This window comes from Kitasatospora sp. NPDC085879 (assembly GCF_040686255.1).
GTDB lineage: Bacteria > Actinomycetota > Actinomycetes > Streptomycetales > Streptomycetaceae > Kitasatospora.
Genome location: NZ_JBFBJZ010000006.1, coordinates 57,672 through 115,342, shown reverse-complemented (window position 1 = coordinate 115,342; position 57,671 = coordinate 57,672). Strand labels below are relative to the sequence as shown.

Genomic DNA, 57,671 nt, shown 5'->3' with positions numbered 1-57,671 from the left:
TGGCGAGGTGGACGGCGGCGTCCTTCGCCCCGTCGGCGCGGCCGCGCTCCTCGGCCTCGGCACGCATGGCCTGCGCGGCGGCCGCGGCCTCGGCGCGCAGTGCGGCGACCTCGCCCTCGGCCTCGGCCCGCAGGTCGGCGATCTCGGCCTCGGCCTCGGCCCTCAGCTGGCCGGCGACGGACTCGGCGGTGGCGCGCAGCCGCTCGCTCTCCTCCGCGGCGGCGGCCTTGGCGGCGTCCGCCTCCGCCCGCGCGGTAGCGGCGGAGGCCTTGATGATGTCCGCCTCCTTGGTGGCGGCGGCCACCATCTTGGCGATCTCGGCCTTGGCCGTGAGGGAGCGCTGCTCGCTGGCGGCCTCGCCGGCGGCGGCCCGCTGCTCGACGGCGGCCGCGGCCTCGACCTGCAGCCGCTCGGCGGCGTCGCGGGCGGCGGCCAGCTGGTCGGCGGCCTCCTGGCGGGCCCGCTCGGCCTCGGCCATGGCCTCGGCGCGGAGCCGTTCTATCTCCGCCTGGGCACGGGCCAGTGCGGCCTCGGCGCGCTCCTGGTCCTCCAGGGCCTGCCGCTTGAGCCCGCCGATCTCGGCCTGGGCGGCGGCGAGGCGGCGCTCGGCGGCGGCGTGCGCCTCGGCGAGCTGCTGCTGGGCCGCGTTGGCGGCGGTGCCGCGGAGCTCCTCGGCCTGCGCGCTGGCCTGCTGGGCCTGCTCGGAGGCGGCGCGCAGCAGGCGCTCGGCGTCGGTCTGGGCGCGCTGCAGGGCGGCCTCGGCGGCGGCCTGGGCCTCGCCGCGGGCGGCGTCCACGTCGGCGGCGGTCTGGGCGCGGGCCTGGTCGGCGAGCGCCGTGGCCTCGGCGCGGGCGGCGGCCATCATCCGCTCGGCCTCGATCCGGGCCTCCTGCAGCAGGCGCTGGGCCTCGTGCTCGGTGCCGGCCCGGGTCTGCTCGGCCCAGGAGACGTTCTCCTTGACGTGGCGCTCGGCGGAGCGGCGGAACTCGGAGAGCTCCTCCTCCAGCTGGTGGCGGCGGGCGCTGAACTCCGCCTCGAGGCGGGCGGTGCGCTCGGCGGCCTCGGCCATCAGCCGCTGGGTGGCCGCCTGGGACTCGCGGAGCTGGCGCTCCGCATCGGCGCGCAGCTGCTCGGCCTGCATCTCGGCGGTGCGCAGGAGCTGCTCGGCCTGGCCGGTGACGGAGTCGAAGGCGCGCGGCTGCGCCAGCTGCCGGCGGGCCTCGTGCAGCTTGGCCCGGAGCACCTCCACCTGGTAGGCGAGGTCCTCTGCATGCTGGACGGTCTTGTCCCGCTCCTTGCGAGTCCGTTCCATCTCGGCCTCGAACTGGGAGAGGTGATCCTCAACCTCGTAGCGGTCGTTGCCCCGCACTCCGCGGTCCCATCCATCTCCTGGTCGCGTCCTCGACACGGCCGTGCCGACGCCCCATCCCTGCCCGGGGGCCGGACCGGCTGGTCCTTGCAGCCGCAGCACCTGCCGCGGTCGGAGGCCTGGGGTCGGTGGCGCGCGGCACTGCCGCGTCCCCCGTCCGGGTGGACTCCTGGGCGAACTCTTGCCTAGTGGAGAATGGTGACAGATCCGACCTGCGACTGTTCAGCCGTGCCCGCTCAGTGGACTCCCCTGCGGCGGGCTCTTCCGGGTCTCCCCGTCCGTTCCCGCCTTCGGCCGTGCTCCTCGCCGTCCTTGCCGGAGTTCTGGCGCACCCGGGCATTGTAGTGTGCCCGGCTTGCAGCGGAATGGCCGAGTGGAGGTTTTCCGAGGTTACCGGCGGGTCGGGAAGGGGGCCGTTGCGGTACGACCCCCTCCGTTTCCGCCGGTCCGGCCCCGGCTCAGTGCTCCGAGTGCCCGGTGGTGGCCGAGGTCACCAGCTCGGTCAGCACGCCGCCGCAGTCCTTCGGGTGCAGGAAAGTGATCCGCGAGCCCATCGAGCCGATCCGAGGCTCGTCGTACAGCACCCGGACGCCCTTGGCCCGGATGTCCGCGGCGTCGCCGTCCACGTCCGCGGTGCCGAAGGCGATGTGGTGCACGCCCTCGCCGTTCTTGGCCAGCCACTTGGCGACCGTCGAGTCCTCGCGGGTCGGCTCCAGCAGCTGCAGGAACGAGGCGCCGCCGTCACCGGTGTCGTTGATCTTGAGCATCGCCTCGCGGACGCCCTGCTCCTCGTTGACCTCGCTGTGGAACACCTCGAAGCCGTAGGTCGCGCGGTAGAACTCGACCGTCCTGTCGAGGTCGAAGCAGGCGATGCCGATGTGGTCGATTCGGGTCAGCACGGCGGGGGCCTCCATGGGGTGGCGGTCGACGAGGGTGGCACCAGTGCAGCGCATCCGGCCGAGCCTTGGCCACCACCGAGGGTGCGAGCCTGCTCACAGTCGCCACCCGCCGCGGCGCCGCCCCGGGAATGTCACCCGGCCCGCCGTGACACGGTGTTGACTGGAGGGTGACAGTGCCACTGATCACACCCCGGCGCCGGTGACGCACGGGTTACAGGTCAGTACATTGAGCCGCATCCCCACACCCTCATGCCCGACGCGCGAAGGGGCTCGTCTCATGACTACTTCTGTGATCGTCGCAGGTGCACGCACTCCTATGGGCCGGTTGCTCGGCTCGCTGAAGGGCTTCTCCGGCGCCGACCTCGGCGGCATCGCCATCAAGGCCGCCCTGGAGCGCTCGGGCATCACCGGCGACCAGGTCCAGTACGTGATCATGGGACAGGTGCTGCAGGCCGGCGCCGGCCAGATCCCGGCCCGCCAGGCCGCCGTCAAGGCCGGCATCCCGATGAACGTCCCGGCGCTGACCATCAACAAGGTCTGCCTCTCCGGCCTGGACGCCATCGCCCTGGCCGACCAGCTGATCCGCGCCGGCGAGTTCGACGTCGTCGTCGCCGGCGGCCAGGAGTCCATGACCAACGCCCCGCACCTGCTGCCGAAGTCCCGCGAGGGCTTCAAGTACGGCGCGATCGAGATGCTCGACGCGATGGCCTACGACGGCCTCACCGACGCCTACGAGAACATCCCGATGGGCGAGTCCACCGAGAAGCACAACACCCGCCTCGGCATCGCCCGCGACGTGCAGGACGCCATCGCCGCGGCCTCCCACCAGCGCGCCGCCGCCGCCCAGAAGAACGGCCTCTTCGACGCCGAGATCGTCCCGGTCGAGATCCCGCAGCGCAAGGGCGAGCCGGTCCTCTTCAGCCAGGACGAGGGCATCCGCGGCGAGACCACCGTCGAGACCCTCGGCAAGCTGCGCCCGGCCTTCACCAAGGACGGCACCATCACCGCCGGCTCCGCCTCGCAGATCTCCGACGGCGCCGCCGCCGTCGTCGTGATGAGCAAGGCCAAGGCCGAGGAGCTGGGCCTGGCCTGGATCGCCGAGATCGGCGCTCACGGCAACGTCGCCGGTCCGGACAACTCGCTGCAGTCGCAGCCGTCCAACGCGATCGCGCACGCGCTCGGCAAGGAGGGCCTGACCGTCGCCGACCTCGACCTGATCGAGATCAACGAGGCCTTCGCGGCCGTCGCCCACCAGTCGATGAAGGACCTCGGCGTCACCGACGAGAAGGTCAACGTCAACGGCGGCGCGATCGCCCTCGGCCACCCGATCGGCATGTCCGGCGCCCGCCTCGTCCTGCACCTGGCCCTGGAGCTGCAGCGCCGTGGCGGCGGCACCGGCGCGGCCGCGCTCTGCGGCGGCGGCGGCCAGGGCGACGCCCTGATCATCAAGGTCCCGGCCCGGGGCTGACCGTTCGGCGTTACCGTCGGGGGCGCACGGTGTGGAGAACCCACGCCGTGCGCCCCCGCTTCTGATCGAGGAGAAGAACTCTCATGGTCGATGTGGCGACGCTGGTCGAACAGGCCCGCGCCGGACGCCCGAGGGCCGTGGCCCGGCTGATCTCCCTGGTGGAGAACGCCGCCCCCCAGCTCCGCGAGGCCATGGCGGCCCTCGCCCCGTACACCGGCAACGCCTACACCGTCGGTCTGACCGGATCACCCGGTGTCGGCAAGTCCACCTCGACGTCCGCGCTGGTCTCCGCCTACCGCCGGCTCGGCAAGCGGGTCGGCGTGCTGGCGGTCGACCCGTCCTCGCCGTTCTCCGGCGGCGCCCTGCTCGGCGACCGGGTCCGGATGCAGGACCACGCCACCGACCCCGAGGTGTTCATCCGCTCGATGGCCACCCGCGGCCACCTCGGCGGGCTCTCCTGGTCCGCCCCGCAGGCCCTGCGGGTGCTGGACGGGGCCGGCTGCGACGTGATCCTGGTGGAGACCGTCGGTGTCGGCCAGTCCGAGGTCGAGGTCGCCGCCCAGGCCGACACCACCGTCGTCCTGCTCGCCCCCGGCATGGGGGACGGCATCCAGGCCGCCAAGGCCGGCATCCTCGAGATCGGCGACCTGTTCGTCGTCAACAAGGCAGACCGGGACGGCGCCGACGCCACCGCCCGCGAGCTCAACCACATGCTCGGCCTCGGCGAGGCCCGCGGGCCGGGGGACTGGCGGCCGCCGATCGTCAAGACCGTCGCCGCACGCAACGAGGGCGTCGACGAGGTCGTCGACGCCCTGGAGAAGCACCGGGCCTGGCTGGCCGAGACGGGGGAACTCGCCGCCCGGCGGACCCGGCGGGCCGCCCAGGAGATCGAGGCGATCGCGCTGGCCGCCCTGCGGTCCCGGATCGGCGACCTGCACGGCGACCGCCACCTCGTCGGCCTCGCCGAACGGGTCAGCGCCGGCGGCCTCGACCCCTACACCGCCGCCGACCACCTCGTCGCCGGCCTGACCAACCGGTAGGGCACACCCGCACTGGGGCGCCGGGGCACCTCCCGGCGCCCCTTCGGCTTGATCAGGCGCGGCCGCGGAGGGCGCGGAGGTGTTCGGCGACCGGGGCGAGGGCCTCGTAGAGGGCGTCGATCTGCTCCGGGGTGAAGCGGTCGACGAAGTGGGCGCGGACGCTGCGGACGTGGTCCGGCGCGACCTTCTGCAGGGTCTCCCAGCCGAGGTCGGTGAGGTGGGCGTAGAGGCCGCGGCGGTCGCCCGGACACTCCTGCCGCAGGACCATCCCGGCGCTCTCCATCCGGGTGATCTGGTGGGAGAGCCGGCTCTTCGACTGCAGCGTGGCGGTCGCGAGGTCGGTCATCCGCATCCGGCGCTCGGGCGCCTCGGAGAGGACCACGAGGATCTCGTAGTCGTTGATGGCGAGGTTGTGCGGCTGGAGTTCGCGGCCGAGCTGGTACTCGAGCAGCTTGCTCACCTCCAGGTGGGCGCGCCAGAACTGCTGCTCGCGGGTGCTCAGCCACGGCGTCTCCTCCGCGGTGGCCGAGGAGGAGACGGCGGGGGCGTCGGTGACGTGCGTGTCCATGACCCCAGCATAGCCGTGCTTGTTAAATGTTGTACAAGTTTACGAATCCAGCCGCGCCGCGCTCACCGGGTCAGAGGCCGAACCTCCGGCCGAGGTCGCCGAGGTTGCCCAGGCCCGGGATGTTGACGTTGGGCAGCTGCTGCCCGCCGCCGTGCGCGCCCGCGCCGGGCTGGTGCGGCACCCCGCTGCCGGGCACGCCGGCCTCGGCGTGCACCACGCCGACCGAGCGCTCGGCCATCAGGGTCTCGGTGGACTGCAGCAGGACCTGCCCGGCCCCGATGAACTCGAACTGGTGCTCCTCGCCGGAGGCCCCGCCGAGCCCGGTCAGGTGGCGGAGCCCGCCGATCAGACCGTGCATGTACCCGTGATCGTAATGGTGGCAGGGAGCGGGGCAGTCCGCCCAGCCGACCAGCGCCTGCGGGTCCACCCGAATGGGCGGCTCGACGAAGTGGACGGGGCCGTTGGAGGCGGCCACGAACTTGCCGGTGCCGATCAGGGTGAGGAAGCCCGGGATGATCGACTGCTTGAGCTTCAGCGAGGGCTCGAAGGCCAGCAGGTTGCCGGAGCGGACGGTGAGGTTGCCGTTCTCCAGGTCGTAGGAGTTGAGGTCGAAGGCCCGGTCGGCGAGCAGCAGCTTGCCGCGGCCCTCGGCGACGACCCAGTCGGACGCGTGCAGCGGGGAGTTGAAGTTCCGCTCCAGCATCTGGTCGATGACGCCGCGTCCGATGCCCGAGAAGCGCATGTCGCCGTAGTAGGCGATCATCTTGCCCTTCTGCAGGTAGTAGGCGCCGTTCAGGTCGACCGAGAAGGCGTACGGGTTGACGTTGTCGTTGACCGGCAGGCTGTTCACGTCGTGCACGACCGGGCCCTCGCCGCCGTTCTGCGGCAGCGGGGCGCCGAAGTTGCCCTGCGGCGGGGCCGGGTAGGGCTGGCCCTGCGGCGGGTACGGCTGGCCGGCCTGGGTCGGCTGGTAGGCCTGCTGGTAGCCGGGCTGCTGCGGCGGGTACGGCTGGCCGGGCGGCGGGTAGCCGGGCTGCTGGTAGGGCTGGCCGGGCTGGGGCTGGCCGTACGGCTGGCCGTAGGGCTGCTGCGGCGGGTAGGACATCAGAGCTTCTCCTCGCTCGCCTGCACGTACACCACTCCGTGGCCGGACAGCTCCAGCTGGAACGCCTCGCCGGAGCCGCGGCCGACCATGTCGCGCCAGCCCAGGGCGGTGGACAGCTTGTTGGTCACCTGGCCGCGGTGGGCCACGTACGCCTGCGGGTCGACGTGCACCGGCTGGCCGGGGCCGATCGGCAGCTCGAACACGCCGCCGTGCGCCATCACCGCGACCGAGCCCTGGCCGTCGAGCTTGGTGGTGAACAGGCCCTGCCCGGTCACCTGGCCGCGGACCATGCCCATCACGCCGCCCTGCTGGCCCATGAACATCGTCGACTGCTGGAGCGTCCCGTCGAAGGCGAGCAGCCGGTCGGCCTCCACGTAGAGGGTGTCGCCGGTGAGCTCGATCACGTGGATGTTGTGGCCGCCGTGGCCGAACATCACGCTGCCCTGGCCCTCGACGGTCATCAGCGGGGTGTCCTCGTTGGCCACCCGGCGGCCGATCATCGACATGACACCGCCCTGGCCGCCCATCACATTGGGTGTGAAGGAGACCTCGCCGGTGTAGGCGAGCATCGAGCCGCGCTGGCTGAAGACCCGCTGGCCGGGCATGATCTTCGCCTCGACCATCTTGTTGTTGATCTTGGTGAACGGCATCAGACGTCGCCCCCGAAGGTCATCTTCTCGGACGGCTGCACGTACACCAGGCCCTCGCCGGCGAACTCGACCTGCATGGCCTCGCCGCCGCCCTCGCCGATGATCGTCGTCCAGCCGGCCCCCGACTTCAGGCTGCGGTTGAGGTTGCCGGTGTGCGCCACGTACGCGCCCGGGTCGACCCGCAGCGGCATGCCCTGCGAGACCCGCAGGATTATCGCCGGGCCCTTGGACGTGAGCGCCGCCCAGCCGTGGCCCTCGACCTTGGTGGTGAACAGGCCGTTGCCGGAGGCCATGCCGTTCAGACCGGTGAAGCTCGTGCCGGTGTGCAGCGTGGCCTCGGTGCAGAGCAGGTTCTCCGATTCGACGTACAGCGTCTCGCCGTTCAGTCGCACCAGGTTGACCTCGGTGGCCCGGTCGGCGAAGTAGCAGGTGCCCTGCCCCTTCACCTCCATGACCTCCATCTGCTCACCCGTCAGCCGACGGGTGACCATGCCGCGCAGGCCGTCACCGCCGCCGGACATCTTCTTGAAATTCATCTGCCCTGTGTAGGCGACCATGGTGCCGTTGCGGGCCTTGACCGAGTCGCCCGCCATGTCGACGGCGAGCACCTTGGAACCCTGAAGTCGAAACTGTGCCACCGGGCGAATGTAGCGGCAGCGGCCCGCCACCCGGGAGAGGGCGCGGGCCACTGGTACCGAGCTGCGACAAATCACACGGGGTCAGACGGCCGGGGCGGGCCGGCCCGGCGCGGTGCCCGCGGCGACCTCCACCTCCAGCAGCGAGGCCGAGTGGCGCTCCGCCTCGAAGGCGACCACACCGCCGCGCAGGCCGAACAGCCGCTTCGACAGCATGATCCACAGCACCGCGAGGATGTTCAGCACCAGCGTGCCGATCTTCAGCGCACTGACGTGCTCGGTGAGTTCGTACACCTCCAGCGGCAGGAAGGCCGCGGTCGCCACCACCGTCAGGTACTCCGCCCAGCGGGCGCCCACCCACAGGCCGGCCGCCTCCACGATCTCGATCAGCGCGTACAGCACCAGTGCGGCGGCGACCACCAGCAGCGTGCCGTGCTTGTACTCGAACGTCTTGCGGATGGTGTCGACGATCGGCGAGTGCTCCAGGTCCCAGTGGAAGTGCTCGGTCACCGGACGGAACACCGAGAGGTTCTCGTCGAAGATCCGGCGCACCGCGTCCTGGCTGTTGGAGAACTTCCACACGCCCCAGGCGACGACCAGGATCAGCAGGCCGCGCAGCGCCCGCTCGACGGCGAGGAAGCGCAGGATGAACAGGTCGCGCAGCGCCTTGCCGCGCGGCACCAGCGGGGCCTCGTCGGCCGGTCCGGAGCCGTGCGGCGCGCCGAGCGCGAAGTCCCCGCAGCGCAGGCAGCGCCATGCCTCGCCGAGCGCGGTGGGCGCGTGCAGCCGGCCGCGCAGGTCGGCCTCGTCGGGCGCGTAGGTGATGTGCCCGCGCCGCGAGCAGGTCCGTCGGTTCCAGTCGATGCGGAACATCTCCACCCCCGTGGTCGGTCGGCCCGGTCGTCGGGCCGTGCCGCAGCAGGATAGGGCCGACGGCTGTGGCATCGGCCACCCCGGCCGGGGTGCGGGTGTTCGGTCGGTGATAATGAACGAGGCTTGTGATCGCGTTCACGAGCTCACTCGCCGACCCCTCCCGAGGTGACCCGTGAAGACCAGCCCCGCCGTCCACCGCCTGCGACTCGTGTCCGGCCCGGAGGGCCTGTCCTTCCTGCTGCTGCTCGTCTGCTCGGTGCTCAAGCGGACCACCGACTTCAACGCGGTGCCGGTGATGGGCGCGATCCACGGCGGGCTGTTCGTGCTGTACGTGGTCTTCCTCGCCCTGGCCTGGCAGCAGCAGCGCTGGGACGCCAAGCGCGGCATCGTGCTGTTCGTGCTGTCGGTGCTGCCGACCGGCGGCTTCTTCGCCGAGCGGATGCTCGCCAAGGAGGAGCGCGGCGAGGTGCCGGCGGCCGTCGCCGCGGCCTGACCGCCCCGAACGCACCCGACGGCCGGGCCCCCGCGAGGGGAGCCCGGCCGTCGCCGTGTGCGGGAGCGGTCAGTTGACGTTGACCGCGCTCCAGGCCGCGCCGACCGCCTTGTACTCGGTGGAGGTGGAGCCGTAGAGGTCCTTGGCCGCGTTGAGCGTCGCGGTGCGCGCGGCCTTGTAGTTGGTGGTGGAGGTCATGTAGACGGTCAGCGCGCGGTACCAGATCTGCGCCGCCTTGGCCCGGCCGATGCCGGTGATCTTCGCGCCGTTGGAGGTCGGGCTGTTGTAGCTGACCCCGTTGATGGTCTTCGCGCCGCTGCCCTCGGACAGTAGGTAGAAGAAGTGGTTGGCGACACCCGAGGAGTAGTGGACGTCCTTGTTGCCGACCGTGGACGACCAGTAGTCCGCCGAGGCGCCGTCCTTGGAGGGCTTGTCCATGTAGCGCAGCGGGGTGCCGTTGCCGTTCAGGTTGAGCCGCTCGCCGATCAGGTAGTCCGGGGTGTCCACGGGCAGGTTGGCGTAGAACTCGACCATGGTGCCGAAGATGTCGCTGGTGGCCTCGTTCAGGCCGCCGGACTCGCCCGAGTAGTTGAGGCCCGCCGTGGCGGAGGTCACGCCGTGCGTCATCTCGTGGCCGGCCACGTCGATCGCGGTCAGCGGGTGGGTGTTGCCCGACCCGTCGCCGTACGTCATGCAGAAGCAGCTGTCGCTCCAGAACGCGTTGACGTAGTTGGTGCCGTAGTGGACCTTGCTGTAGGCGCCGACGCCGTTGTTCTTGATGCCGAGGCGGTTGAAGGTCGACTTGTAGAAGTCCCAGGTGGCGGCCGCGCCGTACTGCGCGTCCACCGCGGCGGACTGCCCGTTGGAGGCGCTGCCGTTGCCCCACGCGTTGTCGGCGTCCGTGTACAGCGTCCCGTTCTTGTCGACGGTGTACTGGCCGCCGCGGGTGTTGTCCTTCAGCTGGTACGTCGAGCCGGTGTAGTTGGTGGTCAGCGTGACCGAGCCGACGAAGACGCCCTTGCCGCTGCCCGTCGCGTTGGAGGTGCGGATCTGCTCGTCGGAGGAGAGCACCGCGCCGGTCGCGGCGTCGGTGACGACCACCCGGCTGCTCGGGGTGCCGTCGGCGCGCATGCCCTCGACGGTCGTCCGGTAGGCGAGCCGCGGGCTGCCGGAGGCGGCCCACACCACCAGGTCGGCGGCGCCGGCCGCGCCGACCGAGGTCAGCGCCGGCTCGTCCGCGTCCGCCGACTTCCCGACGGTGGCGGCGACCGCGCCGTGCGCGGTGGCGGCGGCCTGGGCGGCGGAGAGCTTCGGGGTGAGCGAGGCGGGGGCGACGGAGCCCTGGACGGCGCGGTCGACGGACTTCACCGAGCCCTTGGCGTCCTGGTGGACGACCAGGTCGCCGCCGATCACCGGCAGGCCGCCGAAGGTGCGGTCGAAACGCAGGTGGCGGTTGCCGTCGGCGTCCACCACCGCGTCCTTGGCGACGAGCTGCTCCTGGCCGGTGAGGCCGAGGGCGCGGGCCGCGGCGGGGGCGTCGGCGCCGGCCTGCGCGATGAGCGCGGCCCGCTGCTGCGCGGCCGCGGGGGCGGGGGCGGCCTGGGCGCCCGCGGCGACCTGGATCGCGCCGGCGAGCAGGGCAGAGGTGGAGAGGACGGCGCCGAGGGCGAGCTTTCGCTTCACGTACGGGTTCCTTCCGGATCAACCGCGTGTGCGCGGTCGCGCATCGCTCCGGGGCACCGGGTCCGGCGCCGACTGGGGCGGAACGAGCGCTGACGTGCTGCTCCGTGCGGTCATGCGGCACCGGACCGGTTGGGGTGGCCGATCGGGCGCCGCACGGGGCTGGAAGGAAGCATGACAAGACTGGTCGTCAAATGACAGGTGCACGACAAGAGTTGGCGCATTTCTGTCACGGATCTCCCGGCCCGGACATGGGGCAGCAGCCGGGCCTCCCCTCCGGAGGGCCCGGCTGCTGCGTCCTCAACCGCGGTGCGTCAGTTGACGTTCACCGCGGCCCAGGCAGCGGCAACCTGGGCGTACTCGGTGGAGGCGGCGCCGTACAGGTCGGTGGCGGCGTTCAGGGTCGCGGTGCGCGCGCCCTTGTAGTTGGTGGTGGAGGTCATGTAGACGCTCAGCGCCCGGTACCAGACCTGCAGCGCCTTGTCGCGGCCGATGCCGGTGACGGTGGAGCCGTTGGAGGTCGGGCTGTTGTAGCTGACGCCGTTGATGGTCTTCGCGCCGCTGCCCTCGGCCAGCAGGTAGAAGAAGTGGTTGCCGACGCCGGAGGAGTAGTGGACGTCGAGGCTGCCCACGCCCGAGGACCAGGAGTCGGCCGAGCCGCCGTCCTTGGAGGGCTTGTCCATGTAGCGCAGCGGGGAGCCGTCGCCGTTGATGTTGATCAGCTCGCCGATCAGGTAGTCGCCCTTGTCGGCGGCGAGGTTGGCGTAGAACTCCACGCCGGTGCCGAAGATGTCGCTGGTGGCCTCGTTGAGGCCGCCGGACTCGCCGGAGTAGTTCAGGCCCGCCGTGTTGGCGGTCACGCCGTGGCTCATCTCGTGGCCGGCCACGTCCAGCTCGGTCAGCGGGTGGGTGTTGCTCGCGCCGTCGCCGTACGTCATGCAGAAGCAGGAGTCGTCCCAGAACGCGTTGACGTAGTTCCTGCCGTAGTGCACCCGGCTGTAGGCGCCGACACCGTTGTTCTTGATGCCGTTGCGGCCGAAGGTGTTCTTGTAGAAGTCCCAGGTGACGGCGGCGCCGTACTGGGCGTCCACGGCGGCGGACTGGCTGCTGGAGACCAGGCCGGTGCCCCAGACGTTGTCGGCGTCGGTCAGCAGGGTGCCGGCGCCGCTGGTCTTGTTGTTCAGCGTGGTCGTGTACTGGCCGCCGCGGGTGGCGTCCTTCAGCTGGTAGGTCGAGCCGGTGTAGTTGGTGGTCAGCGAGACCGAGCCGACGAACACGCCCTTGCCGGTGCCGGTCGCGTTGGTGGTCTGCACCTGCTCGTGGCTGGACAGGACCTCGCCGCTCGCGGCGTCGGTGACCAGCAGCTGGCGGCTCGGGGTGCCGTCGGCGCGCAGGCCCTCGACCGTGGTCTGGTAGGCCAGTCGGGGCTTGCCGGAGGCGGCCCAGACGACGAGCTTGCCGTTCGCGGGCGCCGCGACCGAGGTGAGGGCGGCCTCGTCGGCGTCCTTCGCGACACCGACGGTGGCGGCCACCGCGCCGTGCGCCTTGGCGGCGGCCTGGGCGGCGGAGAGCTTCGGGGTGAGCGAGGCGGGGGCGACGGAGCCCTGGACGGCGCGGTCGACGGACTTCACCGAGCCCTTGGCGTCCTGGTGGACGACCAGGTCGCCGCCGAGGACGGGCAGGCCGGCGAAGGTGCGCTCGTAGCGCACGTGCCGGGTGCCGTCGGCGTCGACGACCGCGTCCTTGACGACGAGCTGCTCCTGGCCGGAGAGGCCGAGGGCGCGGGCCGCGGCGGGGGCCTCGGTGCCGGCCTGCGCGATCAGCGCGGCGCGCTGCTGGCCGGGTGCGGCCTGGGCGACCGGAGCCGGCGAGGCCTGCGCGATACCGGCGCTGACCTGGATGGCACTGGCGAGGACCGCCGACGCAGAGAGAACGGCTCCGACTGTCAGCTTTCGCTTCACGTACGGGTTCCTTCCGGATCAACCGCGTGTGCGCGGTTGCGCCTCGCTCCGGGGCACCGGGGTTAGTGCCTGCTGGGGCGGAACGGGCGCGGACGTGCAGCTCCGTGCGGTCTGACGACGCCCGTCGGAAGGGTGGGGGCCCGACGGGGGCGAACGAAGCTGGCCAGAAGCATGACAATGCAGTTCGTGAAATGACAGGTCTGTGAAGGGAGTTGGCCACCACTCGCCATACGGACGCGAGCCCGCAAAGCGCCTGAAGCGCCCAATTCGCCCGTCCGATCGGTCGTTTCCATGCGGACGAAACCCGTATGATCGCGTTCCGGCGCCAACTACCGCGCTGTTTCTGAACGTTGCGGGCGCATTTCGGCCGTCCGAAGGCCTGGTACGGACCAGGGAGCGCTTGGCGTGATCCCGCCAGAACCGACCCTTGTCCACCATCGTGGACACCTGGTACCCGCTCCCCGACACGCCGGTACGGTGGGGGTGTGCCCAAGCCCCTCGCCCTCGACTTCGACCCGATCGCCCGCGCCGACGAACTGTGGACCCGCCGTTGGGGCGCCGTCCCGTCCATGGCGGCGATCACCTCGGTGATGCGCGCCCACCAGATCCTGCTGTCCCGGGTGGACGCCGTGGTGAAGCCCTACGGCCTCACGTTCGCCCGGTACGAGGCCCTGGTGCTGCTCACCTTCAGCCGGACCGGCCAGCTGCCGCTCTCCAAGATCGGCGAGCGGCTCATGGTGCACCCCACGAGCGTCACCAACACCGTCGACCGCCTGGAGCGGGACGGCCTGGTCGCCCGCCGGCCCAACCCCGCCGACGGCCGCGGCGTCCTCGCGGCGATCACCGACCGCGGCCGCGAGGTGGTCGAGCAGGCCACCCGCGAACTCATGGCCGTCGACTTCGGCCTGGAGGGCTACGACGCCGACCACTGCCAGCAGGTGTTCGACCTGCTCCGCCCGCTGCGGGTGGCGGCCGGCGACTTCGCCCCGCCCGGCGAGGGCGGCGGGGCCTGACGCGGCCGGTGCGTCCGGCGGGGGTGCGGCCGGAGCGGCCGTCGCCTGCGGTTACCCTCGTCGGTATGAAGCAGAGCGTGCTGACCCGATACCGGGCGCTGGCGTACATCACCGGCGTCCTGCTGATCCTGCTGACCGCCGGCGTGATCGCCAAGTACGTGCTGGACATCTCGGGCGCGAGCGGCTTCACCAGCGCCGTCGGCATCGCGCACGGCTGGCTGTACGTGGTCTACCTGGTGCTCGCCTTCGACCTGGGCACCAAGGCGAAGTGGCCGATGGGCAGGCTCGCCTGGGTGCTGCTGGCCGGCACGATCCCGACCGCCGTCTTCTTCGTGGAGCGCAAGGTCTCCCGCGACGTCGCCCCGCTGATCGAGGCCCCGGAGCCGGTCTCCGCGTGAGCCCCGCCCGCCTCTGCGACCCGAAGCCCCTCCCCGCCCCGGGGAGGGGCTTCGGCGTTCCCGGTCCGGCGGGTCGACTTCCCGGACGGCGTGCCGTCGACAGATAGTAGGACGTCCGAGTAAATTAGTAGGACGTCCTAGCAATCGCCGCCCGCCCGACCGCGGCGGCCGCACGGAGTGGAGCTCGTAGTCGATGGACGCCGAGGAGATCGAGGCCGGCCGCCTGCGCTGGCAGCAGCGGTACGACAAGGCCCGCAAGCGCGACGCCGACTTCACCACCCTGTCCGGTGACGAGGTCGAGCCCGTCTACGGCCCGCCCGCCGGTCAGCCCGTCGAGGGCTTCGAACGGATCGGCTGGCCCGGCGAGTACCCCTACACCCGCGGCCTGCACGCCACCGGCTACCGCGGCCGCACCTGGACCATCCGCCAGTTCGCCGGCTTCGGCAACGCCCAGCAGACCAACGAGCGCTACCGGATGATCCTGGAGGCCGGCGGCGGCGGCCTCTCCGTCGCCTTCGACATGCCGACCCTCATGGGCTACGACTCCGACGACGCCAAGTCGCTCGGCGAGGTGGGCCACTGCGGCGTCGCCATCGACTCCGCCGCGGACATGGACGTCCTCTTCGACAGCATCCCGCTCGGCGACGTCACCACCTCGATGACGATCAGCGGCCCGGCCGTCCCGATCTTCTGCATGTACCTCGTCGCCGCCGAGCGCCAGGGCGTCGACCCCGCCGTGCTCAACGGCACCCTGCAGACGGACATCTTCAAGGAGTACATCGCGCAGAAGGAGTGGCTCTTCGCCCCCGAGCCGCACCTGCGCCTGATCGGCGACCTGATGGAGTACTGCGCGCAGGGCATCCCCGCCTACAAGCCGCTCTCCGTCTCCGGCTACCACATCCGCGAGGCCGGGGCCACGGCCGCCCAGGAGCTGGCCTACACCCTCGCCGACGGCTTCGCCTACGTCGAGCTCGGCCTCTCCCGCGGCCTGGACGTGGACGTCTTCGCCCCCGGCCTGTCCTTCTTCTTCGACGCCCACCTCGACTTCTTCGAGGAGATCGCCAAGTTCCGCGCCGCCCGCCGCATCTGGGCCCGCTGGATGCGCGACCGCTTCGGCGCCAAGACCGACAAGGCCCAGTGGCTGCGCTTCCACACCCAGACCGCCGGCGTCTCGCTCACCGCCCAGCAGCCCTACAACAACGTGGTGCGCACCGCCGTCGAGGCGCTCTCCGCCGTCCTCGGCGGCACCAACTCGCTGCACACCAACGCCCTCGACGAGACCCTCGCGCTGCCCTCCGCGCAGGCGGCGGAGATCGCCCTGCGGACCCAGCAGGTGCTGATGGAGGAGACCGGCGTCGCCAACGTCGCCGACCCGCTCGGCGGCTCCTGGTACGTGGAGGCGCTCACCGACCGGATCGAGGCCCAGGCCGAGGCGATCTTCCAGCGGATCCTCGACAAGGGCAACGAGGCCCACGAGATCGGCCCGATGACCTCCGGCATCCTGCGGGGCATCGAGGAGGGCTGGTTCACCGGCGAGATCGCCGAGGCCGCCTTCCAGTACCAGCGGTCCCTGGAGAAGGACGAGAAGCGGGTCGTCGGCGTCAACTGCCACCCGAAGTCCGTCACCCCCGAACTGGAGATCCTGCGGGTCAGCCACGAGGTGGAGCGGGAGCAGGTGCGGGTGCTCGCGGCGCGTAAGGCGGCGCGGGACGAGGCCGGCGTCAAGGCCGGCCTGGAGGCCATGCTGGCCGCCGCCCGCTCCGGCGAGAACATGATCCCGCCGATGCTGCAGGCCGTCCGCGCCGAGGCGACCCTCGGCGAGATCTGCAACGCCCTGCGCGACGAGTGGGGCATCTACCGCGAGACCGCGGCCTTCTAGGGGCGAACGCAGAGGGTAACCACCAGGGGCGCGGGGTACTGCGCGGAGCGGGAGAGCACGGTGTGCCTTCCGACTCGCGCAGTACCCCGCGCCCCTGCTCGTGGTGCGCCTGAGCGGGGCCCTGTGTCAGCCGTCGAGGCCGACGAGTGCGCTGAGCATGAGCGTGGTGAAGCGGTCGAGCCAGCGCGGGGTGATGGGCTCGCCGGCGACCAGGAGGCGGTGTTCGACGGCGCCCGCGATCATGTCGAAGACGAGGTCGATCTCCTCGCAGGCCGAGGCCTCGTCCTGGTCCGAGCGGAGCTCCCCGCGGGCCTGGGCGTTGGCCCGCCCGGTCCGCACCAGGTGCTTCTGCGGGTCGACGATCCGCTCCCGGATGCGCCGCCGCAGCAGCGGGTCCCGGCTGCCCTCGGCGAAGAGCGCCATCAGGGCGGCCTGCGACTCGGGCCGGGCGAGCAGGTCGGCGAACTGGGCGACGGTCGCGGCGATGTCCGCCCGCAGGCTGCCCAGGTCGGCCATCTCCAGTTCGTCGAAGAGGCTGGCGACGGCGTCCACGACGAGTTCGTTCTTGGACGGCCAGCGCCGGTAGAGGGTGGTCTTGGCGACGCCTGCGCGGGTGGCGACGTCGCCCATGGTGAGGCCGCCCCAGCCGAGTTCGGCGAGGGCTTCGCGGGTCGCATCGAGGATCGCCCGGTCGGCGGCAGCGCTGCGGGGACGGCCCTTGCCGCGGGGGAGGGCGGTTCCGTCCGGAGCAGCCGGCTGCTGGGTGGTGGGGGCCACCGAGCCTCCTAGCTGATGTACTGGTGGGTAACTTGGTCGTTCGGGCAACGGTAGCGACCGAAGGTCCCGGTCAGCACCTACCGACCCGCCGAAAGTGGGGCAGGTCACGTCCCGGAGCGCCGAGGGGGTCTTGCGGGACGGGCCCGGGATGCAGATACGCTACGACTCGTAGCGAAAGAGCGGCAACCACGCGCCGTGCCCATGGGATCGGGCCGGAGCGGGGCGCGAATGGGGATTCGCGCCGGCAGCGGGCTACACCGGGAGGCAGCCCCCGTCGCACGGGCGGGTGGCGCAGGCGCGACGGCTCGGCGATGTTTCCGGCCGGTTGGCGCCCGTCACCCGTGCGGACGGGGGAGGATGGAGCCATGCAGTCACGGAATTCGCGTCTCAACAGCGCCGCCCTGCGCGGAGCGGTCGACCTCGCCGCGGTCAAGGCGGCCGGCGAGGCGGCCCAGAAGGCCGAGCAGGCCCGGGCCGAGCGGGCCCGCCAGGCCGCGGCCGGCGGCGACACCGCACCCGCGCCCTACCAGTTGGTCCTCGACGTCACCGAGGACACCTTCGAGACCGAGGTCGTGCAGCGCTCGACCGAGGTCCCCGTGGTGGTCGACTTCTGGGCCGAGTGGTGCGGCCCGTGCAAGCAGCTCAGTCCGATCCTGGAGCGCCTGGCCGAGGAGTACGCCGGCCGGATCGTGCTCGCCAAGATCGATGTCGACGCCAACCAGCTGATCGCCCAGCAGTTCGGCATCCAGGGCATCCCGGCCGTGATGGCGGTGGTGGCGGGCCAGCTCGTCCCGCTGTTCCAGGGCGCCGAGAACGAGGCCAACGTCCGCAAGATCCTGGACCAGCTGATCGCCGTCGCCGAGCAGCGCTTCGGCATCACCGGCCTGGCCGAGGGCACGGCCGGCGGCGAGGGCGCGGCTCAGGCCCCGCGGGTGCCGTCCGACCCGGCGCTGGAGGCCGCGCACGACGCGCTGGACCGAGGCGACCTGGGCGGCGCCGTCCAGGCGTACCGGAACGTGCTGGTCGACCAGCCGGGCAACACCGAGGCCAGGCTGGGCCTGGCTCAGGCCCAGCTGCTGCAGCGGGTCGAGGGCATGGACGCCCAGCAGGTGCGGGCGGCGGCCGCCGGCGCGCCGAAGGACGTCGAGGCGCAGCTGCGCGCGGCCGACCTGGACCTGGTGGGCGGGCATGTCGAGGACGCCTTCGGGCGGCTGGTCGACACCGTCGGCCGGACGGCCGGCGAGGACCGGGACACCGCCCGGTTGCGGCTGCTGGAGCTCTTCGAGGTGATCGGCCCGGACGATCCGCGGGTCGTCGCGGCGCGCGGCGCGCTGGCCCGGGTGCTGTTCTGACGGCGGTGCGCCGGGCCCCGTGCGGCGGCTCGGCGCAGGGTCGGTGGCACGGCGTGTGACCTGCGGTGTCGCTGGGGATTTGGCGACATTCCAGGAGATTTCGTAGAGCTTAATCAAATCTTGACAACACGGTTCGGCCGGTCACGTTTGGTGACCGGCCGAGGTGTTTCAGCGGCGTTTCCTGCGGATTGCGGAAGCGCCCTCCGGGGCGAATGTCACGGAGAGTGACTGAACCTTCGATTCCATGATCAACGGCATCTCTTGTTGGATTACCCGTCAGTAATCGACCCCTTGTGCTCAGCCCGGGATTCCAGCACGATCGGCCACGCCCGGTCCCGTCAAGGGAATCCCCATCGGGTAACCGCCGACCCCGGTCGGCGGTTGGAGGGCAGGGGGGTAGCCGCAGATCCCACACGCGGTTCCTGTCCTTTCTGCGACCGCGCAGCCGTGCGGTCGCCGGTTGTCGCTCGGGGGTGATCGCCATGCCCGTCGGCCCACGACGCGCTGGCGCTCTCCGCTACCGAGGACGTAGCTCTCTCCCATCCCAGGCCGAGGCCGGTGCGGGACGCACCGGACACGGCCGGAGATGTACGTCCTAGAAGGAGGACACACGCATGTCCCAGACTTTCGGCAAGACCAGCTGGAAGCGCTTCGGCATCGCCATGGTGCCGGGCATCGCCGCCACCGCGGCGATCGGCGTGGCTCTTGCCAACAACGCGCTCGCCGCCTCGTTCAACGTCTCCGGCCAGAAGTTCAAGGTCAGCGCCGAAGACCTGCAGGGTGACAACTTCGCCCAGTTCGGCTCCTTCGACGTCGAGACCAACGGCACGCCGCACGCGGTGGCCATCTCGGCCTTCGACTCCGCCACCATCAAGGGCATGTGCCAGTCCGTGGTCAGCGAGCCCTCGCTGCTCGGCCTGAAGCTGCCGAAGGTGACGCTGCGCCTCGAGGCCGGCAAGAGCGACGACGTCAACAAGCAGGTCAGCGCGAAGAACCTGCTGATCGACCTCGACCAGCTGAGCGCCGACGCCGAGTTCACCGACATCAACATCGGCCAGGACGCCTCCACCCTCAAGGGCACGGCCACCGCCAACTGGAAGAGCGCGCTCGGCACCGGCAAGCCGTCCGGCGCGCTGGGCTTCGCGCAGGCCGCGCCCCACGCGCACCTGACCAACGTGAAGCAGACCGCGTGGGCCACCTCGGCCGGCACCTTCAAGCTGAACGGCCTGGACCTGAAGCTGTACGTCGGTGACGACGGCAACGGCAAGGAGTGCTACTGATCCTCGTCTGACGGTGCGCCGCACGGCGCGCCGTCCCGACGGATCTCCCGCGGCCGGGGTGGGGCAGCAGCCCCCTCCCGGCCGCCGCTCAGGAGTTCTCTCCACCTCGCAGCGAACCATCGAGGAGTTGCATCGTGTCCAGCGCAACTGCCCAGGCGTGGCCCGAGCACGACGGCGGCATCAACCTGCGGCTGCGGTTCCGCAACTGGCGCCGCACGCGGCCCTTCTGGGGCGGCCTGCTGGCCATGATCGCCGGCCTGCCCATCCTGTACTTCCCGTACGCCAAGCTCAACCTCAGCGGCATGACCGTGTCGATGGCCACCACCGCGGGCGCCGGCTCGCTGATCATCGGTGTCCTGATGATCTGCCTCGGCCTGACCGCGTGGTTCCAGCCGCTGGTGCGGATCTTCTGCGGCGTGGCGACCACGCTGCTCGCGCTCATCTCGATCCCGGTCTCCAACCTGGGCGGCTTCGGCTTCGGCCTGATCCTCGGCCTGATGGCCGGCGGCCTGCTGATGGCCTGGGCGCCGCTCAAGCCGGTCGCCGCGGCGGACCTGTCCGCCGATGAGGGCACCGTCGAGGCGGCCACGGCCGAGTACGCAGCCGAGGCCCCGGCGGAGACCACCCAGCCGCTGCTGCCGGCCCAGCAGACCCCTGCGGAGGCGGCCGACAGCGCCGCGCCCGCCGCAGATCCGCAGGAGCCGCGGTGACCGACCGGGACGAGTCCACCGCCGCGTCCGTGCCCGGGCCGCGCCACGCCGCTCCGCGGACGAGCGTCCGCAGGCGGATCCGCGGCCGGGTCATGGCGATCGCCGCCGTGCCGACCGCCATGCTGGTCGGCGCCGCCTACACGCCGACCACGCTCGCCGTGGCCGACACCCAGTCGGACAAGCCGTGCGCCAGCGCGCCGGACACCGTGCTCGAGGAGACGCCCGTCCCCAAGAGCGAGATCAAGGTCCTGCCCGCGCCGACCGCGAGCGTCAAGGCGCCGGCCACCAAGAAGCCCGCCCCGGCGGCCTCGCCGTCGGCGGTGAAGCTGCCCGTCCCGACCGCCACGGCCACCGCGGCCAAGCCCAACGTCGTCGCCGCGCAGCCCCAGGCCGCGCAGCCCGCTCCGAGCGCCTCGGCCACGCCGACCGCCGGCGCGGCCGGCTCGCACGACCTGATCGGCGACATCCTGGACGGGATCTTCCACCCGGGCGGGTCCACGCCGACGCCCACGCCGACCCCGAGCGCGACCGGCAAGCCGGCGACCACCCCGGCCCCGACCGCGCACCCGACGGTGACCACGAGCGCCACCGTCGTGCCGCGGGCCACCGCCTCGCCGAGCGCGCCGACCACGGCCGGCAGCTCCGCGGCCGCCCCGGCGAGCCCGTCCGCCACCCCCTCGCCCTCGGCCACCGGCCCGAACTGCCTGGTCGACACCAGCAAGGAGAAGGCCAAGGCGGCGCCGAAGGGCGACGTGGTGCCCGAGCAGAACTGGACGCTGCACTCCAGCAAGCTCGCCCTGCACGGCTCGGTCTTCAACGGCGTGTACGACGTGAAGACGCCGACCGGCAGCAAGCGCGTCCTGAAGTTCACCACCGCCTCGGTGGACATCGGCGATCTCGACATGTCGACGATCGAGGTGAAGGGCAAGACCTTCCACGTGCAGGCCGCGCCCGGCACCACCTCCACCATGCGCAACGGCCCGATCACCATGTACGTGGAGAGCCTCTCCGGCCATCTCTCGGCGATCTACGGCCTGCCCATCCCGATCGACCTGGGCGAGATCACCCTCACCCCGGACACCCTGCCCAAGTGGCTCTGGGACCTGATCGGCAGCGTGCCCATCCCGCTGGACATCACCCTGGACAAGGCCAAGGCCGTCCAGGCCGGCCAGTTCGGCGGCACCCTGAAGATCCCGGGCATGCACCTGTTCAACGACGACCAGCCGTACGACGGCTGAGCCGCCGCACCGCACCGCACCCGCACGGCCCGGCCGGATCCCTCCGGCCGGGCCGTCGGCGTTCCCCCGGCCGCGCCGACCGAGCCTCCGCCGTCACCTGCCACGACCCCGGCCGCCAGGAACGCCCGCGGGACGGCCCCCTCCTCGTCGGAGAGGGCCGCCCCGCGGGCGGTGTGCGCCGGGTGTCAGTGGCCGTCGCGGCTGCCCAGGTGGTGGACCTGGACCATGTTGGTGTTGCCGGGGACGCCGGGGGGCGAACCGGCGGTGACGATCACGGTGTCGCCCCCGGCGAGGCGGTTCAGGCGCAGCAGCTCGCGGTCGACCTGCTGCACCATCTCGTCGGTGGTCTCGACCTGCTCGGTCACGTACGCCTCGACGCCCCAGCTGAGCGAGAGCTGGTTGCGGGTGGCGGCGTCCGGGGTGAACGCGATCACCGGGATCGGCGAGCGGTAGCGGGACAGGCGGCGGGCGGTGTCACCGGACTTGGTGAACGCGACCAGGGCCTTGCCGTTCAGGAAGTCGCCGAGCTCGCACGCGGCACGGGCGATCGAGCCGCCCTGGGTGCGCGGCTTGCGGCCCGGGTTCAGCGGCTGGAGGCCCTGCGAGAGCAGCTCCTCCTCGGCCTTCTCGGCGATCCGGCTCATGGTCCTGACCGTCTCGACCGGGTACTTGCCGACGCTGGACTCCGCGGAGAGCATGACCGCGTCCGTGCCGTCCAGGATCGCGTTGGCGACGTCGGACACCTCGGCGCGGGTCGGCCGCGAGGCGTGGATCATCGACTCCATCATCTGGGTGGCGACGATCACCGGCTTGGCGTTGCGGCGGGCCAGGGTGATCAGCTGCTTCTGCACCAGCGGCACCCGCTCCAGCGGGTACTCGACGGCCAGGTCGCCGCGGGCCACCATGATCGCGTCGAAGGCGAGGACGATCTCCTCCATGGCCTCGACGGCCTGCGGCTTCTCGATCTTCGCGATGACCGGGACGCGGATGCCGATCTCGTCCATCACCTTGTGGACGTCGTCGATGTCGGCCGCGTTGCGCACGAAGGACAGCGCGACCATGTCGACGCCCAGCTGGAGGGCGAACCGCAGGTCTTCCTTGTCCTTCTCGGAGAGGGCGGGCACGTTGACGGCCGCGCCGGGCAGGTTGATGCCCTTGTTGTTCGAGAGCACGCCGCCCTCGACCACCACGGTCTTCACCCGCGGGCCGTCGACGCTGACGACCTCCAGGGCGATGACGCCGTCGTTGATCAGGATCGGGTCGCCGGGCTTCACGTCGCCGGGCAGGCCCTTGTAGGTGGTGCCGCAGATGTGCTGGTCCCCGGGCACATCCTCGGTGGTGATCGTGAAGGTGTCGCCGTTGTCGACGGTCACCGGTCCGTTGGCGAAGGTGGCCAGCCGGATCTTCGGGCCCTGCAGGTCGGCCAGCACACCGATGGTGCGGCCGGTGTCCTCGGACACCTGGCGGACCTTGCGGTACCGCTCCTCGTGCTCCGCGTGGGAGCCGTGGCTCATGTTGAGTCGGGCGACGTTCATGCCCGCTTCGACGATGGCCTTCAGCTGTTCGTAGGAGTCCGTCGCCGGACCCAGGGTGCAGACAATTTTCGCTCGGCGCATATCCGTCAGTCTATCCGTTCGAGTTATCGGTGCATGGCGCCCGAATCCGGAGAAATCGTCAACGAACCATCCCGAAGGGTGGGACGCTGACGGGATGTCATCTCAAATGTCGTCGTGCACCAGCGCGAAGGCCTGGCGGGCGATCTCCAGCTCCTCGTCGGTGGGCACCACCGCCACCGTCACCCGCGCGTGCTCCGGCGAGATCACCCGCGCCGCACCCGAGCGGACCGCGTTCAGCGCCGGGTCCACCTCGATGCCCAGCGCCGACAGCCCCGCGCAGGCCGCCGCCCGGACGGGCGCCGCGTTCTCGCCCACCCCGGCGGTGAACACCACCGCGTCCACCCGCCCCAGCACCGCGTAGTACGCCCCGATGTACTTGCGCAGCCGGTGCACGTACACGTCGAAGGCCAGCTGCGCGTCCTCGTCGCCCTCATCGGCCCGGCGCAGCACCTCGCGCATGTCGTTGTCCCCGCACAGCCCGATCAGACCGCTGCGACGGTTCAGCAGGTCGTCGATCTCATCGATCGTCAGGCCGCCCACCCGGTGCAGGTGGAAGACCAGGCCCGGGTCCGCGTCGCCCGAGCGGGTGCCCATGACCAGGCCCTCCAGCGGGGTCAGGCCCATCGACGTCTCCACGCAGACCCCGCCGGTCACCGCCGAGGCCGAGGCCCCGTTGCCGAGGTGCAGCACGATCACGTTCAGCTCCACCGGGTCGCGGCCGAGCAGTCGGGCCGCCGCCCGGGAGACGTACTGGTGCGAGGTGCCGTGGAAGCCGTACCGCCGCACCCGGTGCTGCTCGGCCGTCTTCCGGTCGATCGCGTACCGGGCGGCGGCCTCCGGCACCGTGGTGTGGAAGGCGGTGTCGAAGACGGCGACCTGCGGCAGGTCCGGCCGGAGCGCGCGGGCCACCTCGATGCCCATGATGTTCGCCGGGTTGTGCAGCGGCGCCACCGGGATCAGCCGGCGGATCTCCGCCACCACCTCGTCGTCGATCAGCGTCGGCGCCGCGAACCGCTGACCGCCGTGCACCACCCGGTGGCCGATCGCGGCCAGGTCGGGGGAGTCCAGCCCCAGGCCGTCCGCGGCGAGCTCCTCGGCGATCGCGGCGAGCGCTTCGGCGTGGTCGGCGAACACCCGCAGCCGCTCGCGCCGCTCCCCGGCGGGCGGCGTGTGCACCAGCCGCCCGTTCGCCTCGCCGATCCGCTCCACCAGCCCGGCGGCCGGACGGGAGCCGTCCAGCATGTCGATGAGCTGGTACTTCACGGAAGAGGACCCCGCGTTCAGGACGAGGACCAGCGTTCCTTCGGTCACTGCTCGGCTCCTTCGACGGGACGCTGCGACTGGATGGCGGTGATCGCGACCGTGTTGACGATGTCCTCGACGAGCGCGCCGCGGGACAGGTCGTTCACCGGCTTGCGCAGGCCCTGCAGCACCGGGCCGACCGCCACCGCGCCGGCCGAGCGCTGCACCGCCTTGTAGGTGTTGTTGCCGGTGTTGAGATCCGGGAAGACCAGCACGGTGGCCCGGCCGGCCACCGCCGAGCCCGGCAGCTTGGTCGCCGCGACGTGCGGGTCCACCGCCGCGTCGTACTGGATCGGGCCCTCGACCAGGAGGTCCGGCCGCTCCCGACGGAGGATCGCGGTCGCCTCCCGCACCTTGTCCACGTCCGCGCCCGAACCCGAGGTGCCCGTCGAGTACGACAGCATCGCGACCCGCGGCTCCACCCCGAACTGCGCGGCGGTCTCCGCGGACTGCACGGCGATGTCGGCCAGCTGCCGGGCGTCCGGATCCGGGTTCACCGCGCAGTCGCCGTACACCAGGACCCGGTCGGCCAGGCACATGAAGAACACCGAGGAGACGATCGCCGCACCAGGCGCCGTCTTGATCACCTCGAAGGCCGGCCGGATGGTCGCCGCGGTCGAGTGCACCGCGCCGGACACCATTCCGTCGGCAATGCCCTCCTGCACCATCAGGGTGCCGAAGTACGACACGTCGGTGACCACGTCCAGGGCGCGCTCCAGCGTCATGCCCTTGTGCGCCCGCGCCTTCGCGTACAGCTCGGCGAAGCCCTCGCGCAGCGGGCTGGTCGCCGGGTCGACGATCCGCAGCCGGGCCCGGTCCGCGGCCTCCTCCGGGTGCGGCAGCTCCAGGCCCAGCGAGGCCGCCCGCCGCTGCACCGCGTCCGGCTCGCCCAGCAGGGTCAGGTCGCAGATGTTGCGGCGCAGCAGCACCTCGGCGGCGCGCAGCACCCGCTCCTCGGTGCCCTCCGGCAGCACGATGTGCCGGCGCTCGGCGCGGGCCCGCTCCAGCAGCGCGTGCTCGAACATCATCGGGGTCACCCGCTCGGACCGGGACAGCTCGATCCGCTTGGTCAACTCCACGGTGTCCACGTGGAGTTCGAACAGGCCGAGGGCGGTCTCCGCCTTGCGGTGGCTGTCCGGGCCGATCCGGCCCTCCAGATGGGTGAGCGCGGCCGCGGTCAGCCAGCTGCCCTCCGGCACCATCGCGACCGGCGTCCCGGGCGCCAGCCGGGCCGCCAGCGCCAGCACGTTCGCCCCCGGGTGCTGCCCCAGGGTGAGCAGCACCCCGGCGATCGGCGGCGCCCCCGCCGCGTGCGCGGCCAGTGCACCGATCAGCAGGTCCGCCCGGTCGCCCGGGGTCACCACCAGGGCGCCCTCGGTCAGCGCGGTGAGGAAGGTCGGCAGCATCGCGCCGCCGAAGACGAAGGAGCGCACGTCCCGGGCCAGACCGGCGGCGTCGCCCAGCAGCACCTCGGCGCCGGTCGCCTCGACCAGCTGCGCCACGGTCGGCGCCGACAGCGAGGGCTCCTCGGGGATCACGTACACCGGCACCGGCAGCTTCTCGCCGAGCGTCCGCAGGATCCGCTGCTTCGCCGCGGGCGCGACCCGGTTGGCGATCATCGCCAGGGCCGAGCAGCCGAGGTCGGTGTAGGCCCGGTGGGCGTTGCGGACCTCCGCCACCACCGCCTGCGGGTCCTCGTCCTGGCCGCCGACCACCGGCAGCACCCAGGCGCCGAACTCGTTGGCGAGCCGGGCGTTGAAGGCCAGCTCGTCCGGGATGTTGGTGCCCGCGAAGTCGGTGCCCAGCACCAGCACCGCCTGGCAGCGCCGCTCCACCGCCCGGAACCGGTCGACCAGCACCGACACCAGCTCGTCCTGGCCGTGCGCGGCCTGCAGGGCGGCCGCCTCCTCGTAGCCGAGGCCGTACAGGTCGTCCGCCGGGAGCTCGACCCGGTAGCGGGAGCGCAGCAGCTCGACGACGTGGTCGGAGCCCTTCTCGCCGTCCTCCGCGTGCACCAGCGGCCGGAAGACGCCGACCGTGTCCACCTGGCGGGCCAGCAGTTCCATGACCCCGAGTTCGACGGCCTGCCGGCCGTCCCCCCGGTCGATGCCGGTCACGTACACGCTGCGCGCCACGCGGCTCACTCCGTCCTGCCGTCCGGGAAGCGGTCACTGTCGACCTTACCCGGGCACAAGTGGTCCCACGTGGTCGGCCCGGGACGGGCACACGAAGGCCCCGGGGGCGGCGCCCCGGGGCCTCGGTACCGGTGACGGAGCCGTCAGGCCGGGCGGAGCCAGAGGGTGGAGAGCGGCGGGAGAACCAGCTCGGCGCTGCGGTCCTGGCCGTTCCAGGCGGTGGCCTCGGCCTTGACGGGGTGGGAGTTGCCGATGCCGCTGCCGCCGTACTCCTCGGCGTCGGTGTTCAGCGCCTCCTCCCACAGCTGGTCGCCGCCGGGCAGCTTCGGCAGGCCGACCCGGAAGCCGTGCCGGACCACCGGGGAGAAGTTGCAGACCGCGACCAGCGGGGTGCCGTCGACGGCGTACCGGACGAAGGAGAGCACGTTGTCGTCGGCGGCGCCGCCGTCCAGCCAGCGGAAGCCGGCCGGGACGGTGTCCTGCTCCCAGAGCGCCGGGGTGGCGCGGTAGGTGCGGTTGAGCTCGCCGACCAGCCGCCGGACGCCGAGGTGGTCCGCCGCGGCCGGCCAGTCGTCCGCGAGCACCCACCACTGCGGGCCGTGCTCGTGGTCCCACTCGGCGCCCTGCGCGAACTCCTGGCCCATGAAGAGCAGTTGCTTGCCCGGGTGGGCCCACATGAAGCCCAGGTACGCCCGGTGGTTGGCCCGCTGCTGCCACCAGTCGCCGGGCATCTTGGCGACCAGCGCCTGCTTGCCGTGCACCACCTCGTCGTGCGAGATCGGCAGGATGTAGTTCTCGGAATAGGCGTACACCATCGAGAAGGTCATCTCGTTGTGGTGGTACTTGCGGTGCACCGGCTCCTTGGACATGTACACCAGCGAGTCGTGCATCCAGCCCATGTTCCACTTCAGGCCGAAGCCGAGGCCGCCGCTGTCGGTGGGGCGGGTGACGCCGTCCCACGCGGTCGACTCCTCGGCGATGGTGAGCACGCCGGGGCAGCGGCGGTACACCGTCGCGTTCATTTCCTGAAGGAACGAGGCGGCGTCGAGGTTCTCCCGGCCGCCGAAGACGTTCGGCGACCAGGCGCCGCCCTCGCGGGAGTAGTCGAGGTAGAGCATCGAGGCGACGGCGTCCACCCGCAGGCCGTCGACGTGGAACTCCTCGCACCAGTACACCGCGTTGGCGACCAGGAAGTTCCGCACCTCGGTGCGGCCGTAGTCGAACTCCAGGGTGCCCCAGTCCGGGTGCTCGGCCCGCAGCGGGTCGGCCGGCTCGTACAGCGGCTCGCCGTCGAAACGGGCCAGGCCGAAGTCGTCCTTCGGGAAGTGCGCGGGCACCCAGTCGACGATCACGCCGATGCCGGCCCGGTGCAGCGCGTCCACCAGGTACTTGAAGTCGTCCGGGCCGCCGAGCCGGGCGGTCGGCGCGTAGAAGCCGGTGACCTGGTAGCCCCAGGAGCCGCCGAACGGGTGCTCCATCACCGGCATGAACTCGACGTGGGTGAAGCCGAGGCCCGCGAGGTAGCCGGGCAGCTCCTCGGCGATCTCGCGGTAGCTCGTCAGGTCCGGCCGCCAGGAGGCCAGGTGGAGCTCGTAGACCGACATCGGCGCCTTGTGGTGCGCGGTCCTGGCCCGCCGGGCCATCCAGTCGGCGTCGCCCCAGGTGAAGTCGGAGGTGTGCACGACCGACGCGGTCTCCGGCGGGCACTGGGCGGCGCGGGCCAGCGGGTCGGCCTTCTGCAGCACCCAGCCCTGCCGGGTGCGGATCTCGTACTTGTAGGTGGCGCCCTCGGCGAGGCCGGGGACGAACAGCTCCCAGATGCCCGAGGAGCCGAGCGAGCGCATCGGGTGGCCGGTGCCGTCCCAGTGGTTGAAGTCGCCGACCAGCCGGACCCCGACCGCGTTCGGCGCCCAGACCGCGAAGGAGGTGCCGGCCACCCCGCCGACCTCGCGGACGTGGCTGCCGAGCGCCCGCCACAGCTGCTCGTGCCGGCCCTCCGAGATCAGGTGCAGGTCGAGCTCGCCGAGGGTGGGCGCCGCCCGGTAGCCGTCCTCCTGCTCCAGCGGTCCGCCGCCCGGGTAGGTCACCTCCAGCCGGTACGCCGGGAACTCGCGGCCCACCAGCAGCCCGGTGAACAGACCGGACTGCTGATGGGTCAGCTCCGCCGGGCCGTGCTCCGTCACCACCACGACCCGCTCCGCGAACGGGCGCAGCACCCGGATCGCGGTGCCCTCCAGGGTGGCGTGCGCGCCGAGCAGGGCGTGCGGGTCGTGGTGCACACCGGAGACCAGCCGGTCCACCTCGGCGGGCGGCAGCGGCGCCTCCGGAAGCCGCAGCGGAGCGGAGGCCGGCGGGCCGGACCGCGGCGGCGCCACGGGCTCGCGCCGCTTGGCAGCCCGGGCCCGGCGGGCGGGCGCGGACGTGCCGGCGCCCGCCCGGAAGGTTGCGGGCAGGGCGGTGGTGGAGCTTTCTGGCGTGGGGCCGAGCGGTGTCACGTCGGGTCCTCCTGGTGGCGTGTTGGGGGGCGTCAGACGGTCAGGGCCAGACGGTTGATGGCGGCCAGCGGGATCGGCAGCCAGCTCGGACGGTGCCGGGCCTCGTACACGACCTCGTACACCGCCTTGTCGATCTCCAGGGCGCGCAGCAGCTCCGGCGCGGTCGCCGGGTCCATCCCGCCGCCCGCCGTGTACCCCGCGCAGTACGCCGTGCGGTTGCGGGCCGCCCAGGCGTTCGCGAGGTGGGCCAGCTCCGGGTCGGGGCCCGGGGCCCCGGCGAGCAGGTGCGCGGCCGCGTAGTCGAAGGAGCGCAGCATCGCCGCCACGTCGCGCAGCGCGGGCTGTGGCAGCCGGCGCTCGGCCAGCGGCTTCGCGGGCTCGCCCTCGAAGTCCAGCAGCACCCAGCCGTGCGGGGTGCGCATGGCCTGGCCGAGGTGCAGGTCGCCGTGGATCCGCTGGACCGGCAGGCCCTCCAGGTGGTCCGCGGTGAGCTGCTGGAACGCCGCGCGCAGCGCCGAGCGGTAGCGCAGCAGACCGGGCACCGCGGCGACCGCGCTGTCCAGCCGGTCGGCCATCGCGCAGGCCAGCCGGCCGGTCTCCGCCCGGTCGAGGCGGGCGGTGGGCATCGAACGGGACAGCACCCGGTGCACCTCGGCGGTGGCCCGGCCGAGCCGGTGCGCCTCGACCGCGAAGTTGCCCGGCGACGGGTCGCCCTTGAGCCGCGCCACCTGGTCGAGGGCGAGCTCCCAGCCGTCCTCGGCGTCCGGGAGGTACCGCTGGAGCAGGCCGAGTGTGGCCGGTTCCGATCGCTCCAGCCGGGACTCGAACCAGGCGGCGACCCGCGGGATGCGGGTGGAGCCGGCCCGGGAGAGCGCCAGCGAGAGTTCGAGGTCCGGGTTGGTGCCCGGGCTGATCCGGCGGAACAGCTTCAGGATGAAGGAGGTCCCGTAGATCACCGAGCTGTTGGACTGCTCGGCCGTGGAGGCCCGGCCGGGCAGGTTGCTCGGCAGGCCGGGGCCCGGAGTGCGCCGGAAGGAGAGCGCGCCGAACCGGTCGCCGGTGGCCAGGTGCTCCAGCAGCCGGCCGGTCAGCTCCGGGTCGTGCACCGCGTCGTAGAGCATCGCGCCGTCGTGCGGTCCGCCGCCGGCCAGCCGCCCCAGGACGGCGCCCGGGCCGATCCCGGACGGCTCGCTCGAACGGATGCCGAGCAGCAGCTGGTAGATGTCGCCCTGGGCGGCCGCCCCGGTGCCGTGCTCCACCCGCAGCAGCAGGTGCAGCAGGGTCGGGTCGCCGACCTGCAGGGGGGTGCCCACCACCGGGGTGAGCCCGCTGATCGGGCGCCCCTTCCCGGCGTACCAGCGCTGGGTGGGGAGCCAGTCGGCGATCAGCGGCAGGGCGGCTCCCACGAGTTCACTGACCCCGGCGGTGGTTCTCCGCCCCGTGGTCCCGCGCGTGCCGACGGGCCCGGGGGCGCCGTCGGGTAGGTCGCGGTGCACATGGGCTTGAGAACGGGAGGTTTCGGACATGACTCCCTTTCCCCGGAAGCGGGCCGGCTGCCCGAGGTCGTCACCGGGCCTGTCAGTCTTCCGGATTTCGGCGGCGCGGCGGCGGAGGCACGCGAGCTGGGCTCGGGTGTCACGCCATAGTGTGGGTGGCCGTTGGGCTGTTCTCCGTACGCGGTGGTGCGAAGACCCCTGCGGGGCGCGGGGGTGGTGACTCTCGCGCCCCGCAGGGTGGTCGCCTCGGACCTGGTGGATCGTTACTTCGGGCGCCGGGCGGCCGCCGCTACTTGATTCCTGGCTTCCTCAGCTGGAACCAGTAGAAGCCGTGCCCGGCGAGTGTGAGCAAATAGGGCCACTCACCGATGGACGGGAAGCGCACGCCGCCGATCAGCTCGACCGGGTACCGCCCCCCGTACCGCCGCAGGTCCAGTTCGGTCGGCTGCGCGAACCGCGAGAAGTTGTTCACGCACATGACCAGGTCTCCCTCGTACTCGCGCACGAAGGCCAGCACCGCGGGGTTGCTGGAGGGCAGCTCGGTGTAGCTGCCGAGGCCGAACGCAGGATTGAGCTTGCGGATTTCGATCATGCGACGCGTCCAGTGCAGCAGAGAGCTCGAACTGCTCTGCTGCGCTTCGACGTTGGTCACTTGAAAGCCGTACACCGGGTCCATGATGGGCGGCAGACTGAGCCTGCCCGGGTCGGCGGAGGAGAAACCCGCGTTGCGGTCCGGCGTCCACTGCATCGGGGTGCGGACGCCGTCCCGGTCGCCGAGCCAGATGTTGTCGCCCATGCCGATCTCGTCGCCGTAGTACAGCACGGGCGAGCCGGGCAGCGAGAGCAGCAGGGCGGTGAAGAGTTCGATCTGGTTGCGGTCGTTCTCCAGCAGCGGCGCGAGCCGCCGGCGGATGCCCACGTTGGCCCGCATCCGCGGGTCCTTCGCGTACTCCGCGTACATGTAGTCGCGCTCCTCGTCGGTGACCATCTCCAGGGTCAGCTCGTCGTGGTTGCGCAGGAAGATGCCCCACTGGCAGCCGGAGGGGATCTCCGGCGTCTTGGCGAGGACCTCGGAGACCGGGTAGCGGGACTCCCGGCGGACCGCCATGAAGATCCGCGGCATCACCGGGAAGTGGAACGCCATGTGGCACTCGTCGCCGCCGGAGGCGAAGTCCCCGAAGTAGTCGACGACGTCCTCGGGCCACTGGTTGGCCTCGGCCAGCAGCACCGTGTCCGGGTAGTCCGCGTCGATCTCCTTGCGGAGCCGCCTGAGGAACTCGTGGGTCTCCGGCAGGTTCTCGCAGTTGGTGCCCTCCCGGGCGTACAGGTAGGGGACCGCGTCCAGCCGGAACCCGTCGATGCCGAGGTCCAGCCAGAACCTCAGGGCCGCGATCACCTCCTCCTGCACCCGCGGGTTGTCGTAGTTGAGGTCCGGCTGGTGGGAGAAGAACCGGTGCCAGAAGTACTGCTTGCGGACCGGGTCGTACGTCCAGTTGGAGGTCTCGGTGTCGATGAAGATGATGCGGGCGTCGGGGTACTGCTTGTCGTCGTCGGCCCACATGTAGAAGTCGCCGTACGGCCCGTCCGGGTCGTTGCGGGACGCCTGGAACCACGGGTGCTGGTCGCTGGTGTGGTTGACCACGAAGTCGATGATCACCCGCATGCCGCGGGCGTGCGCGGCGTCGACGAACTCCACGAAGTCGGCGAGGTCGCCGAACTCCGGGAGGACCGACTTGTAGTCGGCCACGTCGTACCCGCCGTCCCGCAGCGGGGAGGCGAAGAAGGGCGGCAGCCAGAGGCAGTCGACCCCCAGCCACTGCAGGTAGTCGAGCTTCGAGGTGAGCCCCTTGAGGTCACCGACGCCGTCGCCGTTGCTGTCCTGGAAGGAACGGACCAGGACCTCGTAGAAGACCGCGCGTTTGAACCACTCCGGGTCGCGGTCCCTGGCCGGCGTTTCGGCGAAGGTGTCGGGAACGGGCTCGTTGACTGTCACTGAGGGTGCCTCCGGACGGTGAGGAGGTGGGCCGGCTCGGTGGATGGGTCGAGCCGGACGTAGTTGTGGCGTCCCCAGTGGTAGGTGGCGCCGGTGAGCTCGTCGTGCACCGCCAGCGGCAGGTCCGTGTCCAGGGTCACGGTCGCCTCCTGCACGTGGTGCGGGTCCAGGTTCACCACGGTGATCACGTGGTCCTCGATGCCGTCCTCGCTGGTCGCCCGCTTGGAGTACGCGATGACCTGGTCGTTGTCCGTGGGGTGGAAGCGCAGGTCGCGCAGCTGCTGGAGGGCGGGGTGCCGGCGGCGGAGCCGGTTGAGGGCGGTGAGGAGCGGCGCGAGGGTGTCCTGGCGGCCCCAGTCGCGCGGGCGCAGCTCGTACTTCTCCGAGCGCGTGTACTCCTCGGACCCGGGGTGGGCGGGCTCGTTCTCGTAGTGCTCGTACCCCGCGTAGATCCCGTAGCTCGGGGCGAGGGTCGCGGCGAGCACGGCGCGGATCGCGAACGCGGCCGGGCCGCCGTGCTGCAGGTACTCGTGCAGGATGTCCGGGGTGTTGGCGAAGAAGTTGGGCCGCATGTAGGCGGCCGCCTCACCGGTGAGTTCGGTGAGGTACTCGGTCAGTTCGCCCTTGGTGTTGCGCCAGGTGAAATAGGTGTACGACTGGTGGAATCCGATCTTCCCGAGGGTGTGCATCATCGCCGGGCGGGTGAACGCCTCGGCCAGGAAGATCACGTCCGGGTCGGTGCGGGCGATGTCGCCGAGCACCTTCTCCCAGAACACCACCGGCTTGGTGTGCGGATTGTCGACGCGGAAGATCCGCACCCCGTGGCTCATCCAGAAACGCAGGACACGAATCGTCTCCTTGACCAGGCCCTCGAAGTCCTGGTCGAAGTTGATCGGGTAGATGTCCTGGTACTTCTTCGGCGGGTTCTCGGCGTAGGCGACGGTGCCGTCGAGGCGGTGGGAGAACCACTCCGGGTGCTTGTTGACCCAGGGGTGGTCGGGCGAGCACTGCAGGGCGAAGTCGAGCGCGATCTCCAGGCCGAGCGACTCGGCCTCGGCGACGAAGCGGTCGAAGTCCTCCAGGGTGCCGAGGTCCGGGTGGACCGCGTCGTGGCCGCCCTCCGGCGAGCCGATCGCCCAGGGCGAGCCGACGTCGTGCGGACCGGCCGTCAGGCTGTTGTCGGGGCCCTTGCGGTAGGCACGGCCGATCGGGTGAACGGGCGGCAGGTAGACCACGTCGAAGCCCATCGCGGCGACCGCGGGCAGCCGCTCGGCGGCGGTGCGCAGCGTCCCGGAGACCGGCGGCCGGACCCCGGAGGGGTCGACCACGGCGCCCTCGGAGCGCGGGAAGAACTCGTACCAGGCGCCGTACAGCGCCCGCTGACGGTCCACCTGGAGCGGCAGCGGGCGGCTGGCGCTGACCAGTTCGCGCAGTGGGTAGCGCTCCAGCAGGGCGAGCACCTCGGGGGCGAGCGCGGCCGCGTAGCGGCTCAGCGGGGGCAGCCCGGGGTCGCGCAGCGCGTCCACCGCGGCCAGCACGTGCGCCCGGCCCTCCTTCTTCGGCACCCCGCCCGCGGCCCGTTCCAGCAGCTGGGCGCCCTCCTCCAGGACGAGCGCGGTGTCGATGCCGGCCGGGAGCTTCACGGCGGCGGTCTTCCGCCAGGTGGCGACCGGGTCGCTCCACGCCTCCACCAGGTAGGACCAGCGGCCGGGCGCGGTCGGGGCGACGTGCGCGCCCCAGCGGTCGGTGCCGGGGGCGAGTTCGCGCATCGGCGTCCACGGGCCGCTGCGGCCGCGCGGGTCGCGGAGCACCACATTGGCGTTCACCGCGTCGTGGCCCTCGCGGAAGACGGTGGCGGTGACCTGGAAACTCTCGCCGACCACCGCCTTGGCCGGGCGCCGCCCGGAGTCGACGAGTGGGGTGACGTCCAGGACGGGGATGCGGCCGATCACGGTGTCGCTCTCTGTCTTGCGGGGGGTGCTCTTGCGGGCGGTGGCCTTCTTGGCCGCCGTCTTCGTGGCCGCCGTCTTCTTGGCGGCCGCGGTCGTGGTGGCCGCGGTCTTCGTGGCGGCCTTCTTGGCCGGAGCCTTCTTCGCGGCGGCCGCCACGGTCGTGGTGGTGGTCCTGCGGGCCGCAGTCCGCTTGGCCGCGGGGGCGGCCGGTGCGGTGCTGCGGGCGGCGCGCGGGGCCGGCAGCGGCGGCTCCGTGGTCGGCGGTGTGTCGGGACCCTCCGTGGTCGCGGTGGACTGATCCCGCGTGTCGCCCTGCATGCCAAACTCCTGCCCGAATCGGCGGCGGCTCCCGGCGGCCGGTGCGTGCCGCGAGGAGTAACCGGGAGGACTGTGGGGTGGGGTGGCCGTGCGTTCGGAACGGTGCCGTGCCGGCGGGCCCGGTGACCCCGACCGCCTGGCAGGCGCGGCCCACCCCGCGAGGCGCGTGCGTCCCGGCGCGCGCCCTGATGGGCGCGCCCAGGAGCGACCCGACCCACCCGAAAAACGATCGGGAGAGGTGTGAGGACACGCCGAGGAGCAGCGGCAGCGGCCGAATGGGCGATGGAGGGTGAGGGCTCGTCAGCAGGGCATGTTCCGGACATGGGACAGCAGGGGGGCGCCTTCCGGCCTGCACTCCCTGCCGCACCAACGACCTTTCTGCATCCTCGCACCACCGGCAAGACCTACGGGCCGGTAATCGCGCGATTTCGGACGGTATGCAGGGGCATATCGGCCAGTGGAAACGCGGCCGTTGCGGGAAATTCATGCGCCAGGGGCGCGCCTTTCCGGCCGCGTGCGCCCCGTGCGCCCCCCATTCGCAGTACTGCGCCGATTGCGATCTCACCAATACGCCGAACGGGTGTGCAATACGCCCGCTGACACCCGTTCAGGCGGCCCCGAGGCTCTAGGCTTCACGTTGTGAAGGCAATCCGCAGATTCACCGTCCGCACCGTCCTGCCCGAACAACTCCAGCCGCTGCACGAGCTCGCGCTCAACCTCCGCTGGTCCTGGCACCCCGAGACGAGGGAGCTGTTCCGCTCCGTCGATCCCGAGGTCTGGGCGGCCGTGGGGGAGGATCCGGTCCGGCTGCTCGGCGAGGTGCCGGCCGCCCGGCTCGCCGCGCTCGCGGCCGACCGCCGCTTCCTGCGCCGGCTGGGCGACCTGCACGACGACCTGAGGGACTATCTCGCCGGCCCGCGCTGGTACCAGTCGGCACCGGCGGCCGCCGGCGGCCCGCTGCCGGAGGCGATCGCCTACTTCTCCCCGGAGTTCGGGATCGCCGCCGCGCTGCCCCAGTACTCCGGCGGCCTCGGCATCCTGGCCGGCGACCACCTCAAGGCCGCCAGCGACCTTGGGGTGCCGATCGTCGGCGTGGGCCTCTTCTACCGGCACGGCTACTTCCGGCAGTCGCTCGACCGGGACGGCTGGCAGCAGGAGCGCTACCCGCTGCTCGACCCGGACGAACTCGCCGTCAGCCTGCTCCGCGAGGAGGACGGCAGCCCCTGCCGGGTCGACCTCGCCCTGCCGGCCGGCCGCACCCTCGGCGCGCGGATCTGGAAGGCCCAGGTCGGCCGCGTCCCGCTGCTGCTGCTCGACTCCGACATCGAGTCCAACGCCCCGGCCGACCGTGACGTGACGGACCGGCTCTACGGCGGCGGCAGCGAGCACCGGCTGCTGCAGGAGATGCTGCTCGGCATCGGCGGCGTCCGCGCGGTGCGCACCTACTGCCGGCTCACCGGCCATCGCGCGCCGGAGGTCTTCCACACCAACGAGGGCCACGCCGGCTTCCTCGGTGTGGAGCGCATCCGCGAGCTGGTCGCCCCGGTCGAACAGGGTGGCCGAGGGCTGGACTTCGTCGCCGCGCTGGAGGCCGTCCGGGCCGGTACGGTGTTCACCACCCACACACCCGTCCCGGCCGGCATCGACCGCTTCGACCGCGACCTGGTCGCCCGTCACTTCGGCGGCGACGCGGCACTAGCCGGCGTCCCGGCGGACCGGGTGCTGGCGCTCGGCGCGGAGAGCTGGCAGGGCGGCGACCCGAAGCTGTTCAACATGGCCGCCATGGGCCTGCGGCTGGCCCAGCGGGCCAACGGCGTCTCCACCCTGCACGGCGAGGTCAGCCGGTCGATGTTCAACGGGCTCTGGCCGGGCTTCGACTCGGCCGAGGTGCCGATCGGCTCGATCACCAACGGCGTCCACGCGCCGACCTGGATCGACCCGGCCGTCGTCCGGCTCGGTGCAGGCCAGCTCGGCGCAGAGCGCGCCGAGGAGGCCATCACCACCGGCGAGGCCCGCCGCTGGACGGGCATCGAACGGATCGGCGACGAGGAGATCTGGGACGTCCGCCGCACCCTGCGGGCCCAGCTGGTCGAGGAGGCCCGCCGACGGCTGCGGATCTCCTGGCGCCAGCGCGGCGCCGGCGACGCCGAGCTCGGCTGGACCTCCGGCGTGCTCGACCCGGACGTGCTCACCATCGGCTTCGCCCGCCGCGTCCCGTCGTACAAGCGGCTGACGCTGATGCTGCGGGACCGGGCCCGGCTGCGGGCCCTGCTGCTGGACCCGCAGCGCCCGGTGCAGATCGTGGTCGCGGGCAAGGCGCACCCGGCCGACGACGGCGGCAAGCGGCTCATCCAGCAGCTGGTGGCCTTCGCCGACGACCCGGCGGTGCGGCACCGGATCGTCTTCCTGCCGGACTACGACATGGCCATGGCCAAGCACCTCTACCCGGGCTGCGACGTCTGGCTGAACAACCCGCTCCGCCCGCTGGAGGCCTGTGGCACCTCCGGGATGAAGGCCGCCCTGAACGGCTGCCTCAACCTGTCCATCCTGGACGGCTGGTGGGACGAGTGGTACGACGGCCGCAACGGCTGGGCGATCCCCACCGCGGACGTCTCCGGCCCCGAGCGGGTCGACCCGGACAGCCCGGAGGCCGAGCGGCGCGACGACATCGAGGCCGCCGCGCTCTACGACCTGATCGAGCACCAGGTCGCCGCCCGGTTCTACGACCGCGGCGCCGACGGCCTGCCGCACCGCTGGATCGCCATGGTCCGGCACACCCTGGTGACCCTCGGGCCCAAGGTGCTGGCGGGCCGGATGGTGCGCGACTACGTCGAGCGGCTGTACGCCCCCGCGGCGGACGCACACCGCGCGCTGGCCGCCGGGAGCGGCGGCACCGACCATGCGGGCGCCCGCGAACTGGCCGCCTGGAAGGGCCGGGTCCGCGAGGCCTGGCCCGCCGTCCGGGTCGAGCACGTCGAGGCGGAGGGCTGCCGCGAGGCGCAGGAGCTGGGCTCGGCGCTGGAGCTGCGGGTGCAGGTCTCGCTCGGCGCGCTGGAGCCGGTCGACGTGGAGGTCCAGGTGGTGGCCGGGCGGGTGGACGAGTCCGACCGGATCTCGGACGCCGCGGTGCTCGCCCTGAAGCCGGCCGGCGGGCCGGACCTGGAGGGCCGCCACCGCTACGAGGGCTCGCTGGAGCTGGACCGCACCGGCCCGTTCGGCTACACGGTGCGGGTGCTGCCGACGCACCGGCTGCTGGCCTCGCCGGCCGAGCCGGGGCTGGTCGCCGCGCCGGTCGAGTCGGGCGGGATGGACGCCGGCGTGCTGCGCTGACGACGGACGGCCGGGTGCCGGGCGGGGCCGAGGAGGGCCCCGCCCGGCACCCGGCGCGTGCGGTCGGTCAGGCGAGCGCGGAGGTGTCCAACGAGCCCGGGGTGCGGTGCCCGGAGAGGGCCAGTGTCAGCTCGAACTCGGCGAGCAGCGAGCGGATCACGTGCGTCACCCCGGCCTGGCCGTCCAGGCCCAGCCCGTAGGCGTACGGGCGGCCGAGCAGCACCGCGCTCGCGCCCAGGGCGAGCGCCTTGAAGACGTCGTCGCCCGTCCGGATGCCGCTGTCGAAGAGCACCGGGATCCGGTCGCCGACCGCGGCCGCCACGGCGGGCAGCGCCTCGGCGGCGCCGATCGAGCCGTTGACCTGGCGGCCGCCGTGGTTGGAGACCACCACGCCGTCCATGCCGGCCTCGACGGCGGCCCGGGCGTCGTCCGGGTGCAGGATCCCCTTGAGCACGATCGGGCCGTCCCAGTGCTCGCGCAGCCAGGCGAGGTCGGGCCAGGTCTTGCCGGGGTCGGCGAAGAGCGAGACGAACTGCAGGACGGCCGCGTTCGGGTCCTCGTGCGGCGGCTTGGCCAGCCCGGCGAGGAAGGCCGGGTCGGTGAAGTAGTTCGCGGTGCCGACACCGTGCAGGAACGGCAGGTAGGCCTGGTCGAGGTCGCGCGGGCGCCAGGCGAGCAGCGGGGTGTCCAGGGTGACGAACAGCGCGGTGAAGCCCGCGGCCTTCGCCCGGCCGAGGAACGAGCGGGTGACCTCACGGTCCTTGGACCAGTAGAGCTGGAACCAGCGCTCGCCGTCGCCCATCGCGGCGGCGACCTCCTCCATCGGGGTGCTGGAGGCGGAGGACAGCACGAACGGCACGCCCTCCCCGGCCGCCGCCCGGGCCGCCGCCGGCTCGGCGTCCGGGTGCAGGATCGACAGCACCCCGACCGGGGCCAGCGCCAGCGGTGCGGGCAGGGTGCGGCCGAACAGCTCGGTGCGCAGATCGCGCGAGGAGACGTCGCGCAGCATCCGGGGCACGATCCGGTGCGCGTCGAGGGCGGCCCGGTTGGCCCGCTCGGTGGCGCCGCTGCCGGCGCTGCCCGCGACGTAGCCGAACGGGCCCGGGCCGAGCCGGTGCTCGGCCAGCCGCTCCAGCCGGGAGAGGTCGGCGGGCAGCCGCGGCACGCTGCCGCTGATCAGGCCGTTCAGATAGATCTCGTACTGGAAGGACGCCCAGTCGCGCGGGGGAGGCGGTGTCGTCACACCAGCTCCAGCACGAGCTTGCCGACGTTCTCGCCGCGGAAGAGCATCTGCAGCGTCGCGGGGAAGTCATCGACGGTGCCGCGGACGATGTGCTCCTTGACCTTGAGCCGGCCCTCGGCGATCCAGCCGGCCATCTCGGTGGCGGCGTCCTTGTAGCGGGCGGCGTAGTCGAACACCACGAAGCCCTCCATCCGGGCCCGGCGGACCAGCAGCGACAGGTAGTTGGACGGGCCCTCGACCTTGGACTCGGCGTTGTACTGGCTGATCGCGCCGCACACCACCACCCGGGCGTGCATGGCCAGGCGGGTCAGCGCGGCGTCCAGGATCGGACCGCCGACGTTGTCGAAGTAGACGTCGATGCCGTCCGGGCAGTGGGTGCGCAGAGCGGCCCGGACGTCCTCGGTGCGGTAGTCGATCGCGGCGTCGAAGCCCAGCTCCTCGGTGAGCAGAGCGCACTTGTCGGGGCCGCCGGCGATGCCCACCACCCGGCAGCCCTTCACCTTGGCGATCTGGCCGACGATGGTGCCGACCGCGCCCGCGGCGCCGGAGACCACGACCGTCTCGCCGTCCTTGAGCGCGCCGACCTCCAGCAGGCCGAAGTAGGCGGTCATGCCCGGCATGCCGAGCGCGCCGAGGTAGGTGGAGAGCGGGGCGGCGGCCGGGTCGACCCGGAGGGTGCCGCGGCCGTCGGAGACCACGTGCTCCTGGACGCCGAAGGTGCCGACCACGTGGTCGCCGACGCGGTACGTGGGGTGGTTGGAGGCGGTCACCTCGACCACCGTGCCGGCCCGCATGACCTCGCCGAGGCCCACCGGGGGGAGGTAGGAGGGGCGGTCGTCCAGCCAGCCGCGCATCGCCGGGTCCAGCGAGACGAAGCGGGTACGGCCGGCGAACTCGCCCTCGCCGGGCTCGGCGGCCGGGGTGTCGGCGTGCTCCCAGTCGGTGGGCTTCACCTCGCCCTGCGGCCGGGCGGCGAGTCGGATCTGGCGGTTGACTGCGGACATGGCGGGCTCCTGTCGCTGGCGGCCGTGCCGCAGCGGCGCGGCACAGGGCTCCACCGGATTCTAAGCAAGCGCTTAGTCACCTGGCTAGACGGACGCGCAGGGGCATCCACAAGGGGCGCGGGAACTGCGTAAGCCGGATGCGGCGCTCGGGCCTTTTCGGGGCGACCACTGAGGGGCGCGGGGGAGGTGTCCCCACGCGCCCCTGGTGGCGGTCCTCTCAGACCAGGCTGTCGCGCCAGGCGCGGTGGAGGTCGGCGAAGCGGCCGCGGCCGCCGATCAGGTCGGCCGGGCGGCCGTCCTCGACGATCCGGCCCTGGTCCATCACCAGCACCCGGTCGGCGATCTCGACCGTGGAGAGCCGGTGCGCGATGACCACCGCGGTGCGGCCCGCCAGGACCGTCCGCATGGCCCGCTGCACGGCCTGCTCGCCGGGCACGTCCAGCGAGCTGGTCGCCTCGTCCAGGATCAGTACGGCCGGGTCGGCCAGCAGTGCCCGGGCGAAGGCCACCAGCTGCCGCTGGCCGGCCGAGATCCGGCCGCCCCGCTTGCGGACGTCGGTGTCGAAGCCGTCCGGCAGCGCGGCGACGAACTCGTACGCGCCGATGTCCCGGGCCGCCTGCTCGACCTCGGCGCGGGTCGCGCCGGGCCGGCCGATCGCGATGTTCTCGGCGACCGTGCCGGAGAACAGGAAGGACTCCTGGGTCACCATCACGACGTTGCGCCGCAGCTCCTCGCCGGACAGGTCGCGCAGGTCGACGCCGTCCAGCGCGACCCGGCCGTCGGTCGGGTCGTAGAACCGGGCGAGCAGCTTGGCCAGGGTGGACTTGCCGGCGCCGGTCGCGCCGACCACGGCGGTGGTCTGCCCGGCCGGGAGCACCAGGTCGAAGGAGGGCAGCACCTCCTTGCCCGTGCGGTAGGCGAAGCGGACGCCGTCGAAGGAGACCGTGCGGCCCTTCACCGGGTGCTCCGGCAGCGGCGCAGGCACGGCCGGCTCCGGCACCGAGGGCTCGTGCGCCAGCAGACCGGCGATCTTCTCCAGCGCCGCGGCCGCCGACTGGTAGCTGTTGAGGAACATCGCCAGCTGGTCGAGCGGCTCGTAGAGACGGCGCAGGTAGAGCACGAAGGCGGTGAGCACGCCGAGCTCCACCGAGCCGTCGGAGACCAGCAGGGCGCCGGCCACCACCACGCCGGTGATCCACACGTTGGCGATCGTCCGGGAGACCGCCACGTACCGGGCCATCTCCAGCAGGCCGTCCGCGGTGGTGCCCGCGTACTGGTGGTTGACCGTGCCGAAGGCCTCGTCGTTGGCCCGCTCCCGGCGGAAGGCCTGCACCGGGCGGATGCCGTTCATGGTCTCGGTGAACCGGACGATCACCGCGGCCACCGCCGACCGCGAGCGCCGGTAGACGCGCAGCGAGCGCCGTCGGAAGGAGCGGACGCTGAGGTACATCGGCAGGAAGGACAGCAGCGACAGCAGGCCGAGCCGCCAGTCCATCACCATCAGCACCAGCGAGATCCAGAACACCGAGAGGACGACCGAGAGCAGCTCCTGCAGGCCCTCGGCGAGCAGCTCGCGCAGGGCGTCCACGTCGCTGGTGGCGCGGGAGATGATCCGGCCGGAGGTGTACCGCTCGTGGAAGTCCAGGCTGAGCCGCTGGGCGTGCCGGAAGATCCGGCCGCGCAGGTGCAGCAGCACGTCCTGGTTGATCCGGGCGCTGAACCGGATGAAGGCGCGCTGCAGGACGGTGCTCAGCGCGCCGCAGCCCAGGTAGGCCGCGATCACCGCGATCAGCGGGCCGCTGTCGTGCTCGCGCAGCGCCGGGATGCCGCGGTCCATGGCGAGGGCGACCAGCAGCGGCCCGGCCTGCAGCGCGGCCTGCTGGACGAGGATCACCAGCATCGCCAGTGCGATCCGGCGGCGGTGCGGGCCGAGCAGTTCGGCGAGCAGCCGGCGGGCGGCGCCCGGGGGGACGGGGATGTCCTCGTCGTCCTCGACGGGCTGCGGGAGTTCCTCGGCCAGGTCCTCGGCGGCGTCGACCGCGGTGGTGCTCATCGGGCGGGGATCCCTTCCGGTACGGGGGCGGGCTCGCCCGTCATCAGCTCGCGGTAGACGGCGGAGCCCTGCAGCAGTTCGTGGTGGGTGCCGACGGCGGTGATCCGGCCCTCGTGCAGCACGGCCACCCGGTCGGCCAGCAGCACCGTGCTCGGGCGGTGCGCCACCACCAGGGCGGTGGTGCCCTCCAGCACGCGCCGCAGCGCCTGTTCGACCAGTGCCTCGGTGTGCACGTCGAGGGCGGAGAGCGGGTCGTCCAGCACCAGGAAGCGGGGGTCGCCGACGACCGCGCGGGCCAGCGCCAGCCGCTGGCGCTGGCCGCCGGAGAGGCTGAGGCCCTGCTCGCCGACCTGGGTGGCGGTGCCGCCGGGCAGCCGGTCGACGAAGTGCGCCTGGGCGGTGTCGAGGGCGGCGGCCAGCTGCTCGGGCCCGGCGGCCGGCGCGCCCATCAGCACGTTCTCGGCGACCGAGGCGGAGAACAGCGTCGGCTCCTCGAAGGCGACCGCGACCAGCTCGCGCAGTTCGGCCCGGGGGATCGTGCGGACGTCCCGGCCGTCCAGCGCGATGGTGCCGCCGGTGGCCTCGTACAGCCGGGGGAGCAGCGAGGTGAGCGTGGTCTTGCCGCTGCCGGTCGCGCCGACCAGGGCCATCGTCTCGCCGGGGCGGATGTGCAGGTCGACCCCGTCCAGCAGGTCGGGGCTGTCCGCGGGGGCGTCGGGGTAGCGGAAGCGCACCCCGGAGAGCCGGATGCCCTGCTCGCCGGCTGCGGGTACGAGGGCGGGCACGGCGGTGGGCGCGGCGGTGGACATGGCGCCGGGCCGCGGGCCGTGCGGGGCGTCCGAGGGCTCGGGCTCGTCCATCACCTCGTAGAACCGGTCGGTGGCGGTGGCCGCCTCGTTGGCGTACGCCACCAGCCAGCCGAGCGACTCCACCGGCCAGCGCAGGGCCAGCGCCGTGGAGAGGAAGGCCACCAGGGTGCCCGTGGACATCTCGTCGTGGGCGACCAGGACGGCGCCCACCGCGAGCGCAGCGCCGAGCGCGAGCTCCGGCAGGCCGACGATGACCGCCCACAGGTCGGCCAGCATCCCGGCCTTGCCGAGCTCGGTGTCGCGCAGCGAGCGGGACTGCTCGCCGAAGCGCTCCGCCATGGTGCGGTGCCGGCCGAAGGCCTTGAGGATGCGGATGCCCAGCACCGACTCCTCCACCACGGTGGCGAGGTCGCCGTTCTGGTCCTGGGCCCTGCGGGCGGCACCCGAGTAGCCCCGCTCGAAGTGGTGGGTCAGCCAGGTCAGCGGCCCCATCGGGATCAGCGCGATCAGTGCGAGCCGCCAGTCCAGGGCGAACATCAGGCCGGTGCCGATCAGGAAGACCGTGGTGTTGACGATCAGGAAGACCAGCGGGAAGGCCAGGAACAGCCGCATGGTGAACATGTCGGAGGTGGCCCGGCTGAGCAGCTGCCCGGAGGGCCACCGGTCGTGGAAGGAGATCGGCAGCCGCTGCAGCTTGGCGTACAGGTCGCCGCGCATGGCCGCCTCGACCCGGGCCAGCGGGCGGGCCACGATCACCCGGCGCACGCCGAACAGCCCGGCCTCGGCGAGGCCGAGCAGCAGGAGCAGCCCGGCGAGCGGCCAGAGCGCGGCCGTGTCGTGGTCGGCGATCGGGCCGTCGACGATCCGGCGGAGCACCACCGGGACGGCGAGCACGCTGGCCGAGGCGGTGAGCGCGGCGGCGACCGATCCGGCGATTCGCCAGCGGGCGACCCGGGCGTACGGCCACAGGCGCAGCAGCGAGCGCACGGTGGACCGTCGGGGGCCGGTGGGGGCTTGGTTCGTGGACATCGCGGCCGAGGGTAGGCGCTGCCCGGTCATTTCTCATCCGGTTTTTCACACCTGACGTCGGGTTCCGGCCGTGGTCGGCGGGGGAGTCCGCAGCGCGGGAGGTGCGGAGGGGGCGTGCGGCCATCCGAGTGCACCCGGCGTCCGCGCGGCGTCCGCGCGCCTCGGCCGTCCGGGTGTCGCCATCCGATGTGATCCGTGTGCGGAGAGTGGCCGTCGACCTGCCCGGGCGGCCCCCCATGACGTTCGAGAGGTGTCCCATGACGGTCGAGGCACAGCCGGCGCCCCAGCCGGCCGGCACGCAGGACCAGATCCAGCTCAGTCTGAGCACGGCGGCGGCCCGCAACCTCGCCACCACCACCAAGTCCCGGCCGCAGATGCAGGAGATCAGCTCCCGCTGGCTGCTGAAGTCGCTGCCCTGGGTCCAGGTGTCCGGCGGCACCTACCGGGTCAACCGGCGGCTCAGCTACGCCGTCGGCGACGGCCGGCTGACCTTCGTGAAGACCGGCTCACGGGTCCAGGTCGTCCCCGCCGAGCTCGGCGAGCTGCCGCTGCTGCGCGGCTTCGAGGACCCGACCGCGCTCGGCGCGCTGGCCGGCCGCTTCGTCCAGCAGGAGTTCGAGCCCGGCCAGGTCATCGTCGAGCGCGGCCGGCCCGCCGACCACGTCTTCCTGATCGCGCACGGCCGGGTCGAGCAGATCGGCGCCGGCAAGTACGGTGAGGAGACCGTCCTCGGCGTGCTCGCCGACGGCGCCTCCTTCGGCGGCCACGTGCTCGCCGGGCCGGACGGCGACTGGGAGTTCACCGCGAAGGCGGCCACCTCCGTCACCGTGCTGGCCCTGCCGCACCAGGCGTACCAGCTGGTCGCCGCCGAGTACCGGCAGCTGCACGACCACGTGCAGGGCCTGTCCGGCAACGGGCACCGGCCGCAGAACAGCCACGGCGAGGCCGCGATCGCGATGTCCGCGGGCCACGTCGGCGAGCACACGCTGCCCGCCACCTTCGTCGACTACGAGCTCGCGCCCCGCGAGTACGAGCTCTCCGTGGCGCAGACGGTCCTGCGGGTGCACAGCCGGGTCGCCGACCTCTACAACAAGCCGATGAACCAGACGGAGCAGCAGCTCCGGCTGACCATCGAGGCGCTGCGCGAGCGCCAGGAGCACGAGCTCGTCAACAACCCCGAGTTCGGCCTGCTCAACAACACCGACTACGACCAGCGGATCCAGACGCACTCCGGCCCGCCCACCCCGGACGACCTGGACGAGCTGCTCAGCATGCGGCGCCGGACCACGCACCTGTTCGCCCACCCGCGGGCGATCGCCGCCTTCGGCCGCGAGTGCAACCGGCGCGGCCTGTACTTCGGCACCGTCGACGTCGGCGGCCACCACCTGCCGGCCTGGCGCGGTGTGCCGATCCTGCCCTGCGGCAAGATCCCGGTCACCGACGGCCACACCACCTCGATCATCGCGATGCGCGTCGGCGAGGCGGACCAGGGCGTGATCGGCCTCAACCAGACCGGCCTGCCCGACGAGTACGAGCCCGGCCTCAACGTCCGCTTCATGGGCATCGACGACAAGGCCGTCATCTCCTACCTGGTCAGCACCTACTACTCGGCGGCCGTGCTCGTCCCGGACGCGCTCGGACTGCTCGAGAACGTCGAGGTCAACCGGCCGCTCGGCTGAAGGCCTCCCCGCAGTCCGCGACCGAAGGACGGCTGACATGGCATCACCGCTCACCCGGGCCCCCGACGCCCGGGCCACCCACCCGCCGGCGGGCCTGGCGGCCGCCGTGCTGGCCGGCGCGGAGCGCCCCGCGCCGGCCGCGCTCACCTGGTACAGCCCCGGCCCCACCGGCCTCGGCACGGCCGCTGCACGGATCTCTCGGCCGGCGGCCCCCGTCCGGCCGGCCGCGTCCGGCGGGGGCGTCGACGCGGTGGCCGGGGCACCGCCCGGCGCCCGGCGCGAGCACGGCGCGGCCCCGGCCCTCTACTGCCCGCCCGCCCTGCGGGACGACCCGGCGCTCGGCGACCTGGTCAACGGGCGGCTGGTGGAGTGGGCCGAGGAGGTCGGCATCTACCCGGGCCGGCTCGACATGGTCCGCTCGGCGAACTTCGGCCGCCTCATGATGCTCGCCCACCCCGAGACGGACGACCCGGACCGGCTGCTCGCCGCGGCCAAGTGCGGGCTGGCCGAATGGGCGGTGGACGACCACATCGTGGACGGCGAGGTCGAGGAGCCCCGGCACGACCTGATCGGCCGGCGGCTGGCGATCTGCCACTCGGTGATCGACCAGGCCCAGCTCCCGCTGCGCTACGCGCCGCAGCTGGAGGAGGTCGTCCGCAGGGACCCGGTCGCGATGGCGCTGCGCTCCTCGCTGGACGACCTCGCCGCTCACGCCACCACCACACAGGTCCGGCGGCTCCGCCACGAGCTGGCGATCATGTTCGTCGCGTACAACCAGGAAGGCATGTGGCACACCACCGGCCACCGTCCTCCGGTCTGGGAGTACCTGATGCACCGGCACGAGAACAGCTTCGTCCCGTGCATGGTCCTGGTCGACGCCATCGCCGGGTACGAGCTGCCGCAGGCCCAGTTCGCCGACCCGCGGGTGCGGCGCGCCGTCAACCTGGCGGGCACCGCCACGGTGCTGATGAACGACCTCTACTCGATGGGCAAGGAAGATCCCTCGGACTTCAGCCTGCCCATGCTGATCGCCACCGAGGAGCAGTGCTCCCTCGACGAGGCGGTGGAGATCAGCGTCCAGCTCCACGACGAACTCATGCACACCTTCGAGGCCGAGGCCGCCGCGCTCTCCCTCGTCGGCTCCCCCGAACTGCGCCGCTACCTGGCCGGCACCTGGGCGTGGGTCGGCGGAAACCGCGAGTGGCACGCCGGCAGCGCCCGCTACCGGACGGCCTGACCCCCGACCACCACCCAACCCCTACGACGAGGAGCTCAGCCATGACCACCACCACCCCGCCCAACGTCCTGCGCACGGCCTTCCAGCGGTCGGTCGCCAACTACTGGAACGCCGAGCGGGATCCGGTCAACCTGCGGCTCGGCGAGATCGACGACCTCTACCACCACCACTACGGCCTCGGCGCGTACGACCCCTCGGTGCTGGCGGGCCCGGAGGACACCCGCGACGAGCGGATCATCGCGGAGCTGCACCGCCTGGAGACCGCCCAGGCCGATGTGCTCCTCGACCACCTGGGCGCGGTCGCGCCGGCCGACCGGCTGCTGGACGCCGGCTCCGGACGCGGCGGCAGCAGCATCATGGCCAACCGGCGCTTCGGCTGCGAGGTCGACGGCGTCTCCATCTCCGAGTACCAGGTCGACTTCGCCAACGAGCAGGCCCGGAGCCGCGGCGTGGCCGACAAGGTCCGCTTCCACTTCCGCAACATGCTCGACACCGGCCTGGAGACCGCCTCCCGCCGGGCGGTGTGGACCAACGAGACGACCATGTACGTCGACCTCGTCGAGGCCTTCGCCGAGTTCTCCCGGGTGCTGGTACCCGGCGGCCGCTACGTCTGCATCACCGGCTGCTCCAACGACGTCATGGGCCTGCGCTCCAAGGCGGTCAGCCGGATCGACGAGCACTACACCTGCAACATCCACCCGCGCAGCCAGTACTTCAAGGCGCTGGCCGCCAACAACCTGGTGCCGATCAACGTGGTCGACCTGACCGCCGACACCATCCCGTACTGGGAGCTGCGGGCCGAGTCCTCGGTGGCGACCGGCATCGAGGACCCGTTCCTGACCGCCTACAAGGAGGGCAGCTTCCACTACCTGCTGATCGTGGCCGACAAGATCTGAGGCCCGTTCAGGCCCGTTCGGTCCGCGCGGGCGCCCGCAGCAGCTGCAGCGAGCGCCCGCCCAGCAGCACGCTGCCCGGCGCCGGGTGGTGCGGCCCCGGCCCGTCCGCCGGGGCGGCGGTGTCCACCTCCGTCTCGTAGGAGTCCGCCCAGGGCGCGCCGGGCAGCGCGAACGGGACGGGCTCGGCCCCGGCGTTCACCAGCAGCAGGAAGCTGTCGTCGGACAGCGGCCGGCCCCGCTGGTCGCGCTCGGCCATCGCGCTGCCGGAGAGCAGCATGCCGAGCACGGCGGTCGGCGCGAACCAGTCCGCCTCGGTCATCTGCTCGCCGCGCGGGGTGAACCAGGCCAGGTCGCGCTGGCCGCCGGGCACCGTCTCCCGGCCGGAGAAGAACGCCCGCTGACGCAGCACCGGGTGGGCGCGGCGCAGCCGGACCAGCCGGGCGACCAGGTCGGTGAGCGAGGCCCACTCGGGGTCGTCCAGCAGCGACCAGTCCAGCCAGCTCGTCCCGTTGTCCTGGCAGTAGGCGTTGTTGTTGCCGTGCTGGGTGCGGCCGAGCTCGTCACCGGCGGTGAGCATCGGCACGCCGCTGGAGAGCAGCAGGGTGGCGAGCAGGTTGCGCAGCTGGCGGCCGCGCAGCGCGCGCACCGCCCGGTCGTCCGTCTCGCCCTCCGCGCCGTGGTTCCAGGACCGGTTGTCGTCGGTGCCGTCCCGGTTCTGCTCGCCGTTGGCCTCGTTGTGCTTGCGGTTGTAGGAGACCAGGTCGCGCAGGGTGAAGCCGTCGTGCGCGGTGACGAAGTTGACCGAGGCGTACGGGCGGCGGCCGCCGCGCTGGTAGAGGTCGGAGGAGCCGGAGAGCCGGTAGCCGAGCTCCCGGACGTCCGGTCTGGCGCCGCGCCAGAAGTCGCGGACGGTGTCGCGGTACTTGTCGTTCCACTCGGCCCACAGCGGCGGGAAGCCGCCGACCTGGTAGCCGCCCGGCCCGACGTCCCACGGTTCGGCGATCAGCTTGACCCGGCTGAGCACCGGGTCCTGGGAGACCGCGGCGAGGAAGGGGTGGTGCATCTCCACCCCGTCGCTGCCGCGGGCCAGTGCGGCGGCCAGGTCGAAGCGGAAGCCGTCCACGCCCATCTCGCCGACCCAGTACCGCAGCGAGTCGGTGATCAGCCGGACCACCTGCGGCTGCCGGGTGTCCAGGGTGTTTCCGCAGCCGGTGTAGTCGGCGTAGCCGCGGCGGCTGCGGTCCAGCCGGTAGTAGCCGCCGTTGTCGATGCCGCGCAGCGACAGCGCCGGGCCCATCACCCCGGACTCGGCGGTGTGGTTGTAGACCACGTCGAGGATCACCTCGATGCCGGCCGCGTGCAGCGCCCGCACCATCCGCTTGAACTCGCCGACCTGGCCGCCGCGGCTGCCGGCGGCGGAGTAGCCGGCGTGCGGGGCGAAGAAGCCGAGCGTGTTGTAGCCCCAGTAGTTGGTCAGGCCGCGGGCCTGCAGGTGGTCCTCGCTGACGTGGTGGTGGACGGGCAGCAGCTCCACCGCGGTGACGCCGAGCCGGGTCAGGTGGGCGATCGCCGCCGGGTGGGCGAGGCCCGCGTAGGTGCCGCGCAGCTCCGGCGGCACGTCCGGGTGGCTCATCGTGAAGCCGCGCACGTGCACCTCGTACAGCACGGTCTCGGCCCACGGGGTCTTCGGCCGCTGGTCGTCGTACCAGTCGTCGTCGTCGTGCACGACGACGGCCTTGGGCACGTACGGCGCCGAGTCCCGGTTGTCGCGGACGGTGTCGGCGACGTCCGGCTCGGGCCAGCCGCGGACGGCGGTGCAGGTGGCGTCGTGGCTGGTGAAGTCGCCGTCGATCGCCCGCGCGTACGGGTCGAGGAGCAGCTTGGCCGGGTTCCAGCGGGCGCCCGTCCACGGGTCCCAGCGGCCGTGCACCCGGTAGCCGTAGCGGGTGCCGGGCAGCACGCCGGGCAGGTAGCCGTGCCAGGTCTGGAAGGTCTGCTCGGTGAGCCGGTGCCGGGTCTCGGTGCCGTCCTCGGCGAACAGGCAGAGGTCGACGGCCTCGGCGCCGGCCGCCCAGAGCGCGAAGTTGGTGCCGCAGCCGCCGTCCGGGGCGGTGCGGAAGCGGGCGCCGAGCGGCTGCCAGCTGCCCGGCCACGGTTCGGCGGGCGGCGCCGGCTGCGGGGCGGGGGTGCGTCCGGGCCCGGCCGCGGGTGGGCGGCCGCTCTCCCGGCGCGTGCTCCGTGCCAGCTCCTGCCACGCCGTCATCGCCGCACCCTCCCTGCGCGGGGGTCCCGTACCCGCTCTCCAGTTGTTCCCTGATCCTGCGCAGGTGTCACGTGGCCGATCGTGTTGTGACGCTGGGTGAACGACAGGGCGACCGCCGGGTGGCGCGCCGGCTCGTGTCCGGCGCCCCGCGGCCTCGTTTGACCGGGTGCCGGGCGCCCTGGGCGCGACGGCGCACGGGCGGACGACAGGGGGACCTCATGCTGGCGGTGGCACGGCGCTGGGCGGTGCGGGCGGCCGCGGCGGGGCTCGCGCTGCTGGCCGGGTGCACCGGCGGTCCGGTGCCGGGTGGCGACGGCGGCCCGGCGGGCCGGCCGCGGATCTCCCGCGCGGTGATCGCGGCGATGCCCGCCGACGGAGCCCAGGAGGTGCACTCCGACGCCGAGGTGGCCGTCACCGTCGCCGGGGGGCGGCTGCTGTCGGTGCGTCTGGCGGACGACCGCGGGGTGACGGTGCCCGGCCGGACCGCCCCCGACGGCACCCGCTGGACGCCGGAGGAACAGCTCTCCCCGGCCACCCCGTACACCGTCGACGCGGTCGCCCAGGACGCGGACGGGCTGCGCGCCGACCACCACTCCGGCTTCGTGACGGCCGGTCCGGCGCACACGGTGGCCGCCTTCGTCACACCGGAGGACGGCGCGCTGGTCGGGGTGGGCATGCCGGTCTCGCTGCGCTTCACCCGGCCGGTCGCGGACCGTGCGGCGGCCGAGCGGGCGGTCGAGGTGGTGGCCGATCCGCCGGTGCCGCTCGCCGCGCACTGGTTCGGCAACCGGCGCCTCGACGTCCGGCCGCAGTCGTACTGGGCGCCGGGCACCCGGGTCACCGTCAGCCTGCGGCTGAAGGACGTGGAACTGGCGCCCGGCGAGTACGGCACCCAGGCCAAGGAGGTGGCCTTCACCGTCGGTCGGGCCCGGATCTCCACCGTCGACCTGGCGAGCAGCACCCTGACGGTGCGCGAGGACGGCGAGCCGGTGCGCACCCTGAAGGTCACCGCGGGCGGGCCGCAACACCCCACCTACCGGGGTGTCCTGGTGGTCTCGGAGAAGTTCGAGGAGACCCGGATGAACGCCCGGACGGTCGGCCTCGGCGACGAGTACGACATCAAGGACGTCCCGCACGCGATGCGGCTGACCGACTCCGGCACCTTCGTGCACGGCAACTACTGGGCGGACGAGGCGGTGTTCGGCACGGCCAACACCAGCCACGGCTGCATCGGGATCGCCGATCGGCAGGGCGGCGACGCCGACTCCCCGGCCGGCTGGCTCTTCGAGCACACCCTGGTCGGCGACGTGCTGGAGGTGCGCGGCGACACCGGCGCGGTGGTCCAGCCGTCCAACGGCCTGAACGGCTGGAACATGCCCTGGGCGGCCTGGCTGAAGGGCAGTGCGCTGGGTCCGGCGGCGCGCTGACCGCGTGCCGCGCTTCACCGAACCGGCACCCCCCTCCTGCGGAAGATTCACTCATCCGGGGCAGTTATCCTTGCGTGCCGCGCAGGCCCGGGACCGTTCCGCGCCGGTGCCGCGCGGAAGAAGTCCGAACCCGGTGAAACCGACCCGGGCGGGGGCGCGTGTATTCACCGTGGATACCGGGAGGGGAGCAACCGAGTGAAGCCGGTTCAGGCGGCCGAGGCCGCGATAGTCAGAGGTGCGGCCGCGTCCGGCCGCACCGGTCGTACCGCCCGCACCGCGGCCGTGGCGCTGGCCATGGGCGGCGTGCTGCTGTTCACCGCCGCCTGCAACGACGGCGGCTCGGGCGGCTCGGGGGGTTCCGGCGGCCCGGCCGCGAACGCGGCGGGCGCCTCCGGCGACTCGACCACGCAGGCTGCGCCGAAGACCTCCGCCGCGGTGCTCGGCGTCAGCGCCAAGGACGGCGCCACCGACGTCGCCCTGAACGGGCTGACGGTGACGGTGGCCAGCGGCAAGCTCACCTCCGTCGAGGTGAAGGACAAGAACGACAAGCCGGTCGAGGGCGCCATCGCCGCCGACGGCCTCAGCTGGAAGCCGAGCGCCGGGCTCCAGCCGGGCATGGCCTACACCGTCAACGCGCAGGCCAAGGACGACGCGGGCCTGCCGGCCGCGATCTCCTCCGGCTTCACCACGCTGACGCCGGCGAAGAAGGTCAGCACCAACGACAACATCGCCGACAACGCCACCTACGGCGTCGGCATGATCGTCTCGGTCTCCTTCAACAAGGACGTCAAGAACAAGGACGCCGTCGTCAAGGGCATCACCTTCGAGACCAGCAACGGCACCGCGGTCAAGGGCCACTGGTTCGGCTCCCGCCGCCTGGACTTCCGCCCGGCGGAGTACTGGAAGCCCGGCACCAAGGTGACCGTCAAGTACCGGCTGAAGAGCGTCGAGGTCGCCCCCGGCATCTACGGGGACATCGACCGCGACGAGCCGTTCACCATCGGCCGCTACCAGGTCAGCACGGTCGACGCCGCCAAGCACATGATGACGGTGGCGAGCGGCGACGGCTCCGCCAAGAGCATCCCGATCACCGCGGGCAACGACCAGAACCCGTCCTGGAACGGCACCATGGTCATCTCCAGCAAGGAGAAGGTGACCCGGATGAACTCGGCCACCGTGGCCAACGTCAAGGGCGACGAGTACGACGTCCCGGACGTGCCGCACGCGATGCGCCTCACCACCACGGGCACCTACCTGCACGGCAACTACTGGGGCAACGCCTTCGGCAAGTCCAACGCCAGCCACGGCTGCGTCGGCCTGCGCGACGTCAAGGGCGGCAGCGAGTCCTCCTCGGCCGGCACCTTCTTCAACAGCTCGCTGGTCGGCGACGTAGTGAAGATCGTCAACTCCAAGGGCCGCACGGTCTCCCCGGACAACGGCCTCAGCGGCTGGACGCTCTCCTGGAGCGCCTGGTAGACCCACAGCCCTCCCGGCACTCCGCCGACGGCCCGGCCGCTCCCCGTGAGCGGTCGGGCCGTTGCGGCTTCGTGACCGGATCGTCGCCCCGCGGGCCGAAACCCGGGCCCCTCCCGGAGCGTGTAAGGGGTGGGTGCCGCGCCGGGGAGTGCGCGGCGGTACGGAGGGGGGCCGACATGGCGTCGGTGCGCAGAGGTCTGACGGCGGGGGCGCTCGGGGGAGTGCTGGTCCTTGCGGCGGCGGCCTGCAGTTCGTCCGGGGCGGCGCCGGGGGCCGCGGCCCCGGGGGCGGGCACCACGGCGGCGAAGGCGAAGCCCGCCGTGCCGGCGGCGGTGGTGGGCATCGAGCCGAAGAACGGCGCCGTGGACGTCAAGCCGTCCGGCGCGGTCAAGGTCACCGCGTCCGGCGGGAAGCTGACGGCCGTCAAGGTGACCGGCCGGGACGGCCGGGAGGTGCCAGGCACCCTCGCCGCGGACGGACTGAGCTGGACGCCCGCCGCCGCGCTGGCCGTCTCCGAGCAGTACCGGGTGACGGCGCAGGCCGCCGACCCGGCCGGCGGGGTGACCACCGCCGAGAGCGGCTTCACCACGCTCACCCCGGCGAAGAAGATCGGCTCCTGGGACAACACCGAGGACCGGCAGACCTACGGCGTCGGCATGATCGTCTCGCTGCACTTCAAGAAGGCGGTGGAGAACCGGGCCGAGGTCGAGAAGGCCGTCGTCTTCGAGACCTCCGACGGCACCGCGGTGAAGCCGCACTGGTTCGGTGACGACCGGGTCGACTTCCGGCCGGCCGAGTTCTGGAAGCCCGGCACCGAGGTGACCGTCAGGTACCGGCTGAAGAGCGCCGAGTTGGCCCCCGGCGTGTACGGCGACACCGACCGCGACGAGCACTTCACGGTCGGCCGCTCCCGGGTGAGCACCGCCGACGTCGCCACCCACCGGATGACCGTGGTGGAGAACGGGAAGACGGTCGACACCCTCAAGTTCACCGCGGGCAAGCCCGGCTTCGACAGCTGGAACGGCACCATGGTGATCGAGGAGATGGCCCGCCGGACGAGGATGTCCTCGCAGGGCGTCAGCGGCGTCAAGGCCGGCGACGAGTACGACCTGGACGACGTGCCGCACGCGATGCGGCTCACCGACACCGGCACCTACGTGCACGGCAACTCCTGGGCCCTCGGCGCGATGGGCCGCTCCAACGCCAGCCACGGCTGCATCGGCATCGCCGACACCCGCTACGGCAGCGACGGCACCGACGCCGGCCGCTTCTACGACGCGTCAATGATCGGCGACGTCGTCACCGTGGTGAATTCCAAGGGCGAGCACGTCTCCGGGGAGAACGGCCTGAGCGGCTGGAACCTGGCCTGGACCGCCTGGTAGGCCCGCAGGCGTGCCGCTGTCATATGTCCGGACGCCGTGATCGTTTGCTCATTGTCCGTGCGCGCCCGCATGCGTTCCGCAATGATGGGCGCCATGGCGGGATGGCGTGAGTCGGGCGAGGCGTCGAATCGGGTGCTCGGCACGGCCGGTGACGATGCGTCGGACGGCCGCGGCCTTGCGCTCGCGGCCCTGGAACGGCTCACTCCGCGCGAGCTGGAGCAGGCGGCCTTCGAGCTGCTGCGCGACCCGGCGGCCGAGGAGGAGGTGCGGCTGCCGTCGCGCCCCGAGTCGGCCGGGATCGCCCGCCGCCTGGTGGCCGCCGTGCTCCGTTCCTGGGAGCTGGCGCAGGCGCAGGAGTCCGGCGAGCTGCTGGCCGGCGAGCTGGTCGCCAACGCCGTCCGGCACGCCGGGGGGCGCACCGTCGGCCTTCGGATGGGGCGCCGCCAGGGCTGGGTGCGGATCGAGGTCCGGGACTCCTCACGGGCGCTGCCCTGCATGATCGTGGCGGCCGAGCGCGGCGGCGCGGAGAACGGCCACGGGCTGGTGCTGGTGGACGCGGTGTCGGACCGCTGGGGCGCCGACCTGCTGCCGCGCGGCAAGTCCGTCTGGTGCGAGCTGCGGGTCCGCGAGCGCACCGCCTGAGCCCACCCGGCCCCGGAAGCGAGCAGGGCCCCCGTGTCCGCTCGGTGTGCGGTGTCGGGGGCCCGTGCGCGTCACCGCGCGGCCAAGGGGGTGCGCGCCCGCGGTGGAACGGCCGAACCGGGTCGGTGGAGGCCGTGGAATGCCTCTACTGTCGCATGACGGGACCGGTCTGGACAAATCGATCCAAAGGTGCAGGCCGCCCGCAACCTTCGAAGGCTCCGTTGTTCAACTCGGCGACCTCTGAATGCTTGCCGTAAGCCGCGGTCGGGCCGTGGCCCTCGTCAGCACTCGATGACGTTGACCGCGAGGCCGCCGCGCGAGGTCTCCTTGTACTTGATCTTCATGTCGGCGCCCGTCTCCTTCATGGTCTTGATCGCCTTGTCGAGGGAGACGTGGTGCCGGCCGTCGCCGCGCAGCGCCATCCGGGCCGCGGTGACGGCCTTCACGGAGGCCATGCCGTTCCGCTCGATGCAGGGGATCTGGACCAGGCCGCCGACCGGGTCGCAGGTGAGGCCGAGGTTGTGCTCGATGCCGATCTCCGCGGCGTTCTCCACCTGCTCGGGGCTGCCGCCGAGCACCTCGGCCAGGCCGCCCGCCGCCATCGAGCAGGCCGAGCCGACCTCGCCCTGGCAGCCGACCTCGGCGCCGGAGATGGAGGCGTTCTCCTTGAAGAGCATGCCGATCGCACCGGCCGCCAGCAGGAACCGGACGATGCCCTCGTCGTCCGCGCCCGGCACGAAGTTCAGGTAGTAGTGCAGCACGGCCGGGACGATGCCCGCGGCGCCGTTGGTGGGCGCGGTGACCACCCGGCGGCCGGAGGCGTTCTCCTCGTTCACCGCCATCGCGTAGAGGGTCACCCACTCCATCGCGTTGGCCGGGCCGATGCCCTCGGCGCGCAGCGCCCGGGCGCCGGACGCGGCCCGGCGGCGCACCTTGAGCCCGCCGGGCAGGATGCCCTCGCGGCCCATGCCGGCCGCCACGCACTCCTGCATGACGTGCCAGATCTCCAGCAGCCCGGTCCGGATCTCGGCCTCGCTGCGCCAGGCCTTCTCGTTCTCCAGCATCAGGCCGGAGATGGACAGGCCGGTCTCGCGGGTGAGCCGCAGCAGCTCCTCGCCGGTGCGGAAGGGGTAGCGCAGCACGGTGTCGTCCGGCTTGACCCGGTCGGCGCCTATCGCGTCCTCGTCGACGACGAAGCCGCCGCCGACCGAGTAGTAGGTCTTCTCCAGGACGGGGGCGCCGGTCTCGTCGTACGCGGCGAGGGTCATGCCGTTGGCGTGGTACGGCAGCGACCGGCGGCGGTGCAGCACCAGCTGGGCCGCCGGGTCGAAGGCGATCTCGTGCTGGACGTCCTTGTCCTGGGCGAGCAGTCGCAGCCGCTTCTCGCGGTGGATGCGCTCGACGTCGAGGTCGGCCTGGTCGACGTCCACGGTGCGCGGGGAGTTGCCCTCCAGGCCGAGCAGGACGGCCTTGGGGGTGCCGTGGCCGTGGCCGGTGGCGCCGAGCGATCCGAACAGTTCGGCCCGGACGGAGGCGGTGCGGGTCAGCAGCCCCTCGGAGTGCAGGCGGCGGGCGAACATCCGGGCCGCGCGCATCGGGCCCACGGTGTGCGAGCTGGAGGGCCCGATGCCGACGGAGAAGAGGTCGAAGACGCTGATGGCCACGGGGGACGTCCTTGTCTGGTCTCGTGGAAGGACTTGCGGGGTGACACGGGACGGGGCACCGCGCGCACTGTCCAGTGTGCGCGGTGCCCCGGAATTCCTGGCGTCCGGCCGGGGTGAGGCCGGTCACCGGGGGACGAACTGCTTACCGCGGGGTGCGGGTCACAGCTCGGGGTAGAGCGGGTACTTCGCGGCGAGCGCGGTCACCCGGGCCTTGAGCGCGGTGGCCTTGGCCTCGTCGAAGCCCGGCAGCAGGGCCTCGGCGATGACGTCGGCGACCTCGCGGAAGTCGTCCGCCAGGAAGCCGCGGGTGGCCAGCGCCGGGGTGCCGATGCGCAGGCCGGAGGTGACCATCGGCGGGCGCGGGTCGTTCGGGACAGCGTTGCGGTTGACCGTGATGCCGACCTCGTGCAGGCGGTCCTCGGCGTCCTGGCCGTTGAGCTCGCTGTTGCGCAGGTCCACCAGGACGAGGTGCACGTCGGTGCCGCCGGAGAGCACGGAGACGCCGGCGTCCACGGTGTCCTGGCGGAGCAGGCGCTCGGCGAGGATCTTCGCGCCCTCCAGGGTGCGGCGCTGGCGGTCCTTGAACTCCTCCGAGGCGGCGACCTTGAAGGCCACGGCCTTGGCGGCGATCACGTGCTCCAGCGGGCCGCCCTGCTGGCCGGGGAAGACCGCGGAGTTGATCTTCTTGGCCCACTGCTCCTTGCAGAGGATGACGCCGCCGCGCGGGCCACCCAGGGTCTTGTGCGTGGTGGTGGTGACCACGTCCGCGTACGGCACCGGCGAGGGGTGCAGGCCCGCGGCGACCAGGCCGGCGAAGTGCGCCATGTCGACCATGAGCAGGG

At 72.5% G+C, this 57,671-nt stretch carries 42 protein-coding genes (2 of these 42 cut by a window edge); 18 read left to right on the top strand and 24 right to left on the bottom strand.

Annotated features, from left to right (window positions below; genetic code table 11):
* Positions 1-1,369: the 5' end (the start) of a hypothetical protein gene (locus AB0P35_RS07040; protein WP_363507549.1), read on the bottom strand. The gene continues 2,741 nt to the left of window position 1, outside the view; 1,369 of the gene's 4,110 nt are visible here — the first part of the coding sequence; its start codon is at positions 1,367-1,369; its stop codon lies beyond the left edge, outside the window.
* 458 nt (positions 1,370-1,827) lie between these two features.
* Positions 1,828-2,268 carry a methylmalonyl-CoA epimerase gene (gene mce / locus AB0P35_RS07035; protein WP_363507732.1) on the bottom strand — a complete coding sequence of 147 codons (441 nt, stop codon included), beginning with the start codon at positions 2,266-2,268 and terminating at the stop codon, positions 1,828-1,830.
* 277 nt (positions 2,269-2,545) lie between these two features.
* Between mce and AB0P35_RS07030 the strand changes: the two genes are divergently transcribed.
* Both AB0P35_RS07030 and meaB read left to right on the top strand, forming a co-directional pair.
* Positions 2,546-3,736: an acetyl-CoA C-acetyltransferase gene (locus AB0P35_RS07030; RefSeq protein ID WP_363507546.1), complete on the top strand. Its 1,191-nt coding sequence runs from the start codon at positions 2,546-2,548 to the stop codon at positions 3,734-3,736.
* Between the two features lie 83 nt (positions 3,737-3,819).
* Positions 3,820-4,776, top strand: a complete 957-nt coding sequence (gene meaB, locus AB0P35_RS07025; protein ID WP_363507543.1) for a methylmalonyl Co-A mutase-associated GTPase MeaB — start codon at positions 3,820-3,822, stop codon at positions 4,774-4,776.
* Between the two features lie 52 nt (positions 4,777-4,828).
* On the opposite strand, the gene AB0P35_RS07020 is transcribed toward meaB, so the two are convergent.
* The 5 genes from AB0P35_RS07020 to AB0P35_RS07000 all read right to left on the bottom strand — a co-directional run bounded on the left by AB0P35_RS07020 (position 4,829) and on the right by AB0P35_RS07000 (position 8,607).
* Complete coding sequence (locus AB0P35_RS07020; RefSeq protein ID WP_363507540.1) at positions 4,829-5,344, bottom strand: MarR family transcriptional regulator; 516 nt, start codon at positions 5,342-5,344, stop codon at positions 4,829-4,831.
* Between the two features lie 70 nt (positions 5,345-5,414).
* Positions 5,415-6,233, bottom strand: a complete 819-nt coding sequence (locus AB0P35_RS07015; RefSeq protein ID WP_095875441.1) for an AIM24 family protein — start codon at positions 6,231-6,233, stop codon at positions 5,415-5,417.
* A 215-nt stretch (positions 6,234-6,448) separates the two neighbouring features.
* Positions 6,449-7,099 (bottom strand): AIM24 family protein, encoded by a 651-nt coding sequence (locus tag AB0P35_RS07010; protein ID WP_095873118.1) that lies wholly within the window; start codon positions 7,097-7,099, stop codon positions 6,449-6,451.
* Entirely contained in the window at positions 7,099-7,737 is a 639-nt protein-coding gene (locus tag AB0P35_RS07005) for an AIM24 family protein (protein ID WP_363507537.1), read from the bottom strand. Before AB0P35_RS07005 ends, AB0P35_RS07010 begins: the two co-directional genes overlap by 1 nt.
* 81 nt (positions 7,738-7,818) lie before the next feature.
* Complete coding sequence (locus AB0P35_RS07000) at positions 7,819-8,607, bottom strand: DUF2127 domain-containing protein (RefSeq protein WP_363507534.1); 789 nt, start codon at positions 8,605-8,607, stop codon at positions 7,819-7,821.
* Between the two features lie 172 nt (positions 8,608-8,779).
* Between AB0P35_RS07000 and AB0P35_RS06995 the strand changes: the two genes are divergently transcribed.
* Positions 8,780-9,100 (top strand): DUF3817 domain-containing protein, encoded by a 321-nt coding sequence (locus AB0P35_RS06995; RefSeq protein ID WP_095873117.1) that lies wholly within the window; start codon positions 8,780-8,782, stop codon positions 9,098-9,100.
* A gap of 69 nt (positions 9,101-9,169) precedes the next feature.
* On the opposite strand, the gene AB0P35_RS06990 is transcribed toward AB0P35_RS06995, so the two are convergent.
* Positions 9,170-10,783, bottom strand: coding sequence for a M4 family metallopeptidase (locus AB0P35_RS06990; protein ID WP_363507531.1), 1,614 nt, complete (start codon positions 10,781-10,783; stop codon positions 9,170-9,172).
* 311 nt (positions 10,784-11,094) lie between these two features.
* Positions 11,095-12,741, bottom strand: a complete 1,647-nt coding sequence (locus AB0P35_RS06985) for a M4 family metallopeptidase (protein ID WP_363507528.1) — start codon at positions 12,739-12,741, stop codon at positions 11,095-11,097.
* Between the two features lie 485 nt (positions 12,742-13,226).
* Here AB0P35_RS06985 and AB0P35_RS06980 point away from each other — a divergent pair, with 485 nt between their 5' ends.
* The 3 genes from AB0P35_RS06980 (at position 13,227) to AB0P35_RS06970 (ending at position 16,031) form a co-directional block, all read left to right on the top strand.
* Complete coding sequence (locus tag AB0P35_RS06980) at positions 13,227-13,754, top strand: MarR family transcriptional regulator (RefSeq protein WP_363507525.1); 528 nt, start codon at positions 13,227-13,229, stop codon at positions 13,752-13,754.
* A gap of 65 nt (positions 13,755-13,819) precedes the next feature.
* Positions 13,820-14,152 carry a DUF3817 domain-containing protein gene (locus tag AB0P35_RS06975; RefSeq protein WP_363507522.1) on the top strand — a complete coding sequence of 111 codons (333 nt, stop codon included), beginning with the start codon at positions 13,820-13,822 and terminating at the stop codon, positions 14,150-14,152.
* A 193-nt stretch (positions 14,153-14,345) separates the two neighbouring features.
* Positions 14,346-16,031, top strand: coding sequence for a methylmalonyl-CoA mutase family protein (locus AB0P35_RS06970; protein ID WP_363507519.1), 1,686 nt, complete (start codon positions 14,346-14,348; stop codon positions 16,029-16,031).
* Between the two features lie 126 nt (positions 16,032-16,157).
* Here AB0P35_RS06970 and AB0P35_RS06965 read toward each other — a convergent pair whose 3' ends face one another.
* Positions 16,158-16,808, bottom strand: a complete 651-nt coding sequence (locus tag AB0P35_RS06965; protein WP_095873111.1) for a TetR/AcrR family transcriptional regulator — start codon at positions 16,806-16,808, stop codon at positions 16,158-16,160.
* Between the two features lie 365 nt (positions 16,809-17,173).
* On the opposite strand from AB0P35_RS06965, the gene trxA reads away from it, so the two are divergent.
* The 4 genes from trxA (at position 17,174) to AB0P35_RS06945 (ending at position 21,388) form a co-directional block, all read left to right on the top strand.
* Positions 17,174-18,160: a thioredoxin gene (gene trxA / locus AB0P35_RS06960; protein WP_363507516.1), complete on the top strand. Its 987-nt coding sequence runs from the start codon at positions 17,174-17,176 to the stop codon at positions 18,158-18,160.
* 614 nt (positions 18,161-18,774) lie between these two features.
* The gene (locus AB0P35_RS06955; protein WP_095873109.1) at positions 18,775-19,440 is read left to right on the top strand and encodes a DUF6230 family protein; all 666 of its coding nucleotides are present in this window, start codon (positions 18,775-18,777) and stop codon (positions 19,438-19,440) included.
* 134 nt (positions 19,441-19,574) lie between these two features.
* A complete protein-coding gene (locus AB0P35_RS06950) occupies positions 19,575-20,150 on the top strand; it encodes a DUF6114 domain-containing protein (protein ID WP_363507513.1) in 576 nt (191 codons plus the stop codon).
* A complete protein-coding gene (locus AB0P35_RS06945) occupies positions 20,147-21,388 on the top strand; it encodes a hypothetical protein (protein ID WP_363507510.1) in 1,242 nt (413 codons plus the stop codon). Before AB0P35_RS06950 ends, AB0P35_RS06945 begins: the two co-directional genes overlap by 4 nt.
* 185 nt (positions 21,389-21,573) lie before the next feature.
* Here AB0P35_RS06945 and pyk read toward each other — a convergent pair whose 3' ends face one another.
* The 7 genes from pyk to AB0P35_RS06910 all read right to left on the bottom strand — a co-directional run bounded on the left by pyk (position 21,574) and on the right by AB0P35_RS06910 (position 34,377).
* The gene (gene pyk / locus AB0P35_RS06940) at positions 21,574-23,004 is read right to left on the bottom strand and encodes a pyruvate kinase (protein ID WP_363507507.1); all 1,431 of its coding nucleotides are present in this window, start codon (positions 23,002-23,004) and stop codon (positions 21,574-21,576) included.
* 102 nt (positions 23,005-23,106) lie between these two features.
* Complete coding sequence (locus AB0P35_RS06935; RefSeq protein WP_363507504.1) at positions 23,107-24,315, bottom strand: acetate kinase; 1,209 nt, start codon at positions 24,313-24,315, stop codon at positions 23,107-23,109.
* On the bottom strand, positions 24,312-26,441 hold the full coding sequence (pta, locus tag AB0P35_RS06930) for a phosphate acetyltransferase (protein ID WP_363507502.1): 2,130 nt from the start codon (positions 26,439-26,441) through the stop codon (positions 24,312-24,314). The genes AB0P35_RS06935 and pta overlap by 4 nt, the downstream gene beginning before the upstream one ends.
* Before the next feature lie 143 nt (positions 26,442-26,584).
* Positions 26,585-28,972: a 1,4-alpha-glucan branching enzyme gene (gene glgB / locus AB0P35_RS06925; protein WP_363507729.1), complete on the bottom strand. Its 2,388-nt coding sequence runs from the start codon at positions 28,970-28,972 to the stop codon at positions 26,585-26,587.
* Complete coding sequence (locus tag AB0P35_RS06920; protein ID WP_095873103.1) at positions 28,969-30,342, bottom strand: maltokinase; 1,374 nt, start codon at positions 30,340-30,342, stop codon at positions 28,969-28,971. The genes glgB and AB0P35_RS06920 overlap by 4 nt, the downstream gene beginning before the upstream one ends.
* A 379-nt stretch (positions 30,343-30,721) precedes the next feature.
* On the bottom strand, positions 30,722-32,425 hold the full coding sequence (gene treS / locus AB0P35_RS06915; RefSeq protein WP_095873102.1) for a maltose alpha-D-glucosyltransferase: 1,704 nt from the start codon (positions 32,423-32,425) through the stop codon (positions 30,722-30,724).
* Positions 32,422-34,377 (bottom strand): alpha-1,4-glucan--maltose-1-phosphate maltosyltransferase, encoded by a 1,956-nt coding sequence (locus tag AB0P35_RS06910; RefSeq protein ID WP_363507726.1) that lies wholly within the window; start codon positions 34,375-34,377, stop codon positions 32,422-32,424. The genes treS and AB0P35_RS06910 overlap by 4 nt, the downstream gene beginning before the upstream one ends.
* Positions 34,378-35,334: 957 nt before the next feature.
* On the opposite strand from AB0P35_RS06910, the gene glgP reads away from it, so the two are divergent.
* Positions 35,335-38,025, top strand: a complete 2,691-nt coding sequence (glgP, locus tag AB0P35_RS06905; RefSeq protein ID WP_095873101.1) for an alpha-glucan family phosphorylase — start codon at positions 35,335-35,337, stop codon at positions 38,023-38,025.
* Positions 38,026-38,092: 67 nt separating this feature from the next.
* Here glgP and AB0P35_RS06900 read toward each other — a convergent pair whose 3' ends face one another.
* From AB0P35_RS06900 to AB0P35_RS06885, 4 genes are all read right to left on the bottom strand, one after another.
* The gene (locus tag AB0P35_RS06900; RefSeq protein WP_363507497.1) at positions 38,093-39,268 is read right to left on the bottom strand and encodes a lactate 2-monooxygenase; all 1,176 of its coding nucleotides are present in this window, start codon (positions 39,266-39,268) and stop codon (positions 38,093-38,095) included.
* The gene (locus AB0P35_RS06895) at positions 39,265-40,272 is read right to left on the bottom strand and encodes an NADP-dependent oxidoreductase (protein WP_179419364.1); all 1,008 of its coding nucleotides are present in this window, start codon (positions 40,270-40,272) and stop codon (positions 39,265-39,267) included. The genes AB0P35_RS06900 and AB0P35_RS06895 overlap by 4 nt, the downstream gene beginning before the upstream one ends.
* 217 nt (positions 40,273-40,489) lie before the next feature.
* Complete coding sequence (locus AB0P35_RS06890; protein WP_363507494.1) at positions 40,490-42,325, bottom strand: ABC transporter ATP-binding protein; 1,836 nt, start codon at positions 42,323-42,325, stop codon at positions 40,490-40,492.
* The gene (locus AB0P35_RS06885) at positions 42,322-44,163 is read right to left on the bottom strand and encodes an ABC transporter ATP-binding protein (RefSeq protein ID WP_363507491.1); all 1,842 of its coding nucleotides are present in this window, start codon (positions 44,161-44,163) and stop codon (positions 42,322-42,324) included. Before AB0P35_RS06885 ends, AB0P35_RS06890 begins: the two co-directional genes overlap by 4 nt.
* Before the next feature lie 257 nt (positions 44,164-44,420).
* Between AB0P35_RS06885 and AB0P35_RS06880 the strand changes: the two genes are divergently transcribed.
* The 3 genes from AB0P35_RS06880 to AB0P35_RS06870 are packed head-to-tail and all read left to right on the top strand — an operon-like array spanning position 44,421 to position 47,975.
* The gene (locus AB0P35_RS06880; RefSeq protein WP_363507489.1) at positions 44,421-45,842 is read left to right on the top strand and encodes a family 2B encapsulin nanocompartment shell protein; all 1,422 of its coding nucleotides are present in this window, start codon (positions 44,421-44,423) and stop codon (positions 45,840-45,842) included.
* Positions 45,843-45,879: 37 nt separating this feature from the next.
* Positions 45,880-47,079 (top strand): family 2 encapsulin nanocompartment cargo protein terpene cyclase, encoded by a 1,200-nt coding sequence (locus AB0P35_RS06875; RefSeq protein ID WP_363507486.1) that lies wholly within the window; start codon positions 45,880-45,882, stop codon positions 47,077-47,079.
* Positions 47,080-47,120: 41 nt separating this feature from the next.
* The gene (locus AB0P35_RS06870; protein ID WP_095873097.1) at positions 47,121-47,975 is read left to right on the top strand and encodes a geranyl diphosphate 2-C-methyltransferase; all 855 of its coding nucleotides are present in this window, start codon (positions 47,121-47,123) and stop codon (positions 47,973-47,975) included.
* Positions 47,976-47,982: 7 nt separating this feature from the next.
* Here the strand turns inward: AB0P35_RS06870 and glgX are convergent, their stop codons facing one another.
* Positions 47,983-50,238, bottom strand: a complete 2,256-nt coding sequence (gene glgX / locus AB0P35_RS06865) for a glycogen debranching protein GlgX (RefSeq protein ID WP_363507483.1) — start codon at positions 50,236-50,238, stop codon at positions 47,983-47,985.
* 218 nt (positions 50,239-50,456) lie between these two features.
* Between glgX and AB0P35_RS06860 the strand changes: the two genes are divergently transcribed.
* From AB0P35_RS06860 to AB0P35_RS06845, 4 genes are all read left to right on the top strand, one after another.
* Positions 50,457-51,665 (top strand): Ig-like domain-containing protein, encoded by a 1,209-nt coding sequence (locus tag AB0P35_RS06860; protein ID WP_363507480.1) that lies wholly within the window; start codon positions 50,457-50,459, stop codon positions 51,663-51,665.
* Between the two features lie 195 nt (positions 51,666-51,860).
* The gene (locus AB0P35_RS06855; protein WP_257019045.1) at positions 51,861-53,141 is read left to right on the top strand and encodes an Ig-like domain-containing protein; all 1,281 of its coding nucleotides are present in this window, start codon (positions 51,861-51,863) and stop codon (positions 53,139-53,141) included.
* 176 nt (positions 53,142-53,317) lie between these two features.
* Positions 53,318-54,523: an Ig-like domain-containing protein gene (locus AB0P35_RS06850; RefSeq protein ID WP_363507477.1), complete on the top strand. Its 1,206-nt coding sequence runs from the start codon at positions 53,318-53,320 to the stop codon at positions 54,521-54,523.
* A gap of 93 nt (positions 54,524-54,616) precedes the next feature.
* A complete protein-coding gene (locus tag AB0P35_RS06845; protein WP_363507474.1) occupies positions 54,617-55,165 on the top strand; it encodes an ATP-binding protein in 549 nt (182 codons plus the stop codon).
* Between the two features lie 281 nt (positions 55,166-55,446).
* Here the strand turns inward: AB0P35_RS06845 and AB0P35_RS06840 are convergent, their stop codons facing one another.
* The gene (locus tag AB0P35_RS06840; protein ID WP_363507471.1) at positions 55,447-56,829 is read right to left on the bottom strand and encodes an L-serine ammonia-lyase; all 1,383 of its coding nucleotides are present in this window, start codon (positions 56,827-56,829) and stop codon (positions 55,447-55,449) included.
* A gap of 159 nt (positions 56,830-56,988) precedes the next feature.
* Positions 56,989-57,671, bottom strand: the 3' portion of a protein-coding gene (gene glyA / locus AB0P35_RS06835) for a serine hydroxymethyltransferase (RefSeq protein ID WP_363507468.1). The gene runs 586 nt beyond the window's last position; 683 of the gene's 1,269 nt are visible here — the last part of the coding sequence; the start codon falls outside the window, past its right edge; the stop codon is at positions 56,989-56,991.

What these genes read in the sequence shown, in the direction of transcription:
- AB0P35_RS06875 (WP_363507486.1), top strand. Translation starts at nt 45,880, where the DNA reads ATGGCATCACCGCTCACCCGGGCCCCCGACGCCCGGGCCACCCACCCG.
- AB0P35_RS06895 (WP_179419364.1), bottom strand. Translation starts at nt 40,272, where the DNA reads ATGTCCGCAGTCAACCGCCAGATCCGACTCGCCGCCCGGCCGCAGGGC.
- AB0P35_RS07020 (WP_363507540.1), bottom strand. Translation starts at nt 5,344, where the DNA reads ATGGACACGCACGTCACCGACGCCCCCGCCGTCTCCTCCTCGGCCACC.
- AB0P35_RS06970 (WP_363507519.1), top strand. Translation starts at nt 14,346, where the DNA reads ATGGACGCCGAGGAGATCGAGGCCGGCCGCCTGCGCTGGCAGCAGCGG.
- AB0P35_RS06890 (WP_363507494.1), bottom strand. Translation starts at nt 42,325, where the DNA reads ATGAGCACCACCGCGGTCGACGCCGCCGAGGACCTGGCCGAGGAACTC.
- AB0P35_RS06885 (WP_363507491.1), bottom strand. Translation starts at nt 44,163, where the DNA reads ATGTCCACGAACCAAGCCCCCACCGGCCCCCGACGGTCCACCGTGCGC.
- AB0P35_RS07010 (WP_095873118.1), bottom strand. Translation starts at nt 7,099, where the DNA reads ATGCCGTTCACCAAGATCAACAACAAGATGGTCGAGGCGAAGATCATG.
- AB0P35_RS06850 (WP_363507477.1), top strand. Translation starts at nt 53,318, where the DNA reads ATGGCGTCGGTGCGCAGAGGTCTGACGGCGGGGGCGCTCGGGGGAGTG.
- pyk (WP_363507507.1), bottom strand. Translation starts at nt 23,004, where the DNA reads ATGCGCCGAGCGAAAATTGTCTGCACCCTGGGTCCGGCGACGGACTCC.
- AB0P35_RS06975 (WP_363507522.1), top strand. Translation starts at nt 13,820, where the DNA reads ATGAAGCAGAGCGTGCTGACCCGATACCGGGCGCTGGCGTACATCACC.
- trxA (WP_363507516.1), top strand. Translation starts at nt 17,174, where the DNA reads ATGCAGTCACGGAATTCGCGTCTCAACAGCGCCGCCCTGCGCGGAGCG.
- AB0P35_RS06870 (WP_095873097.1), top strand. Translation starts at nt 47,121, where the DNA reads ATGACCACCACCACCCCGCCCAACGTCCTGCGCACGGCCTTCCAGCGG.
- glgX (WP_363507483.1), bottom strand. Translation starts at nt 50,238, where the DNA reads ATGACGGCGTGGCAGGAGCTGGCACGGAGCACGCGCCGGGAGAGCGGC.
- AB0P35_RS07030 (WP_363507546.1), top strand. Translation starts at nt 2,546, where the DNA reads ATGACTACTTCTGTGATCGTCGCAGGTGCACGCACTCCTATGGGCCGG.
- AB0P35_RS06860 (WP_363507480.1), top strand. Translation starts at nt 50,457, where the DNA reads ATGCTGGCGGTGGCACGGCGCTGGGCGGTGCGGGCGGCCGCGGCGGGG.
- AB0P35_RS06845 (WP_363507474.1), top strand. Translation starts at nt 54,617, where the DNA reads ATGGCGGGATGGCGTGAGTCGGGCGAGGCGTCGAATCGGGTGCTCGGC.
- AB0P35_RS06880 (WP_363507489.1), top strand. Translation starts at nt 44,421, where the DNA reads ATGACGGTCGAGGCACAGCCGGCGCCCCAGCCGGCCGGCACGCAGGAC.
- meaB (WP_363507543.1), top strand. Translation starts at nt 3,820, where the DNA reads ATGGTCGATGTGGCGACGCTGGTCGAACAGGCCCGCGCCGGACGCCCG.
- AB0P35_RS06955 (WP_095873109.1), top strand. Translation starts at nt 18,775, where the DNA reads ATGTCCCAGACTTTCGGCAAGACCAGCTGGAAGCGCTTCGGCATCGCC.
- AB0P35_RS07000 (WP_363507534.1), bottom strand. Translation starts at nt 8,607, where the DNA reads ATGTTCCGCATCGACTGGAACCGACGGACCTGCTCGCGGCGCGGGCAC.